At 71.4% G+C, this 57,385-nt stretch carries 47 protein-coding genes and 1 pseudogene (1 of these 48 cut by a window edge); 27 read left to right on the top strand and 21 right to left on the bottom strand.

Translation table 11 applies throughout. The features are described 5' to 3' along the window. Positions 1-1,092: the 3' portion of a molybdopterin-dependent oxidoreductase gene (locus tag LQ326_RS29055; protein ID WP_234541995.1), read on the top strand. 144 nt of this gene lie to the left of the window's left edge; only the last 1,092 of its 1,236 coding nucleotides appear in the window; the start codon falls outside the window, past its left edge; it ends in the stop codon at positions 1,090-1,092. Between the two features lie 313 nt (positions 1,093-1,405). On the opposite strand, the gene LQ326_RS29050 is transcribed toward LQ326_RS29055, so the two are convergent. From LQ326_RS29050 to LQ326_RS29040, 3 genes are all read right to left on the bottom strand, one after another. Then, on the bottom strand, positions 1,406-2,149 hold the full coding sequence (locus tag LQ326_RS29050) for a class I SAM-dependent methyltransferase (protein WP_234541994.1): 744 nt from the start codon (positions 2,147-2,149) through the stop codon (positions 1,406-1,408). After that, positions 2,146-2,772, bottom strand: coding sequence for a TIGR04282 family arsenosugar biosynthesis glycosyltransferase (locus LQ326_RS29045; RefSeq protein WP_234541993.1), 627 nt, complete (start codon positions 2,770-2,772; stop codon positions 2,146-2,148). The genes LQ326_RS29050 and LQ326_RS29045 overlap by 4 nt, the downstream gene beginning before the upstream one ends. 188 nt (positions 2,773-2,960) lie before the next feature. After that, positions 2,961-3,704, bottom strand: coding sequence for a glycosyltransferase family 2 protein (locus LQ326_RS29040; protein ID WP_234541992.1), 744 nt, complete (start codon positions 3,702-3,704; stop codon positions 2,961-2,963). 162 nt (positions 3,705-3,866) lie between these two features. On the opposite strand from LQ326_RS29040, the gene LQ326_RS29035 reads away from it, so the two are divergent. Continuing rightward, complete coding sequence (locus LQ326_RS29035; protein ID WP_234541991.1) at positions 3,867-4,649, top strand: response regulator transcription factor; 783 nt, start codon at positions 3,867-3,869, stop codon at positions 4,647-4,649. Between the two features lies 1 nt (position 4,650). Next, positions 4,651-5,766 (top strand): sensor histidine kinase, encoded by a 1,116-nt coding sequence (locus LQ326_RS29030; RefSeq protein ID WP_234541990.1) that lies wholly within the window; start codon positions 4,651-4,653, stop codon positions 5,764-5,766. Between the two features lie 208 nt (positions 5,767-5,974). Here the strand turns inward: LQ326_RS29030 and LQ326_RS29025 are convergent, their stop codons facing one another. Continuing rightward, positions 5,975-6,976: an NAD-dependent epimerase/dehydratase family protein gene (locus LQ326_RS29025; protein WP_234541989.1), complete on the bottom strand. Its 1,002-nt coding sequence runs from the start codon at positions 6,974-6,976 to the stop codon at positions 5,975-5,977. 10 nt (positions 6,977-6,986) lie between these two features. Further along, positions 6,987-7,400 carry a hypothetical protein gene (locus tag LQ326_RS29020; protein WP_234541988.1) on the bottom strand — a complete coding sequence of 138 codons (414 nt, stop codon included), beginning with the start codon at positions 7,398-7,400 and terminating at the stop codon, positions 6,987-6,989. Between the two features lie 348 nt (positions 7,401-7,748). On the opposite strand from LQ326_RS29020, the gene LQ326_RS29015 reads away from it, so the two are divergent. Further along, a complete protein-coding gene (locus LQ326_RS29015) occupies positions 7,749-8,936 on the top strand; it encodes an acyltransferase family protein (protein WP_234541987.1) in 1,188 nt (395 codons plus the stop codon). Positions 8,937-8,976: 40 nt separating this feature from the next. Here LQ326_RS29015 and LQ326_RS29010 read toward each other — a convergent pair whose 3' ends face one another. From LQ326_RS29010 to LQ326_RS28995, 4 genes are all read right to left on the bottom strand, one after another. Beyond that, complete coding sequence (locus LQ326_RS29010) at positions 8,977-9,555, bottom strand: hypothetical protein (protein WP_234541986.1); 579 nt, start codon at positions 9,553-9,555, stop codon at positions 8,977-8,979. Between the two features lie 402 nt (positions 9,556-9,957). After that, complete coding sequence (locus tag LQ326_RS29005) at positions 9,958-10,728, bottom strand: SDR family NAD(P)-dependent oxidoreductase (protein ID WP_234541985.1); 771 nt, start codon at positions 10,726-10,728, stop codon at positions 9,958-9,960. Between the two features lie 27 nt (positions 10,729-10,755). Then, on the bottom strand, positions 10,756-12,381 hold the full coding sequence (locus tag LQ326_RS29000; RefSeq protein ID WP_234541984.1) for a flavin-containing monooxygenase: 1,626 nt from the start codon (positions 12,379-12,381) through the stop codon (positions 10,756-10,758). 122 nt (positions 12,382-12,503) lie between these two features. Then, a complete protein-coding gene (locus tag LQ326_RS28995) occupies positions 12,504-13,403 on the bottom strand; it encodes an alpha/beta hydrolase (RefSeq protein WP_234541983.1) in 900 nt (299 codons plus the stop codon). 353 nt (positions 13,404-13,756) lie between these two features. Between LQ326_RS28995 and LQ326_RS28990 the strand changes: the two genes are divergently transcribed. The 4 genes from LQ326_RS28990 to LQ326_RS28975 all read left to right on the top strand — a co-directional run bounded on the left by LQ326_RS28990 (position 13,757) and on the right by LQ326_RS28975 (position 19,549). After that, positions 13,757-14,923, top strand: coding sequence for a substrate-binding domain-containing protein (locus LQ326_RS28990; RefSeq protein WP_234541982.1), 1,167 nt, complete (start codon positions 13,757-13,759; stop codon positions 14,921-14,923). A gap of 186 nt (positions 14,924-15,109) precedes the next feature. Continuing rightward, positions 15,110-15,832 (top strand): SDR family NAD(P)-dependent oxidoreductase, encoded by a 723-nt coding sequence (locus tag LQ326_RS28985; protein ID WP_234541981.1) that lies wholly within the window; start codon positions 15,110-15,112, stop codon positions 15,830-15,832. A gap of 73 nt (positions 15,833-15,905) precedes the next feature. Continuing rightward, positions 15,906-18,491: an ATP-binding cassette domain-containing protein gene (locus LQ326_RS28980; RefSeq protein WP_234541980.1), complete on the top strand. Its 2,586-nt coding sequence runs from the start codon at positions 15,906-15,908 to the stop codon at positions 18,489-18,491. After that, positions 18,488-19,549: an ABC transporter permease gene (locus tag LQ326_RS28975; RefSeq protein WP_234541930.1), complete on the top strand. Its 1,062-nt coding sequence runs from the start codon at positions 18,488-18,490 to the stop codon at positions 19,547-19,549. The genes LQ326_RS28980 and LQ326_RS28975 overlap by 4 nt, the downstream gene beginning before the upstream one ends. Positions 19,550-19,660: 111 nt before the next feature. Here LQ326_RS28975 and LQ326_RS28970 read toward each other — a convergent pair whose 3' ends face one another. After that, the gene (locus tag LQ326_RS28970; protein ID WP_234541928.1) at positions 19,661-21,376 is read right to left on the bottom strand and encodes a sigma-54-dependent Fis family transcriptional regulator; all 1,716 of its coding nucleotides are present in this window, start codon (positions 21,374-21,376) and stop codon (positions 19,661-19,663) included. 130 nt (positions 21,377-21,506) lie between these two features. Continuing rightward, the gene (locus LQ326_RS28965) at positions 21,507-22,181 is read right to left on the bottom strand and encodes a GntR family transcriptional regulator (protein ID WP_234541926.1); all 675 of its coding nucleotides are present in this window, start codon (positions 22,179-22,181) and stop codon (positions 21,507-21,509) included. Between the two features lie 229 nt (positions 22,182-22,410). Between LQ326_RS28965 and LQ326_RS28960 the strand changes: the two genes are divergently transcribed. Genes LQ326_RS28960 through LQ326_RS28950 form a run of 3 tightly spaced genes read left to right on the top strand, consistent with a single transcriptional unit; the run spans position 22,411 to position 26,110 of the window. Further along, positions 22,411-23,901, top strand: a complete 1,491-nt coding sequence (locus LQ326_RS28960) for an NAD-dependent succinate-semialdehyde dehydrogenase (RefSeq protein ID WP_234541924.1) — start codon at positions 22,411-22,413, stop codon at positions 23,899-23,901. Then, positions 23,898-25,136: an iron-containing alcohol dehydrogenase gene (locus LQ326_RS28955; RefSeq protein WP_234541914.1), complete on the top strand. Its 1,239-nt coding sequence runs from the start codon at positions 23,898-23,900 to the stop codon at positions 25,134-25,136. Before LQ326_RS28960 ends, LQ326_RS28955 begins: the two co-directional genes overlap by 4 nt. Further along, positions 25,133-26,110 (top strand): 3-hydroxyacyl-CoA dehydrogenase, encoded by a 978-nt coding sequence (locus LQ326_RS28950; RefSeq protein WP_234541889.1) that lies wholly within the window; start codon positions 25,133-25,135, stop codon positions 26,108-26,110. Before LQ326_RS28955 ends, LQ326_RS28950 begins: the two co-directional genes overlap by 4 nt. Before the next feature lie 55 nt (positions 26,111-26,165). Here LQ326_RS28950 and LQ326_RS28945 read toward each other — a convergent pair whose 3' ends face one another. Continuing rightward, the gene (locus LQ326_RS28945; protein ID WP_234541871.1) at positions 26,166-27,206 is read right to left on the bottom strand and encodes a metallophosphoesterase; all 1,041 of its coding nucleotides are present in this window, start codon (positions 27,204-27,206) and stop codon (positions 26,166-26,168) included. A gap of 487 nt (positions 27,207-27,693) precedes the next feature. Here LQ326_RS28945 and LQ326_RS28940 point away from each other — a divergent pair, with 487 nt between their 5' ends. Then, on the top strand, positions 27,694-28,350 hold the full coding sequence (locus LQ326_RS28940) for a TetR/AcrR family transcriptional regulator (protein WP_234541861.1): 657 nt from the start codon (positions 27,694-27,696) through the stop codon (positions 28,348-28,350). 222 nt (positions 28,351-28,572) lie between these two features. Here LQ326_RS28940 and LQ326_RS28935 read toward each other — a convergent pair whose 3' ends face one another. Next, positions 28,573-30,192 (bottom strand): MFS transporter, encoded by a 1,620-nt coding sequence (locus LQ326_RS28935; RefSeq protein WP_234541859.1) that lies wholly within the window; start codon positions 30,190-30,192, stop codon positions 28,573-28,575. Positions 30,193-30,241: 49 nt separating this feature from the next. Here LQ326_RS28935 and LQ326_RS28930 point away from each other — a divergent pair, with 49 nt between their 5' ends. Then, a complete protein-coding gene (locus LQ326_RS28930) occupies positions 30,242-30,775 on the top strand; it encodes an LmeA family phospholipid-binding protein (RefSeq protein WP_234541856.1) in 534 nt (177 codons plus the stop codon). 77 nt (positions 30,776-30,852) lie between these two features. Here LQ326_RS28930 and LQ326_RS28925 read toward each other — a convergent pair whose 3' ends face one another. Then, positions 30,853-31,488 carry a TetR/AcrR family transcriptional regulator gene (locus LQ326_RS28925; RefSeq protein ID WP_234541854.1) on the bottom strand — a complete coding sequence of 212 codons (636 nt, stop codon included), beginning with the start codon at positions 31,486-31,488 and terminating at the stop codon, positions 30,853-30,855. Between the two features lie 138 nt (positions 31,489-31,626). Between LQ326_RS28925 and LQ326_RS28920 the strand changes: the two genes are divergently transcribed. The 5 genes from LQ326_RS28920 (at position 31,627) to LQ326_RS28900 (ending at position 37,842) form a co-directional block, all read left to right on the top strand. Next, a complete protein-coding gene (locus LQ326_RS28920; protein WP_234541846.1) occupies positions 31,627-32,772 on the top strand; it encodes a VOC family protein in 1,146 nt (381 codons plus the stop codon). Continuing rightward, the gene (locus LQ326_RS28915) at positions 32,769-33,707 is read left to right on the top strand and encodes a fumarylacetoacetate hydrolase family protein (protein ID WP_234541834.1); all 939 of its coding nucleotides are present in this window, start codon (positions 32,769-32,771) and stop codon (positions 33,705-33,707) included. The genes LQ326_RS28920 and LQ326_RS28915 overlap by 4 nt, the downstream gene beginning before the upstream one ends. A 19-nt stretch (positions 33,708-33,726) precedes the next feature. After that, positions 33,727-35,310 carry a bifunctional 3-(3-hydroxy-phenyl)propionate/3-hydroxycinnamic acid hydroxylase MhpA gene (gene mhpA / locus LQ326_RS28910; protein WP_234541825.1) on the top strand — a complete coding sequence of 528 codons (1,584 nt, stop codon included), beginning with the start codon at positions 33,727-33,729 and terminating at the stop codon, positions 35,308-35,310. After that, positions 35,307-37,301, top strand: a complete 1,995-nt coding sequence (locus LQ326_RS28905; RefSeq protein WP_234541823.1) for an acetoacetate--CoA ligase — start codon at positions 35,307-35,309, stop codon at positions 37,299-37,301. The genes mhpA and LQ326_RS28905 overlap by 4 nt, the downstream gene beginning before the upstream one ends. A 262-nt stretch (positions 37,302-37,563) precedes the next feature. Next, positions 37,564-37,842: a hypothetical protein gene (locus tag LQ326_RS28900; protein WP_234541821.1), complete on the top strand. Its 279-nt coding sequence runs from the start codon at positions 37,564-37,566 to the stop codon at positions 37,840-37,842. A 187-nt stretch (positions 37,843-38,029) separates the two neighbouring features. Here the strand turns inward: LQ326_RS28900 and LQ326_RS28895 are convergent, their stop codons facing one another. Continuing rightward, positions 38,030-39,493: a sensor histidine kinase gene (locus LQ326_RS28895; protein WP_234541801.1), complete on the bottom strand. Its 1,464-nt coding sequence runs from the start codon at positions 39,491-39,493 to the stop codon at positions 38,030-38,032. Next, positions 39,490-40,251, bottom strand: coding sequence for a response regulator transcription factor (locus LQ326_RS28890; protein WP_234541789.1), 762 nt, complete (start codon positions 40,249-40,251; stop codon positions 39,490-39,492). The genes LQ326_RS28895 and LQ326_RS28890 overlap by 4 nt, the downstream gene beginning before the upstream one ends. A gap of 408 nt (positions 40,252-40,659) precedes the next feature. On the opposite strand from LQ326_RS28890, the gene LQ326_RS28885 reads away from it, so the two are divergent. Genes LQ326_RS28885 through LQ326_RS28870 form a run of 4 tightly spaced genes read left to right on the top strand, consistent with a single transcriptional unit; the run spans position 40,660 to position 46,487 of the window. After that, positions 40,660-42,234 (top strand): IucA/IucC family protein, encoded by a 1,575-nt coding sequence (locus LQ326_RS28885; protein ID WP_234541788.1) that lies wholly within the window; start codon positions 40,660-40,662, stop codon positions 42,232-42,234. 37 nt (positions 42,235-42,271) lie between these two features. Further along, entirely contained in the window at positions 42,272-43,981 is a 1,710-nt protein-coding gene (locus LQ326_RS28880) for an IucA/IucC family protein (protein WP_234541786.1), read from the top strand. Further along, on the top strand, positions 43,978-45,186 hold the full coding sequence (locus LQ326_RS28875; RefSeq protein ID WP_234541776.1) for a type III PLP-dependent enzyme: 1,209 nt from the start codon (positions 43,978-43,980) through the stop codon (positions 45,184-45,186). The genes LQ326_RS28880 and LQ326_RS28875 overlap by 4 nt, the downstream gene beginning before the upstream one ends. Next, complete coding sequence (locus tag LQ326_RS28870) at positions 45,183-46,487, top strand: MFS transporter (RefSeq protein WP_234541774.1); 1,305 nt, start codon at positions 45,183-45,185, stop codon at positions 46,485-46,487. The genes LQ326_RS28875 and LQ326_RS28870 overlap by 4 nt, the downstream gene beginning before the upstream one ends. A gap of 251 nt (positions 46,488-46,738) precedes the next feature. On the opposite strand, the pseudogene LQ326_RS48400 reads toward LQ326_RS28870, so the two are convergent. Next, positions 46,739-46,888: pseudogene (locus tag LQ326_RS48400) on the bottom strand (BlaI/MecI/CopY family transcriptional regulator); the annotation flags it as partial. Between the two features lie 125 nt (positions 46,889-47,013). Beyond that, the gene (locus LQ326_RS28860) at positions 47,014-47,799 is read right to left on the bottom strand and encodes a COG4705 family protein (protein WP_234541772.1); all 786 of its coding nucleotides are present in this window, start codon (positions 47,797-47,799) and stop codon (positions 47,014-47,016) included. Positions 47,800-48,359: 560 nt separating this feature from the next. Between LQ326_RS28860 and LQ326_RS28855 the strand changes: the two genes are divergently transcribed. Genes LQ326_RS28855 through LQ326_RS28845 form a run of 3 tightly spaced genes read left to right on the top strand, consistent with a single transcriptional unit; the run spans position 48,360 to position 51,585 of the window. Continuing rightward, positions 48,360-49,013, top strand: coding sequence for a response regulator transcription factor (locus LQ326_RS28855; RefSeq protein ID WP_234541770.1), 654 nt, complete (start codon positions 48,360-48,362; stop codon positions 49,011-49,013). Further along, on the top strand, positions 49,004-50,260 hold the full coding sequence (locus LQ326_RS28850) for a sensor histidine kinase (RefSeq protein WP_234541759.1): 1,257 nt from the start codon (positions 49,004-49,006) through the stop codon (positions 50,258-50,260). Before LQ326_RS28855 ends, LQ326_RS28850 begins: the two co-directional genes overlap by 10 nt. 50 nt (positions 50,261-50,310) lie before the next feature. After that, positions 50,311-51,585: a COG4705 family protein gene (locus LQ326_RS28845; protein ID WP_234541750.1), complete on the top strand. Its 1,275-nt coding sequence runs from the start codon at positions 50,311-50,313 to the stop codon at positions 51,583-51,585. A gap of 308 nt (positions 51,586-51,893) precedes the next feature. Here the strand turns inward: LQ326_RS28845 and LQ326_RS28840 are convergent, their stop codons facing one another. The 3 genes from LQ326_RS28840 to LQ326_RS28830 all read right to left on the bottom strand — a co-directional run bounded on the left by LQ326_RS28840 (position 51,894) and on the right by LQ326_RS28830 (position 54,789). Next, positions 51,894-52,988 carry an ABC transporter substrate-binding protein gene (locus tag LQ326_RS28840; protein WP_234541748.1) on the bottom strand — a complete coding sequence of 365 codons (1,095 nt, stop codon included), beginning with the start codon at positions 52,986-52,988 and terminating at the stop codon, positions 51,894-51,896. Between the two features lie 62 nt (positions 52,989-53,050). Next, positions 53,051-53,932, bottom strand: coding sequence for an ABC transporter permease (locus LQ326_RS28835; RefSeq protein ID WP_234541746.1), 882 nt, complete (start codon positions 53,930-53,932; stop codon positions 53,051-53,053). Continuing rightward, positions 53,929-54,789 (bottom strand): ABC transporter ATP-binding protein, encoded by an 861-nt coding sequence (locus LQ326_RS28830; RefSeq protein WP_234541744.1) that lies wholly within the window; start codon positions 54,787-54,789, stop codon positions 53,929-53,931. The genes LQ326_RS28835 and LQ326_RS28830 overlap by 4 nt, the downstream gene beginning before the upstream one ends. A 262-nt stretch (positions 54,790-55,051) precedes the next feature. On the opposite strand from LQ326_RS28830, the gene LQ326_RS28825 reads away from it, so the two are divergent. Then, complete coding sequence (locus LQ326_RS28825) at positions 55,052-56,734, top strand: ATP-binding protein (protein ID WP_234541742.1); 1,683 nt, start codon at positions 55,052-55,054, stop codon at positions 56,732-56,734. Further along, positions 56,731-57,385 (top strand): response regulator transcription factor (locus LQ326_RS28820; protein ID WP_234541740.1); only part of this gene is annotated, 655 nt, incomplete at its 3' end. The genes LQ326_RS28825 and LQ326_RS28820, both read left to right, overlap by 4 nt.

Below are 57,385 nucleotides of genomic sequence, written 5' to 3'. Positions count from 1 at the left end.
GCGTACAACCCGGACCTGGCCGCGGTGAACGACCAGACCCCGGACAAGGGCATCCTCGGCTTCTACCTCTTCGCCTGGCCGACGAACCCCTCCTGGCTCTACCGGGCCACCCAGGGCCTGCACGTCACCCTCGGTATCGCCCTGATCCCGGTGCTGCTCGCCAAGCTCTGGTCGGTGGTGCCCAAGCTCTTCACGCTGCCCCCGGCCCGTTCGCTCGCCCACGCCCTGGAGCGGATCTCCCTGCTGCTGCTGGTCGGCGGCGGTCTCTTCGAGTTCACCACCGGCGTCCTCAACGTCCAGCTCGACTACCTCTTCCCCGGCTCCTTCTACCCCCTGCACTTCTACGGCGCCTGGGTGTTCTTCGCCGCGTTCCTGGCGCACGCGGCGCTGAAGACACCGGCCGCGCTGCGGGCCGTTCGGGAACGGCGCCAGGACGAGGCGGAGCTGGCGCCACCCCGGCCGGACGCGCCCACCGTCTCGCGGCGCGGGGCGCTGCGGTTCGTGTCCGGCGCGTCCCTGCTGCTGCTCGTCACGACGGCCGGGCAGAGCATCGGGGGCGCGCTGCGGCGCACCGCCCTGCTCGCACCGCACGGCGGAGCCGACCCGGGCAGCGGGCCGAACGGCTTCCAGATCAACAAGACGGCCGCGTACGCCGGTGTCGACCCGAAGGAGACCGGGGAAGAGGCCTGGCGGCTCGTCGTCACCGGACCGGACGGCCGGACGGTCCGCCTCAGCCGCCCCGAACTCCTCCGGCTGCCGCAGCACAGCGCCGCGCTGCCGATCGCCTGCGTGGAGGGCTGGTCGACCGCCGACCAGTGGTGGCGCGGGGTGCGCCTGCGCGACCTCGCCGCACTGGTCGGCTACGACGACCCGCCGGACGTGCTCGTCGAGTCCCTTCAGCGGCACGGCGCCTTCCGCCGCGGTGCGCTGCGTGCCAACCAGGTCGCCGACCCGCGCTCCCTGCTCGCCCTCCAGGTGAACGGCGAGGACCTGTCCCCCGACCACGGCTACCCGGCGCGCGTGATCGTGCCCGCCGCACCCGGTGTTCTCAACACCAAGTGGGTGGCCCGGATGACCTTCGGAGACCTGTGATGCGCCCGCGCCCCGCCCTCGGCAGCCCCTTCCAGATCCTCCTGCTGGCCTGCTCGTTCGCGCTCGCCGCCTACGCCGGCGTACGGCTGCTGTCCGGCGACTGGCTCGGCGTGGCGCTGTGGGTGGTGGGGGCGGCCCTGCTGCACGACCTCGTGCTGCTGCCGCTGTACGCGCTGGCCGACCGGGCGGTGCTACGAGGGCTGGGCACCGCCGGGCGCCGGTCCTGGGCGATGTACGTCCGGGTCCCGGCCGCGCTCTCGGCGCTGCTCCTGCTCGTGTGGTTCCCGCTGATCAGCGGGACGGTGGCCGGCCACTACCGGTCGGCCACCGGCCTGTCCGCGGACGGCTTCGCGGCCCGCTGGCTGCTGATCACCGCCGTGCTCTTCGGCGGCTCGGCCCTGCTGCTGGCACGCCGGGTGCGCAGGGCCACGAAGCGGCGCCCGCCGGCCACCCAGCGAGCCTCCGGCTCCCAGCCCCGCGCGTAGCGCAGCAGGGCCGGGGTGCCGAGCCGCGCCCAGAGGAACGGGACGCCGACGGCCTCCCGGGCGTCGGTGAGGTGGACGTGGGCGCGTTCGTCCACGTCCACCTCGGTCGTCTCGGCGATCAGCAGCCCACCGGGGGCGAGGAGCCGGGCCACCCGGTCCAGCAGGGCGTGCGGGTCGCCGCCGATGCCGACGTTGCCGTCCATGAGCAGGACGGTGCCCCAGCGCCCCTCGCCGGGCAGCGGATCGAAGACGGAGCGGCACAGGGCCTGGCCGCCGAGCCGCACGGTGTGGTCGACGGCGGCCGAGCTGACGTCGATGCCGAGGACGGTACGGCCCCGGCCGGCGAGTTCGACGACCAGCCGGCCGGGGCCGCAGCCGACGTCCAGGACCGCGCCCTCGCAGCGGTCCAGGACCGCCCGGTCGACCGGGTCGGCCCGCGCGCACCAGCGTTCGACGTCCAGGGGCAGCAGCCAGCCGTCGGCGCGGCGCAGGAACAGCGGGCCGTGCCCGGCGCGCAGCGCGGCGGCGTAGGGGTCTGTGCCGGTCCAGGGGACGGCCGGCGAGGTGGTCATCGGCGGCCCGTTCCGCTGGGCGCCGCGCACCGGGCCAGCAGGGCGGCGAACCGGCCGTGCGGGGCGAGCGCGGCGACGGCGGCCGCGTCGGCCGCGGTGTCCACGTCCCGCAGCCGGGGCAGGTCGCACACGCGCAGCCCGGCGTCGCGCAGGCGCTGCCGCTGGACGGCGCCGGTCTCCGGCACGGACATCGGCACCCCGCGCAGCAGCGCCGGGTCCGGGTCGGCCAGTCCCAGCGCCCAGAACCCGCCGTCCTCGGCGGCACCGAAGTACGCGTCGCACTCCGCGAAGTCCACCGTGAGGAGGGCCGGGGTGACCTGGGGGGTGTCCATGCCGATGAGGAGGGCGGGGCCGGAGCAGCGGGCGAAGGCGTCGGCGAGCCGTTCGTCCAGGCCGCCGGCGCACTGCGGCACCACGTCGAAGCCGGGCGGCAGCCAGGGGCCGGGGTCCCCGTCGAGGGCCAGGACCCGGCGGTCGGCGGGGGTCGCGGCCACCGCGTCCAGGGTGTCGGCGAGGGCGGCCTCGGCGAGGGCGGCGGCCTGCCCGGGGGAGAAGGGCGGGGTGAGCCGGGTCTTGACCTTGCCGGGGCGGGGTTCCTTGGCGATGACGAGGAGGGTGGTCATGGGGGTCCCTTGGACGGTGCGGGTGGGTGGGGGCCGGGGGGTGGAGACGCTTACCGGCGCTTGCCGGGTGGGGGACGCTTACCGGCGCTTGCCGGGTGCCGCTGCGCCCACCCGTGCCGCCCTGGGGGCACCTCCCAGGCCCTCAAGGCACTGGGGGAGGCACGACTGCCCGCAGCTGTGTAAGCCCCTTAGGGGCGCGGGGAACTGCGCGACCAGCCCCCACCGGCCCGCACCCGAGGCGCCTCGTGCAGCACCCGGCTCATGTCCCGCACCGCCTGCCACGTGCCGAGCCACGTGCCCGTCACCTTCGAGGAACCCGCGCGCGGCAGGTACGCCACATCGTGCTCGGCGATCCGCCACCCCGCGTCGGCCGCCCGCACCACCATCTGGAGCGGATAGCCGCTCCGCCGGTCGTCCAGGTCCAGACCGAGCAGCGCCTCGCGGCGGGCCGCGCGCAGCGGACCGAGGTCGTGCAGGCGCAGTCCGGTACGGCGCCGCAGCAGCCGCGCCAGTGCCAGATTCCCCGCGCGGGCATGCGCGGGCCACGCGCCCCGCCCCTGCGGACGCCGCCGGCCGAGCACCAAGTCCGCCTCGCCGTCCAGTACTTCGCGCACGAACGGCACGAGGAGCCCTGGATCCAGCGAGGCGTCGCAGTCGCAGAAGCAGACGATGCCGGCGGTCGCCGCGGCCAGCCCCGCGTGGCACGCCGCGCCGAAGCCGCGCCGCGCCTCGTGCACGACGGTCGCACCGTGCGCCCGGGCGATGCCGGCCGAGCCGTCGGTGGAGCCGTTGTCCACCACGAGGGCCCGCCAGCCCGCCGGGATCCGGGCGAGCACCCAGGGCAGGGCGTCCGCCTCGTTCAGACACGGCAGGACGACGTCCACGTCCGGCACCGGGCAAGGGGAAGAAGGTGAGGTGGTCACGGCTCTCACCCTACGAACGCGAACCGGGCATATCGGGCCCAGGCTGCTTACGAAACGCGGACGTCGGAGCCCCGGCACCCGCCTCCCCGGTTTCTTACGAAACGCGAACGTCGCCCACCGGGCCCACCCGCGGCCGCGACACCCGCGACGGCCCGGTGCGAGGCTTGGGGCATGCAGCAGCCGTATGAGCTCACCGAGGCCCGGGCCACCGCCGGCGCGGCCCGGGTCCTGGTCGTGGACGACGACCCGACCGTCGCCGAGATCGTCGCCGGATACCTGGAGCGCGCCGGGTATCTGGTCGATCACGCCGACGACGGCCCCACCGCCCTGACCCGCGCCGCCGCCCACTGGCCGGACCTGGTCGTGCTCGACCTGATGCTGCCGGGCATGGACGGCCTGGAGGTCTGCCGGCGGCTGCGCGGCCACGCCGCCGTCCCGGTCATCATGCTCACCGCACGCGGCGACGAGGACGACCGCATCCTCGGCCTGGAGGTCGGCGCCGACGACTACGTCACCAAGCCCTTCAGCCCCCGGGAACTGGTCCTGCGGGTGGAGTCGGTGCTGCGCCGCAGCCGCCCCGCCTCCGCCGACCGGTCCTTCTCGCGCGCCGGCCTCACCGTCGACCCCGGCGCCCGCCGCGCCACCAAGGGCGGCGCCGAACTCGCCCTCACCCTGCGTGAGTTCGACCTCCTGGCCTTCTTCCTGCGGAACCCCGGCCGGGCGTTCAGCAGGGAGGACCTGATGCGGGCGGTATGGGGCTGGGACTTCGGTGACCTGTCCACCGTCACGGTCCATGTCCGCCGGCTGCGCGCCAAGGTCGAGGACGACCCGGCCCGGCCACGGCTGATCCAGACGGTGTGGGGCGTCGGCTACCGTTTCGAGCCGAGCGGCCACGCCGGCCAGGCCGGACAGAGCTCCCAGGGCGGACCTGACGGATCGGAAGGGGCGGCCTGACATGCGCGACACCCTCCTCATCGCCCTGTACGCCTTCGCCGGCGCCGCCGGAACCGGGCTGCTCGGCGCGGCCGCGCTGCGCCTGCTGCGGCGGCGCTCGCTGACCGCGTCCCTCGCCGTGGTCGCCACCGTCGGCGTGGTCGCGATGCTCGCCGGCACCCTGGCCGTCGCCTGGGCGATGTTCCTCTCCTCGCACGACCTGTCGGTGGTGACGACGGTCGTCGCGATGGCGGCCGCGGTGTCCCTCGCGACGGCCCTGCTGCTGGGCCGCTGGGTCGTCGCCCGTAGCCGTGAACTCGCCCTCGCGGCAAGGTCGTTCGGTGAGGAAGGCGACTTCGCCGTGCCCCTGGTGCCGGCCACCGCCGAACTGGAGGAGGTGAGCCGCGAGCTGGCGGCGACCAGCGCGAAACTCGCCGAGTCCCGGGAGCGGGAACGCGCGTTGGAGACCTCGCGCCGCGAACTCGTCGCCTGGATCTCGCACGACCTGCGCACCCCGCTGGCCGGGCTGCGTGCCATGTCGGAGGCCCTGGAGGACGGTGTCGCCACCGACCCCGACCGCTATTACAAGCAGATCCGCACCGAGGTCGAGCGTCTCAACGACATGGTCGGCGACCTCTTCGAACTCTCCCGCATCCACGCCGGCGCGCTCGCGCTGAGCCCGAGCCGGATGTCCCTGTACGACCTCGTCGGCGACGCCCTCGCGGGCGCCGACCCGCTGGCCCGCGAGCACGGCGTACGGCTGGTCGGCGACCGGGTGGAGCCGGTGCCGGTCGAGGTGGACGGCAAGGAGATGAGCCGGGTGCTGGGCAACCTGCTGGTGAACGCCATCCGCCGGACGCCCCCCGACGGCACGGTCGCGGTCGCCGCCGAGCGGTCGCCCGAGGGCGCCGTCGTGCTGTCCGTCACGGACGGCTGCGGCGGCATCCCCGACGAGGACCTGCCCCGCGTCTTCGACACCGGCTGGCGCGGCAGCCACGCCCGTACCCCGCCGGCCGGGGCCGGACTCGGTCTCGCCATCGTGCGCGGGATCGTCGAGGCGCATCAGGGCCGGGCCACCGTGCACAACATTCCCGGTGGCTGCCGCTTCGAGGTGGTGCTGCCCGCCGCCGCTTCCTGATCGCGGGCAGCACCACCGGTCCGTCCGGGGCAGAGGGCCTGTTGCGAAAGTGCCGTCTGCCGCGCGACGCCCGGCACGCCCCCTCTCGCCGCACCGCCCGAAAGCCCGAGTACGCCCAGTACGAGGGCTTCCGGGCGGCACGCCGAGAGCACGCACCGGACGCCGCGCGGCCGCCCTTCGGGCGACGACGCCACTTTCGCAACAGGCCCTATGCGCCCCGCATCCCGGCCCGCGCGAACTCCGCGATCCCGTCCGCGAACCCGACCTCCGGCTTCCAGCCCAGGTCGGCCCGCAGCCGCGAGGAGTCGGCCGTGATGTGCCGTACGTCGCCCAGCCGGTACTCCCCGGTGACCACCGGGGCCGGTCCGCCGTACGCCGCGGCCAGCGCGCGGGCCATCTCACCCACGGTGTGCGGCTCGCCGCTTCCGGTGTTGTACGTCCTCAGTACACCCGGGACCGGATCCGCCTCCAGCGCCACCGCGTTGGCGGCGGCCACGTCCTCGACGTGGACGAAGTCCCGGCGCTGCCGCCCGTCCTCGTACACCCGGGGCGCCTCGCCCCGGGCGAGCGCGGAACGGAAGAAGGAGGCGACGCCCGCGTAGGGGGTGTCGCGGGGCATCCGGGGGCCGTACACGTTGTGGTAGCGCAGCGACACCGCCGAGGCGCCCGTCGACCGGGCCCAGGCGGCGGCCAGATGCTCCTGGGCCAGCTTGGTCGTGGCGTACACGTTGCGCGGATCGGCCGGCGCGTCCTCACCGACCAGGCCGGGTGTCAGCTCGGCACCGCACACCGGGCAGCGCGGCTCGAACCGTCCGGCGTCCAGATCGGCGACCGCGCGCGGGCCGGGCCGTACGACGCCGTGGCGCGGGCACTCGTACCGTCCCTCCCCGTACACGACCATCGACCCGGCGAGCACGAGGCGGCGTACCCCGGCCTCGGCCATCGCGGAGAGCAGCACGGCCGTACCGAGGTCGTTGTGCGAGACGTACTCCGCCGCGTCGCCGAACCCGACGCCGAGGCCGACCATCGCGGCCTGGTGGCAGACCGCGTCCACCCCCGCCAGCGCCTGCCCGACCGTCGCCGGGCTGCGCACGTCGGCGCCCGGATCGTCGCGGACGTCGAACACGACCGCCTCGTGACCGCGCGCCGTCAGCGCCTCGACGACATGGGACCCGATGAACCCGGCACCGCCGGTGACCAGTACACGCATGCGGGCCACGCTAGGCGCACGCGGCCCCCGCACCACGCGTCCGCGCCCGCACGTCACGACACCGTAAGACGCGAAGCGTCTCCCCCAGCGGCCGGCCGACCGACGTCACGCTGTGCTCCGTCAGCCACGGCTCGCTGAGCGCCCGCGCCGCCGTACCGTCGTCGCCGGTGAGGTCCCAGCGGTGCAGGATCAGTTCCTCCCTCATGTGCTCCGCGAAGAAGGGGACCCGCACCGTCCGGCCGGTCCACATCACCTCCGTGTCCGGGGACAGTTCCCGGGCGGCGGCCGCGGCGGCCTCGGTGAGCTTCTCGCAGCGGCTCAGGAACGCCGCCCACAGGTCGGTGCCGGACATCCGCCGGTAGGGTTCCTCCCGGTCGAAGCCCCTGGTCTCCACCGGTGAACCGGCGAGGAACGCCTCCAGCACCCGGGCCAGTTGCCAGTTCCTCGGCGTTGCCGGTCTGGTGGGCCGGCACGTCCCGCACCGTCCACGCCTCGCACCACGTACCGTCGTCGGGCCCCCGCCCCCGAACGGCGTGCCCGAAGGGGGCCGGCTCCGGCAGGGTCTCCTCGACCCGAGAGGGAATCATGCGCCATGGGCAGCCGGACCCGCGGCCGCCCGAACGCCCCCGCAGGCCACGGCGGTGGCGACCGGCTCGCCTGTTGAACGGCCCGGCCGGGGGTCACGTACCTGTCGCTGTGGGCGGCGCCGTGCCGCCCGGAGGCACCGACGACGCACGGCGCCGGTGCCCGGAGAAAGGGTTGAACGATTTCAGTGGATTCGAGTCGCCCGGCCGGCAGTGCCCTCGACCTGGCCGCCCCCGTGGGCCAGGGGGAGGGCGGGAACGCGGACTCCGGCGGAGCGCGGAGCCGCCGGCAGGTGCGGGGCCTGGACGGGCTCCGTGGCCTGGCGGCCTTGTACGTGGTCCTGTTCCACTGCTGGTTGTACACCTTCCCGGGCTATCCCCGCAGTTCGGCGCCCCCCTGGCTGGGCGGGCTGATGTTCGGGCGCCTGGCCGTCGTCTTCTTCCTGGTGCTGTCCGGGTTCTCCCTGGCGATCTCCCCGGCCCGGCACGGCTGGCGGCCGGCCGGCATCGGCGAGTTCCTGCGCCGCCGCGCCTGGCGCATCCTTCCCCCGTACTGGGCGGCACTGGCCATGAGCCTGTTGATCTCCTGGTTCGTGGTGCCGGCCTCGCACTTCGGGCCGCCCACCGGCGCGACGGTCGTGGTGTACGGCCTGGTCGCCCAGGACGTGGTCACCGCCCCGACGCCGAACGGCGCGTTCTGGTCGATAGGCGTGGAGGCCGAGCTCTATCTCCTCTTCCCCCTGCTCCTGTTCGTCCGCCGGCGCTGGGGCGCCGTGCTGCTGGCCGGGTGCGTGACCCTCCCGGTGATCGCCTGGGGCCTGACGGCGGCCGGCGCGAACCCGGTGGAGGGCGACAACTGGCTCGCTCCCCATCTCGCCCCGGTGTTCGCCGCCGGCGTGCTGGGCGCGGGCGTCGTCACCGCGTCGGACCGGGTGCGGCGCCTGCCCTGGGGATGGCTCGCCGTGCTGGCCGCCCTGCCGGTCCTGGCCCTGTGCGCCGTCCGGGGGTCCGTCTGGACGGTGCACCACTACTTCTGGATCGATCTCGCCGTCGCGCCCGCCATGACCATGCTGCTGGCCGCCGTCGCCACCGGAAGACCCGCCCTCCTGGTACGGCTGCTGACCGCACGCCCCGTGCACGGCCTCGGCGGCTTCTCCTACAGCCTCTACCTGATCCATCTGCCGATCGTCCTCGCGGTGATCCGCCGCATCGCCCCGCATTTCGTGGCGCCCGGCCTGCCCACGTTCTGGTTCACGCTCACCGTGGGCCTGCCGGGTTCGATACTCGGGGCGTGGCTGTTCTCCAAGGTCTTCGAGATTCCGTTCAAGCGGAACAGGTCCTGGCAGGCGTTCGCCGCGGCTCGTTCGGCCAGGTGAGGCAGGTCAGGCGGGTGAGGGAAGGCAGGCGGCCGGCGCGTCAGCCGGTCGCACCGGACTTCTGGCCGGAGGGAGTGACGGCGTACCACTCGCCGTCCTTCCCCTGGCCGTTCGTCTGTCCGGCCGCCGTGTCGCCCATGTACCGGTAGAGCGGCCAGCCGGCCAGGGTGAGCTGTGTCATGCCGTTCCGGTGGACCGTGCCCAGGAGGCTCTTCTCCACCCCTGAGGTCTGTACGGACTCCGGCACGATCACGGGCAGCCAGGTCTTGGTGCAGGTGCCCGAGCACGTCCACTTCGAGGGGTTCGGCTGGTCCTTGTCGAAGCGGTAGAGGGTCAGCCCCTTGTCGTCGGTGACGATGCTGCCCACGCCCTGGGCCGTCCTGGCCGCCACCGCGGAGGTCGTGGCCGGCTGCCCGCTCGCGGGAGTGCCGCCGGCGGCGGGCGCGGAGGTCACCGGATCGGGCGTGGCCGACGTGGCCGACGTGGCCGACGTGGCCGACGGGGCCGGGGCGGCCGGGGCGGCGGTGGATCCGGTGCCGTTCGAGGAGTCGCACGCCCCCAGCAGGAGAGCGGAGGCGAGCCCGGTGGCGAGGCCCAGGCCGATGCGTCGCGGAATCAAGGAGGTGCCCTTCGTCGGGAGTCGCGTCTACCTGCCCCTTCAGTACGTCGGCCGGCTCCCGCCCGCTCAGCCGCCGAGACCACGTGACGCACTCTTGACCATCGCCGCGCCGGTGCCGGCGACCTTGTCGCCCTTGCCGCCGGCGCGTCTCGGCCGCCCGCCCGGCAGGGGCATCCGCTACGGCTGACCGTGCGGGGCGCCGGGCTCCTCGTAGGGGATGCGGTTCAGGTGCGGGACCCCGCCCAGCGTGCCCCATTCGTCGCCGCCCAGTCTGGTGAGCGGACGCGGCGACTCGCTGCCGGGCCGGCCGTCGACGAGGTGGTCCTCGTCGACGGCGGCATGGTCGTCGTCCCGCGGCCGATCGCCTGGAATTAAGGGCCGGGGCCGACGCGGACAGGCCGGTCAGCGCGCCGTGTAGCCGCCGTCGATCGGCAGGTTCACGCCCGTCACCCAGCTCGCCTCGTCCGAGGCCAGGTAGAGGACCCCGTAGGCGACGTCGATCGGACGACCCAGGCGACGCAGTGACTGATTGCCCGTCATGTACTTCTCGTAGGCCGGCAGGCCACCGGGGAACTCGGCCGCGATGCCCTCGACCAGCGGGGTGAGGACCGTGCTCGGGTGCACCGAGTTCACCCGGATGCCGTACTTGCCGTAACTGGCCGCGTCCTGCTTGGTCTGCATCGAGACCGCGCCCTTGGCCACGTGGTACGCCGTGAACTCGTCGTTCCCGATCATCCCGTAGATGGACGAGTAGTTGACGATGCTGCCCCTGCCCCGCTCGATCATGTGCGGAACCGCGTGCTTGGTGCAGAAGAAGACGCCCTTCACATCGACGGCGAACAGCGCGTCCCACTCGGCCTCGGTGAGCTCGTGGGTCGGCTTGTCGACGCCGATGACACCGGCGCAGTTGACGAGGATGTCGAGACCGCCGAACTCCGCTGCCGCCGCGTCGATCACCTCTCTCGCCTCGGCCTCCCGGGCGACGTCCAGCCGCCAGAAACGCGCGGTTCCGCCGGCCGCGAGGATCCCCGCCACCACCTCCTTGCCCTTGACCTCGTCCAGGTCGGTGACCGCGACCTGGGCCCCCTCGGCCGCGAACAGCTCCGCGGTCGCCCGGCCCATGCCCATCGCGGCCCCGGTGATCAGGGCGGCCTTGCCGTTCAGACGTCCCATCCCGATTCCCCTTTCCCCGTCGAGTTCTCAGGCCCTGGGCGACTGGTTGGCCAGGAAGGAGCGGTAGCCGTCCTCCTCGGCCGTACGGCAGAACTCCTGGTACACCTGTCCGCCGCCCATGTAGACCTGGAACTCCTCCGGCTTGCCGGGGAGGTTGTCGCCCAGGAACCACGCCTTGGCCTTCTTGCCCTCGGAGTACATGACGGTGGCCTTGCCGGCCCGCTCGGTCTCCGCCATCCACCAGGCCTCCGACTCCGGGGTGGCCTCGAGGAACGGAACGTCGTTCTCACGCGCCCACGCGATGGCCCGCTGGAGCCACTGGGCACCGAGCTGGATCGGGACCGGCAGATTCGAGTACGGCGTCTGCGGGCCGAGGGACATGAAGAAGTTCGGGAACCCGTTGGCGCTGATGCCGAGGTTCGACCTGAGGCCGTCGGCGAGCCACTTCTCGCGCAGCGTGCGGCCGCCGCGCCCCACGATGTCCATGTTGGTCAGGGTCCCCGTCATGGCGTCGAAGCCGGTGGCGAAGATCAGCACGTCGAGCTCGTACTCGGTGTCGCCGACCACCACGCCGCGCTCGGAGATCCGGCTGATCGGCTGCGAGGCGACGTCGACGAGGTGCACGTTCGGCTGGTTGAACGCCGCGTAGTAGTTGTGGCCGGTCGGCACCCGCTTGCCGTTGAAGGAGTAGGTGGTCGGCGAGAGAAGGTCGGCGACGTCCTGGTCCTCGACGATCTCGTGGATCTTCTTGCGGATGAACTCCGAGGCGAGCTCGCTGGCCTCGTGGTTGGTGGCCAGGTCGGTGAAACACTCGTTGGCGAAGTGGAATCCGCCCTCGTTCCACTTGCTCTCGAAGATCCGCTCGCGCTCCTCGGCGGACACGTCGAGGGCACTGTGCTCGGCCGGCTCCATCGCGACGCCGAAGGGGTGGCTCGCCGCCTTCTCGTAGATCTCGTCGTAGTGGTCGCGCAGGTGGGCCATGTCCTGCTCGGTCACCGGGTCGTTCGTCGTCTCGACGATGAAGTTCGGGGTGCGCTGGAAGACGTGGAAGTCGCCGGCGACCTTGGCGATCTCAGGCACCATCTGGATGCCGGAGGCACCCAGCCCGATGAGGCCGACACGCTTGCCGGTCAGGTCCGCGCCGTCACGGGGCCACATCGAGGAGTGGTACTTCTCGCCCCGGAAGGTGTCGATGCCCTCGATGGCAGGGAAGATCGCCTGTGAGAGGACGCCCATGCCGGAGACGAGGTAGGTCGTGGTCAGGGTGGTGCCGTCACCGAGGTGGACGGTCCACGTGTTCGCGTCCTCGTCGTAGACGGCCTTCTCCACGCGGGTGGACAGGCGGATGTCCTTGCGCAGGTCGAGCCGGTCGGCGACGAAGTTGAGGTACGTCAGGACCTCCGCGCCGGACGGGTAGCGCTCCGTCCAGGTCCACTCGTCGCGGACCTCCTTGGAGAACGAGAAGGAGTAGTAGCTGTACTCGCTGTCGGTGCGGACGCCGGGATAGCGGTTGACCCACCAGGTGCCGCCGACGCCGTCCTCGCCGTCGACCACGAGGGTCGAAAGACCGATCTCGCGCAGGTGGTGGAGCATCGCCAGGCCGGAGAAGCCTGCGCCGATGACGATGGCGTCGTAGTCGGGCTTGCTGGTCATGTGTATGTCGGTCCTTTCACCGAGTGATGACAGAAGGGCGCTCAGGCAGGAGTGCGCAGCAGAGGAGGTGGAGGGGGGCAAGACGCGGTCGGGGCTCTGGCCGGGGGCCGGTAGCGCGCCGGTCAGGACCGGTACCAGGCGGCCATGGCGGCGATCTCCTCGTCGGCGCGCGCGAGGCGTCCGGCCTGGAACGGGAAGACGTGCTGCATGCCCTTGCCGACGGAGAACGTCACGTCGACGCCGGCGCTCTCGGCCAGGTGGACCAGGCGCTCGGCGTCCTCGAAGAGGGATTCGGTGTCGGCCGCGCAGACGTAGAGCCGCGGGAAGCCCTCATAGGTGGCGTAGAGCGGGTTGACGTACGGGTCCGTCGGGTCCGCGCCCCCCGAGAGGTACCGGGCGATGTTCCCGGCGAGGCCTTCGCGCGTGATCAGGAAGTCCGTGTCGTCGTTGGTCTCGATGGTGGCGCCGTTGTTCTCCATGTTCAGCCACGGCGACATCGTCAGGACCCGGCCGGGCAGCGGGCGGCCGTCGCGGCGCAGCGTGAGCGTCATCGCGACCGCGAGGTTTCCGCCGGCGCTGTCGCCGGCGAAGCACACGTCGCCGGCCTTGACGCCGTTGTCCAGCAGGGCCTGGTAGACGGCGAGACCGTCCTCGATCTGCGCCGGGAACGGGAACTCCGGCGCGAGCCGGAAGTCGAGCACGAACGCATGCGTTCCGCAGGCCTTGGCCAGGTGCCCGGCCATCTTGCGGTGGCTGGCGGAGGAGCCGAGCGCGAACCCGCCGCCGTGCATGACCACCATCACCTGGGAGGGATCCGCGTCGAGGGGGGTCACGAGGACGCCCGGCACGCCCCCGAGGGTGGTCGTGGCGTAGGTGACCCCTTCGGGCTCGGCGGTCGCGCGCTGCCAGTCCTCGAAGACCCAGCGCATCAGCTGGAGCGACATCTCCGGGTTGGCCTCGAACTCCACGCTCCACTCGGCGTAGATCTCCCCGAGCGGGTCCGAAGGACGGGGAAGGGGCATGGGTACTCCTCAACGTCATCGTTGGTGGTACTGGCTGTTCCCCGGGCCGACAGACGGTCGGCCCGGCCAGTCGAGGATCACCGCGCCCGGGCGTCGAAGGCGGACGCTGTCACAAAATGAGGCACCCCCGTCTCACGGTGACCCGCGTCACACGGCCCTGCTCGCGACAGCCTTCTGCCGGGGCCCTCACCGAGCCCGTTTCCCTCACCCAGGCGATCACGTCACTCCGGGCACGCCGGCGATCCCGCCCCCGGAGTCCGGCCAGGCGCTCCGGTCTCACGGCCCGGCGCCCGCGCACACCTGGTGCCCCCGGGCCACCGAGGCCTTCACCGTTCTCAACGAGGAGACATTCCATGCACATCAAGAAGCGGGCCGCCGCGGCGACCGGCGTCGCCGCCGCCATGGCCATGGCGCTCAGCGCCTGCGGGGGGCTGTCCACCGGTTCCGGCGGCGCGGGGGGTTCCGGCGCCTCCGTCGGCTCCGGCAGCCCGTGGCCGACCGTGAAGGTGGGCGGTGTCGGCGTGCAGGCCGACATCCCGGACATCAGCCAGTTCTGCGGTACCAAGCCGATCAAGGTGGGCTACGCCGACGGCAACGACAACAACACCTGGCGCAAGGCCACGATCGCCCTCTTCAAGGCCCAGGCGGCCAAGTGCAAGAACATCACCCAGGTCGTGGTGACCGACGCCCAGAACAACACCCAGAAGGCGATCTCGGACATCAACTCGATGGTCGCCCAGGGCGTCAAGGTGATCGTCACCTTCGGCGACGCCGGACAGGCCCTCCTGCCGACCGTCCAGAAGGCGACCGCGGCCGGCGTGGCGGTCGTCCCGATCGTCTCCGGCATCGGCGGCACACCGGGCAGGGACTACGTCGACTTCGTCTCCGAGAACGTCGAGACGTACGGCAAGAACCTCGCCGACTGGACCGTCAAGGCGATGCACGGCAAGGGCAACCTGATCATGCTGGGCGGTGTCGCCGGCAGCGCCTACTCCCAGACCGTCTACGCGGGCGTCCAGAAGGCGGTCGCGGAGCATCCCGGCGTTCACCTGCTCAACACGGACGGGTACGTCGCCACCGACTGGGACGTCAGCAAGACGCAGCAGGTCGTGGCCGGTCTCATCACGAAGTACGGCAAGATCGACGGCATCGTCTCCGACTTCGGCGGCGGTTCGGTCGGCGGCATCCGGGCGTTCATCGCCGCGGACAAACCGCTGCCGGTCTGGTCGGCAAACGACTCCAACGAGTTCGCGGCGCTCTGGTACCAGTACCACAAGCGGTACCCGAGCTATCAGATCGCGACCGAGTCGTCCCGCAACTGGGTTGTCGAGGCCGCTCTGAACAAGGGGCTCGCGGCCTGCAACGGCATCACGGACACCGAGCCCTCGACGTACAACCTGGAGATCATCGAGGACTCGACCAACCCGAAGATGATGCCCAAGTACGACAAGTCGCTGCCGGCTGACGCGATTCTCTCCTCCGGCCTGACCACCGCGCAGCTCAAGGCTCTCTACAAGTAGACCGTGCGGCAGCCCGGTCGGCCGTGAGGTCGCCTCAATTCCCGGCAGGTGCCCGGGCCTTCACGAATTCCGTCCCGGCCCGGGCGGCTGACCTCATCGCCTTTCGGGAGTGATCTCCCGCCCGAATCCCCTTTTTCTGCCGGAACCCGGCAGCGCAGCCCCGCACGGATATCCCAGGAGTACCCCATGAACCGACTCGACGGCAAGGTCGGCATCGTCACCGGCGCCTCACGAGGCATCGGGCACGCGATCGTCGACGCCATGGCGGCCGAGGGCGCCGCCGTCATCGCGACCAGCCGCGCCGCCGCCGACGACTCGTTCGGCGCAGGCGTCACGTACGCGTGCCTCGACGTGGCCAGCGAAGCCGACTGGCGGCGTGTGGTCGCCGAGGTCATCGACCGCCACGGGCGCGTCGACTTCCTCGTCAACAACGCCGGCGTCATCGCCTACGAAACCGTTCACGAACTCACCAGTGAGGAGTGGAACCGGGTCGTCGCGGTCAACCAGACCGGCACCTGGCTCGGGATGCGCGAGGTGATCCCCCAGATGATCACCCAGGGCGGCGGCAGCATCATCAACGTCTCCTCGATCTGGGGCAGCGCCGCCGTCTCCGGTGCGCACGCCTACCACGCGACCAAGGGCGCGGTGCGCAACATGTCGAAGAGCGCCGCCGTCAGCTACGCCAGGGAATGCGTCCGCGTGAACTCGGTTCACCCCGGTTTCATCTGGACCCCCCTGACCGAGGCTCAGGCCCCTGAGGTGAACGAGTACGTCATCTCCCAGACCCCGATGGGCCGCGCCGGACGGCCGGAGGAGATCGCCGCCGGAGTCGTCTTCCTCGCCTCCGACGAAGCCAGCTTCGTGACCGGTTCCGAACTCGTCATCGACGGCGGCTACCTCGCCCAGTAACGGGCCCGTCCACGGGCCGAGGCGCCGGCCCGGCCACGCGGGCCCGCGCCCCTCAATCATCCAGGAGTCCGACGTGACCAACTTCGGCAGCAACCGGCCCGAGACCCAGGTCCGGCCACCGCGGCAGGGCGCGAGCCCCGCCCCCCTCCAGTCCCACCACGCGGCGAGTCAGGCGGCAGGGCACGTCGCGTCGGCGCTCTCCATGCGGGGCATCGGGAAGTCCTTCCCGGGCGTGCGCGCGCTGGACGAGGTGAGCTTCGACGTCCGCCCCGGTGAAGTCCACGCCCTGGTCGGCGAGAACGGCGCCGGCAAGTCCACGCTGATGGCCGTCGCCTCGGGCGCGCTGGCGGCGGACGTCGGCACCGTCCTCATCGGCGGCGTCCCGCTCACACAGGCGCAGCCCGAGCAGGCGCGCGGCCTCGGCCTCGGCATCGTGCGTCAGCATCCCGCGCTTCTGCCGGACCTGACGGTGGCGGAGAACATGGCGCTCGGCGTCGGGTACCAGCGCGTCGGCGGCCTTCGCCGCGCGGCCGCCTGGGCCCGCGAGACCCTCGCGCCGTGGGAGACGGAGATCGACCCGCGCGCCCGGGTCGCCGATCTGTCGATGGAGAAGCGGTTCATCATCGAGATCGCCAAGGCGCTCGCGCTGAATCCGAAGGTCCTGATCCTCGACGAGCCCACCGAGCACCTCGACGCCGAAGAAGTACAACGTCTGTTCACGAAGGTCCGCGAGACCGTCGCGGCCGGCGCCGGTGTCGTCTACATCTCGCACCGCATCCCCGAGGTCAAACAGATCGCCGACCGGATCACCGTCCTCCGCGACGGCCAGACCCGCGGGACCTTCGACTGCGAGGCCGTCACCGAGGAGCAGATCGTCGAGCGCGTCGTGGGCCGCACACTGGAGACGGTCTTCCCCGCCAAGGAACCCGTTCCCGCGAGCGCGGCCGGGCGACTCGTCGTGACGGGGCTCTCGGGCCACGGCTTCGACGACGTCTCGCTGACCGTCCGCTCCGGCGAGATCGTCGGCCTGGCCGGGGTCCAGGGCAATGGCCAGGCCGAGCTCGTCCGTGCCCTGGCCGGCCTGGTCCCGGCGTCGGGCGAGATCGTCGTCGACGGACAGCGGGTCCGCGGCTCGAACGCGGCGGCGGCGAACGCCGGTGTCGTCTATGTGCCCGCCGACCGGCACGGCGAAGGTGTGTTCCTGCCGCTCGGCGTGAGCGAGAACATCGTGGCGCGCACCCTGGCCAAGGTCTCACGCTTCGGCCTGGTCAGCGACGTGCGGGCGCGGTCCACCGCGCAGGAGCAGATCCGCGGCCTCGCGATCAGGACCCCCACCCCCGATACGCCGATCAGCTCGCTGTCGGGAGGCAACCAGCAGAAGGCCGTCATGGCCCGCACGCTGCTCGCGGCACCGAAGGTCCTCGTGGTGGAGGAGCCCACCCAGGGTGTCGACGCCGGTGCACGCGTCGATCTGTACAAGATCCTGCGCGCCGCGGCCGACGACGGTGCCGCCGTCGTCGTGCTCTCCTCCGACAACGTCGAGCTGGAGGGCCTGTGCCACCGCGTGCTGATCATGTCGCGCGGAAACGTCGTGGAGGAGCTCACCGGTGCGGAGATCACCGAGGCGGCCATCGCGCACGCCGCACTGACCTCGACGAGCGTGCGCGGCCAGGAGAAGACCCGGCCGGCGAAACGCCGCCGGCTGCACGCCTGGCTGGCCGGCGACCAGGCCCCCGCGGCGGTGCTCGCCCTGATCGTGGTGCTCCTCGGTCTCGGGACCGGCCTGCACAACGGCGACTACTTCGGCCAGCTCAACCTCAACAACCTCCTGCTCATGCTGGCGCCGCTGCTGCTGGTCGGTGCCGCGCAGCAGGTCGTCGTCCTGGGAGCCGGGTTCGACCTGTCGGTCGGCCCTCTGATGGGCTTCCTGGTCGTGATCGCGTCGTACTGGATCGTCGACGGCGGAAACCTGGTCCTCGGGCTGGTCCTCATGGCCCTCGGCGCGCTCGCGGTAGGCGTGCTCAACGGCGTCATGGTGACCTGGTTCCGCATCAACCCGGTCGTCGCGACCCTCGCCGTCTACATGGCGCTGCAGGGCATCTACCTGTCCCTGCGGGACACACCGGGCGGCACGATCTTCCCGTCGGTGGCGGCCGGCATCCAGGCCCGCTTCGGCGCGGTTCCGCTGGTGACCGTCATCGCGGTGCTCCTCGTCCTGCTTCTCGAGCTGGCCCTGCGCCGCACCAGGTGGGGCGTGGAACTGCGGGCTCTGGGGTCCGAGCCGGACGCGGCGGAGCGTCTGGGGGTGCGGGTCCGGCTGATCCGGTTCACCTCGTACGTGATCTGCTCGGCTCTGGTCCTGCCCGCCGGCATCGTCCTGATGGCCCAGATCGGTGTCGGTGACGGCCGTCCCGGGCTGGCCTACACCCTCAACTCGGTGACCGTGGTCGTGCTCGCGGGAGCGAGCATCTTCGGTGGCCGCGGTTCGTTCATCGGGATCATCGCCGCCGCTCTCCTCGCTGAGCAGCTGGTCAATGTCTCCCCGTTCCTCAACCTCTCCCCTGCCTGGGGCTACTGGCTCCCGGGCCTCATCACGATCGGCGCCGCGGTGCTGTACGCGCAGCTGCGCCGCACTCGCCGGACGGGAGCACACGCATGACCCCCCGACCCACCGACGCCTCCCGCCGCACTCCGAGTCAGGACGGGAACGCCATGGACGGCTTCGACGCGGGCGCCGCCTGGCGCCGTCTCCTGTCGGGCAGCTGGGTGGGGATCGTGGTCGCCACGATCGTCCTCTTCGCCCTCAGCCCCGCCGTCGCGCAGGGCAGCCTGGGCTCGGCCCCGCTGCTGAGCATGCTGCCCTTCGCCGCCGTGCTCGCCATGGCGGCCGCCGGGCAGACCCTCGTCGTGCAGCAACGCGGCCTCGACCTGTCGGTGCCCGGCATGATCGCGCTCGCCGCGGCCCTGTGCACCTGCATGGTCCAGTCCCACGGCTGGCCGGCGTGGCTCGCCGTCACCGTCGCCGTCCTCGCCCCCGCTCTCGTCGGCCTGGTCAACGGAGTCCTGGTCGCGGTCGCCCGCGTCATGCCACTGGTCGTGACGCTCGGCATGAACACGGTCCTGCTCGGCACCGTCCTGGCGATCTCCGGCGGCTCGCCGGCCACGGCGCCGGGCGGCCTGAGCCGGTTCTCCGTCGACCGGACCTTCGGCATCCCGAACACGTTCGTCATCGCGGTCGTCATGCTCGCGGTGGGCGGCGTCATCGCCAGGCGTTCGGCGGTCGGGCACCGGTTGACCTACATCGGGGTCAGCGTGCCCACCGCCTCGGCGCTGGGCATCCGGGTCACCCTCTACCAGGTCGCCGCCTACGGGTTCGCGGGCCTCGCCTACGGCGCCGCCGGCGTTCTCCTGGCCGGTTACACCCGGACTCCCGGCCTGTTCATCGGGGACAGCTACGTCCTTCCCACCGTCGCGGCCGTGGTGCTGGGCGGTACCGCCATGACCGGCGGTCTCGCGAGCATCGTGGCCAGCGGCGTCGGGGCGCTGTTCCTGACCCAGCTCGGTCAGCTGCTGCGCTCGCTGGGCTGGAACGACGCCCAGCAACTCGTCGCGCAGGCAGCGGTCCTCGCCGCGGTGGTCCTGCTGCGCCAGGCCGCCCCCGCTCTTCGCGGGGCGGCCCGGCGCCGGCGCCGGCGGGTGCTGCCCACGGCCGGATGACGGCCGAGCCCCAGGTACGCACAGGGTGGTCCGGGAGCAGAGTTCCCGGACCACCCTGCGCGTACCCGGGGCCGCGAGGGGACTGCGCTACGGCCGTGCCGAAGGCGTCCGTCACGAGTCGGTGATCTTGTAGGCCTTCATCTTGCGGTAGATCGTCGCCCGGGACAGGCCGAGTATCTCCGCGGCGCGGGAGCGGTTTCCGTCCGCCTCCCGCAACGCCCTGGAGATCGCCTCCAGTTCGGCACGCTCGATCATGGTCAGCGTACGGGAGCCCTGGATCCGCTCCGGCAGGTCACCGGGGAGGACGTAGCCGCGTTTGCCGGCCAGGGCCAATCCCTCCACCACGTTGTGGAGTTCCTTGAGGTTACGGGGCCACTGGTAGCCGACGAGCAGCTCAAGGGTCTCCGCACGGGGTTCCAGGCCGACGCCCGGCATGGCCCGGTCCGTGAAGTGGCGCCACAGCGCGGGCACGTCGGCGGTACGCTCCCGCAGCGGCGGAACCCACACGTGGGACGTCCCGAGACCGACCGCCATCTCCTCGGCCTCCGCGGCCGAGCGAAGCGTGGCGGTGAGCATCACCGGGCCCTTCAGCACGCTCATCTCCAACAGCCTGGCCAGCGCGAGCCGGGCCGCGGGGTCGAGCGCGTCGATGCCCTTGACGACGACGGGCGCTCCGCTGTGCAGCCGCTCCGCGATGCCGCGAAGCCACCGCTTCCCGCCGATCAGGGTCCGCTCCACCGTGTCGATCACGATGTGAGCACCGGGTCCGGGATCGCCGGGACGGAACGGTAGCCCCAGGGCGAGCGACGTCTTCCCCACGCCGGGCTCGCCGGCGATCACCACCGGCCGCGTCGCCTCCCGTCTTCGGGTGACCGCGTGCAGAGCGGCCATCCAGTCCGGCGAGCGCCCGATCAGCTGCGTACGGGCAGGACCCAGCGCGGTGGTGGTCGAGGTCCTGCCCCGCTGGAGGGAGACGATCGCTCCGGCGCCCGTCTCGACCGGCGCCAGCCGGACCTCGGTGAGGCCGCCGGAGAGCTCGATGACGAACCGGCCGCCGGACTGCCGCTGGGCCAGCTCTCCGAGCACCGCGACATCCGCGCTGGACAGGCGGGCGGCGCCCTGGCTCTGCATGATCAGTCCCTGCGGACCGAAACCGATCACCGCGCCGGCCTTCGCCTTCGAGGCGCCCACGAATGCCTGGAAGACCGCCCGGGCCTGGGGGGAGGCCACATCGAGGAGATGCTGCTGCAACTGGTCGGCGACCGTTTTGACCATGGGCCGCAGCAGCGAACGGCCCTCGATGAGCCCGCTGGACAACGTCACCACGGCGACGGTCTTCCGGGTCAGCGGGTGCTGGATCGGCGTTCCGGTGCAGACGGAGTCGCTGTACATGTCCGCGTAGTGCTCCGCGCCGGTGATCTGGACGCAACTCCCGGTCGCCAGGGCGGTACCGACGCCGTTGGTGCCCACGAGCGACTCGTCCAGGACGGCTCCGCGGTCGGTTCCGACCCTGTCGAAATGGCGCGATGCGTCATGGTCCGCGGCCCAGCGTCCGAGGATGCGGCCCTGGGCGTCCGCGAGCAGAAGGCCGACGCCCGTGCCCGAAAGGTCGGCGGAGAAACGTGACATCGGCGCCTGAAAAAGATCCAGGAGATACTGATCGAGCTCATCTTCCGCGACATGCGGCACCTCGCGGACGTTGGTCGGCACACCGAGCGCCTCCCGGGAACGCTCCCAGGATCTCAGCAGCGCAGGCGCCACATCGATGCGGTCGGTGTTGCCGGTCAACCATTCGTCTTTGAGTGCGTTGACTGGCCCAGTCGACATGCCTTTCCCTCCCTGGTGCAGAGCCGGAGCATAAGGCGACATGGCGCGGAAAGCGCCATTTCGCGACCATCCTGTGATGCGAGGAAGAACGACGGGCGTCGAAGCCGGACCGGGCGAGCCGCCGACAGCCTCAGGCCAGGCGGCGGCGATACTCCTCGACGGCCAGCGCCGCCGCGCCCTGGACATGGTGCTCGCACGCGGCTCGCGCGGCGGCGGCATCGCACGCGACAGCCGCGGCTTCGACGATGCGGCCGAACGCCTCGAACGAGATCCGCGCCCGTCGGTCGTCGACGAACGCGTAGCGGCGGAAGATCTGGATCCGAGCGTGAACGCGAGCGACGTCCTCGGCGAGGACCGGGTTGCCGGCCCCTTCGAGCAGGAGCCCGTAGAACCGCTCGTTCGCCTCCTCCCGTGTCGTGACAGTGCCCCTGAGGTAGGTCGTCTCCATCTCGATCAGGAGTGCCCGCAGTTCCTTCTTCACCCGCTCCGACGCGCGTGCCACGAAGAGTTCGCCCACCAGGCCCTCGAGCGCGCGCCGTACCTCGTAGATCTGCTCGATGTCCTGCGGCGTCAGCACGGTCACGACCGGTCCGTGGTGGGCGACCACCGTCACCAGCCGCTCCGCCTCCAGTTGGCGCAGCGCTTCTCTGACCACGGTGCGTGAGACGTCGTAGGCCTCGCACAGGGCGCTCTCGCGCAGGGCGTCGCCGGGCTGGAAGGTCCCGCTCAGGATGTCCTCACGAAGCAGACGCGTGATCTGCTGCCGCAGCGGTGCCGCATGTCGAGTCAGTCTCGAAGTGCTCATGACGGGTTCTCGGCCTCTCACTGTTGGTCGCCGGGCCCACGGCTCTCGGGCTGGTGAGGCACTGTCTCAAATCGATGCACCTGGCCAGATCCAGCACTTTGGGCCGTAGCGTAATACCAGATGACGGTAATACGACAGCGCGGGAACGTGCCTGCCGTAACGGCGGCAGCCCCACCCGAGCCGGTCGGCCGCCGCCGCACCGCTCCCGCCGACACAGGAGGCCCCTTCCATGACGACACCGACCGCGCCGGTCACCGCCCAGGTCCGCGGACGGGAGATCCCCGTCGATCTGTACATCGACGGTGCGTGGACCCACGCCGCCGAGACGTTCCCGGTCGTCAACCCCGCCGACGGCCGGCCGATCGCCGACGTCGCCGACGGCACCGTGGAGCAGGCCCGCGCCGCGCTCGACGCCGCTGTCACCGCCCAGGACGCCTGGCGCCACGTGCTCCCGCGCGAGCGGGCCGACCTGTTCCACCGCGCGCACCGGCTGCTCCTGGAACGTGCCGACGCCGTCGTCGAGACCATGACGCTGGAGAGCGGAAAGCCGCTGGGCGAGGCCCGGGGCGAGTTCCAGCTCTCGGCCGACTTCTTCCTCTGGTACGCCGAACAGATCGCCCACCTGCACGGCACCTACGCGCACGGCTCCCGAGGCGCCTACCGCGTCGTCACCACCCACCAGCCGGTCGGCCCGTGCCTGCTCATCACTCCGTGGAACTTCCCGCTGCTGATGATCGCCCGCAAGGCCGGCGCGGCCCTCGCCGCCGGATGCACGGTGGTGGTGAAGTCCGCGAAGGAGACCCCGCTGACCTGTGCGCTGTTCGTACAGGCGCTGCACGATGCCGGTTTCCCGGCGGGCGTGGTCAACCTCGTCCACACCACGACCTCGTCCGAGGTGTCGGCGGCGCTCATGGCGGACAGCCGCCTGCGCAAGGTGAGCTTCACCGGCTCGACCGGTGTGGGGAGCACCCTGCTGAGCCAGGCGGCCGCGAACATCACCAACGCCTCGATGGAACTCGGCGGCGACGGCCCGTTCATCGTGCTCGACGACGCCGACCTCGACCTGGCGGCCGAACAGGCGATCGTGTGCAAGTTCCGCAACGCCGGTCAGGCGTGCGTGGCGGCCAACCGGATCATCGTCGACAGCAGTGTCGCGGAGGAGTTCACGGCCAAGTTCGTCGCCCTGACCGAGAAGCTGACGGTCGGCGACGGATTCGACCCGGCCACGGAGGTCGGCCCGATCATCTCGGCCCGGCAGCGCGACACCGTCAAGGAACTCGTCGACGGCTTCTCCGGGATCGGCGCGACCCTGCTGACCGGCGGCAGGGAAGTGCCGGGCGACGGATACTTCTTCGAACCGACCGTCTTCTCGGTGACAGAGCCCGATGACGACCTGTGCCATCAGGAACTGTTCGCCCCCATCGCGACGATCTACACCGTCGACTCGGCCGCCGAGGCGGTCAAGGCCGCCAACGACACCACGTACGGGCTCGCCGCGTACGTGTTCACCCGCAACGTGGACCGCGCCATCGCCGTGAGCGAGCGCCTCGACTTCGGCATGGTCGGCATCAACCGCGGCATCATGGCCGACCCCGCGGCGGCGTTCGGCGGCCTCAAGGCCTCCGGCCTCGGCCGGGAAGGCGGACACGAGGCGATCTACGAGTTCCTCGAACCCAAGTACCTCGCCATCACCGTGAACGAGACGGAGGCGGGCCTGTGACCGCGCACGTCGGCTCCCTCGGCGTCCTGCGCCAGCCCAGGACCGTCGTCTTCGGTCCCGGCGAACGGCGCCACCTGCCCCGTCTCCTGGCCGGGATCGGACACCACGTCCTCGTCGTCACCGACGCCCGGATGGCGCAGGTGACCGAATTCAAGGACCTGGTGACCGCCGTCGAAGGACAGGGCATCACGGTCTCGGTGTTCTCCGAGGCCGAGCCGGACCTGCCCCGCGAGAACGTGCTCGCCGTCGTCGACCGCTACGGCGACACCGACGTCGACGTGCTGCTCGCGGTCGGCGGCGGCTCCTGCCTCGACCTGGCCAAGGTGTCCGCCGCCGTCCTCGCCCACGGCGGCGACGTCCGCGACTACTACGGCGAATTCCTCGTCCCCGGTCCCGGGCTCCCGGTCGTCACCGTACCCACCACGGCCGGTACCGGCGCCGAAGTCACCTGCGTCTCGGTCGTCTTCGACCGGGACCGGGGCATGAAGATCGGCGTGGCCAGCCCGCATCTGGAGGCCTACGCCGCCGTCATCGACCCCGAACTCACCGTCTCCTGCCCGCCGGCGCTCACCGCGGCCACCGCGGCGGACGCGCTGACCCACCTGGTCGAGACGTTCACCGACCGGGTCAAGGACGTGACGCCGGAGTTCCTGGCCAACCATCTCTACATCGGGAAGAACCCGCTGACCGACATCTTCTGCCGCAGCGGACTGACTCTGCTCAACACGTCCCTGGAGAGCGTGGTCGCCGACCCGTCCGACATCGAGGCACGCTCCGCGACCATGCTGGCCGCCTACAACGCGGGCATGGCCATCAACACCGCCGGCACCGCCGCCGCGCACGCGATCCAGTCCCCGATCGGAGCGCTGACCCACACCTCGCACGGCTTCGGTGTCGGAGCCCTCCTGCCGTACGTGATGCGCTTCAACCTCCCGGCCCGGATCGCGGAATTCGCCGAGATCGGAGCACTGCTCGGTGCCGCGGACCCCCAGGCGTCCCCGCTGGACCAGGCGAAGGCCGGCATCTCCCGCGTCGAGGTGTTGCTGGAGACCGTCGGCTGCCCGACCGACCTGAGGACGCTCGGCCTGGACCCGAAGGACTTCTCCTACGTGGCAGACCAGGCGATGCTCGCGACCCGCCTCACGGCCAACAACCCGCGCGACCTCACCCACGAGTCCGTCGTCGAGATCCTCCGGCGCGGCCACGCCGACGACCGCACCTGGTGGTCGGTGTGACGGCCACCGCCGCGACACCGACGAGCCGCCCGATGGAGCCGATCGCCGTCACCGGCGCCGGCTCCATCGGGGTCGCCTTCGCGATCGTCTTCGCGAGGGCCGGCCACGAGGTCCGGGTGTGGGACCCGTTTCCCGCCGCTCTGGAGCGCGCCCGCGCCGAACTTTCCGATCGCCTCGACCAGTTGTCCGAGCACGGCCTGGTCGGGAATCCGGGCGCGGTGCGTGCGCGGGTCACGTGCGCCCAAGACCTGGCAGAGGCGGTGGCGGGTGTGGCGCTGGTGCAGGAATGCGCCCCCGAGCGGGTGGAGGTCAAGCAGGACCTGATCCGGCGCGCGGCCCGCAGCGCGCCCGGCCAAGCGGTGTTCGCCAGCTCCAGCTCGGCGATACGCCCCAGTCTCGTCGCGGCGGACCTGCCCGAGGGACTGGGGGAGCGGATTCTGGTCGGCCACCCCGGCAACCCGCCGTACCTCATCCCGGTGATCGAGCTCGTCCCCTCACCCAGCACGGCCACGTGGGCCGTCGAGCGCGCCCGTGCCCTCTACACCGGCGCGGGACTGCGCCCGGTCACGGTCTGCCACGAACCGGAAGGGTTCGTGTTCAACCGTCTCCAGGGCGCAATACTGCGTGAGGCCTACTGCCTGCTGCGGGACGGGATCGCGACCGTCGACGAGATCGACGAGGTCGTCCGCAGCGGTCTCGGGCGCCGGTGGAGTCTCATCGGCCCCTTCGAGACCGTCGACCTCAACACCCGCGGCGGTCTCGCCTCGCACGCGGAGAAGATGGGACCCGCGTACGCGCGCATGGGCGCCGAACGCGGTCAGGACGACCCGTGGACGCCGGACCTGGTGTCGGCCGCGGTACAGCAGCGCCGCACACTCCTGCCGCTCGACCGATGGGAAGAGCGGGTTCGCTGGCGGGACGAGCAGCTCATGCGGCTGACGCCGCTGTGGGAGGACATTCGCCGCACCTCATGAGCACGGCGTCGGCGGCCGGCCGTCGCCCGGGGCCGGCCGCCGACGCACCCGCGTGTCAGGCGCCGGAGCCCGCCAGGGGAACCCGGGTCCAGTCGAGGACCTGGGGGGTGTGCGGCTTGACAGTGACCTTCAGGTAGTCCTTGGCGTTGCTGGAGCCGTCGACGGTGACGCGGTGCAGGTTGGGCACGGCGGTGGCCAGGTGGTAGAACGACAGCCACGAGGAGCCGGCGGCCAGCGGCTGGTCGCTGTTGTAGACGTGGCTGTCGCCGTTGAAGAGGTAGACCGGGCCGTCGAAGGCGGCCGACTCGCGGGCGATGGCGGCGACGATCGGCTGGAAGGCGTAGTAGTCGGCGTAGGAGGGATCACTGACGGTGGGGTCGAACATGTCGGCCTGCATCATCAGGGTGACGGCCTTGTCGTGATGTTTGCGCGCCGAGGCGAAGGTGTCGTGGATGGACCCGATCACCGATGCCGTACGGGCCAGTACCTCTGCGGCCTGCTCGGGGGTGGGCTGGGTGTTACCGGTCCACGGCGCCATGCTGTTGTTGCTGCCCACCACGTCGACCGCGGCGAACGCGACGCCGGCCCGGGTGTACCGGACGTTCTCCGGGACGCCCTCGTCGGCCTGCGAGGTCACCCGCACGCTCTTCTGGCCCAGGGTCCGGCCGGGGCGGGGGAAGAAGACCTGGCGGATCTTGGCGAGGCGTTCCAGCGGGTTGTACGAGCCGTTGTTCGGCCGGTGGCAGTCGGTCCACTCGTTGTCGCCCACCGTGTACACCAGCGGGTCCTTGAACTGGTCGAATTCCGACTTGACCATGTCGAAGTACGCGTCGCTGCACGCCGTCGAGCCGTTCTTGATGTCCCCGAGGTGAGAGACGAAGGTGACGTCCGGGTCCGCGTTGATCTGGCTGATGACGTGCGGGAAGTCGGCGATCTCGGCGCTGCCGTAGGGCATGTCGCCGATCACCGCGAAGGTGAACGGCTTGTCGTGGGCGTCCGCGGCGTGCGGGCCGGCGGAGGCCGTCCCGGCGGACACGGCGAGCGTGATCAGGCCAAGGGCGGCGGAGGTGGACACGGCGTGGCGCCACGATCTCATGGGTTTCTCCCTCACGGTCGAGCGGCCTGGACGTTCCAGGCACACAACTGGTCAGCGGCCGGTGGGGGGTAGCGGTGCGGCTCACGGCGGGCGCGGGCGGCAGGCGATGATCGGCTCGGCCGGGAGTTTGGCCGTCCTGGTTGGCCTGGGAGTCGGTCGGCGAGCGGACAGGCGGTGAACTCTTGGCGGCGCTCCGGCGGCCGGTCCGGGCCCGCTCACGCGCTGAGGGCGACGATCCGTGCGCCGGCCGTCGAGGTGACGGAGGCGCTGCGCCGGCGGCGGCCAGGAATCCGGAGCCGCGGAAGGAGCCCTGGCGGTGAGGGTTCGTCACCGCCGGCCGGGCGGGTGAGGGTCCGGGAGGAGACGGGTGGACGTGGTCCCCGGTCGGCTCGGGCGCCGGATGGGGTGACGGGTCTCCGTGCGAGAATGCCTGTGCTCCCTGTCCGGTCCTCCGCGTGCCGCACCGCATTGATCCATCGAGGTCTCCGTGTCCAAGCCAGTCGCCCGTGAGCCGTTGCGCCGCAATTCCCGGGCGAACCGAGCGCGCATCCTGGCCACGGCCCGCCGGGAGCTGGGGCGGAACCCGGACCTGACGCTGGAGGAGCTGGCGCGCGCCGCGGGTGTCGTACGGCGCACGCTGTTCGGGCACTTCCCCGGGCGCGCCGCGCTGCTGGAGGCCCTCGCCGACGAAGCCTCCGGAACGGTCCGGTCCGCGGTGGCCGCCGGTGTCGAGCGCGCGCAGGGGGAGTCGGTCGAGCGGGCGCTGACGCGCCTCGTGCTCTCGATGTGGCCCGTGGGCGACCGCTACCGCCTGCTCCTGGCGCTGGCCAAGCGGGATCTCGGCGCCCAGCGGGTGGCCGAGGTGCTGGCACCGGCCCGCGCGGCGACCACGGCCGTTCTGGAGCGTGGGCAGCGGGAAGGCGTGATCCACTCGTATCTTCCGGCCGCGGTGCTGAGCGCCGGTCTGGAGGCGATGACGGTCGCGCTGCTGGAGGCGGTCAACACCGGGGCGCTGGAGGACGACGGCGGGACCCGGGTCGCCATCACCACGCTCATCGCGGTCGGCGTGCCCGAGGAGCGGGCGTGCGCCGTGGTCGAGGACATCGCGTCGACGGTGGTCGTGGCGTCCCCGGACGGCGACTGAGCCGCCGTCCTCGCCGGAGTCTGAGGGATCTTGTCCGCTCCCGCGTTCCGTGCGGGGGAAGCTGGTGGACCGACGGGCGCGACGGTGCTGGGGGCGCCGGACGATCTGCTACCGCTCTGCTACCGCGTCGGCGCCGTGGGGCGTGCGGACGGTGCCGGTTCTCCGACCTGCACCGTCCGGGGCCGTACGCCGCTCGGGCACGACCCGTCCCCGCGCGTGGGCTCAGACGGCGCCCACGGTCTCGGCCTGCTCGGCAGGCGTCTTCGCCGCGTCCGGTGAGGCGGGCTTCGCCTGGCGCGCACGGCCGGGCAGCACCGCCAGGACGATCACCGTCCCGGCGGCCATGATGATTCCGCCGACCAGGCTGGTCCGGGCGATGCTGTGCGCGAAGGCCTCGTGGACGGCGTCGACCAGCGCCTGCGCCTGCTGGGGGCCGCCGGCAGCCGGGTTCTTCGCGACTTCCTGGGCCACCGCCAGGCCGCCTCCCACCGAGTCCTTGGCCGTGTCCAGCGCCGCGGCCGGGAGGCGGGCGCCGACCAGGTCGGTCAGCCTGTCCCGGTAGGCGGTCCCGAGCAGGGAGCCGAGCAGGGCGATACCGAGGGAACCGCCCAGTTCCACCGAGGTGTCGTTGGCTCCGCCGCCGACGCCCAGTTCGGACTCGGGGAAGGAACCCATGATGGTGTCGGTGGCGGGGGAGACGCTGAGGCCGATGGCGAAGCCCAGCATCATCATCGGAGCCAGGAAGGCCGGGTAGGTGGAGCCCTTGTCGATCTGCGTGAGCAGGAAGACGCCGGCCGTTCCGATGACCATGCCGGTCACCACCATGGGCTTCACGTCGAGCTTCGGCGTCAGGCGCCCCGTGATCGCGGCGCCCACGACGACGGCACCGGCCAGCGGCAGCAGTCGTACGCCCGTCTCCAGCGGCCCGTAGCCCAGGACGAACTGCAAGTACTGGGTGGAGTAGTAGATCGCGCCGAAGGTGCCGAAGAAGAAGAACAGCACCGCGATCATCGAGCCGCTGAACGGCCGCTCGGCGAACTTGCGCACGTCCAGCATGGGGTTCGGGTGGCGCAGCTCCCAGGCGACGAAGGCCGGCAGGCCGGTTCCGGCGACGACGGCTGCCGTGATCGGGCCGGTGCCCCAGCCGAAGTGCGGGCCCTCGATGGTCGCGTAGACCAGGGAACCGATGGAGACGATCGACAGCAGCCCGCCGACGTAGTCGATCCGGCCCATGTCCCGCGCCCTGGACGGGGGGACCAGCGTCAGCGCGCCGAGGACGGCGGCGACGGCGACGGGCACGTTGATCAGGAACGTGGAGCCCCAGGCGTGGCGCTCCAGCAGCCAGCCGGCGATCAGCGGGCCGACGGCGATGGCGAGGCCGGACGTCGCCGACCAGGCCGTGATGGCCTTGACGCGCTCGCCGCGCGGGAACATGGCCACCAGCAGGGACAGCGTGGCCGGCATGACCACGGCGGCACCGACGCCCATGATCGCGCGGGCGGTGATGACCAGGCCGGTCTCGTCGACCAGGCTGCCCGTCACAGCACCGGCCGCGAAGACCAGCAGGCCGGTGATCAGGGCGCCGCGACGGCTGTACTTGTCGCCCACCGCGCCCAGGACCAGCATCAGCGCGGCGTACGGGACGGTGTAGCCGTCGATGACCCACTGCAGGTCACTGCTGCTCAGGTCCAGGTCCCTCGTCATGTCAGGGGCCGCCACGATCAGTGACGTGTTCGCCATGACGACGATCAGCAGGCTCAGGCAGAGCACGATCAGCGCCCACCAGCGCCGTGCGTACGGCCCGGTCATCTTCTCGACGGGTGTGGTGGCAAGGAAGGGCACGGGGACTCCCGGGTAATGAGTTCTGCACATCGATGAGCAGACTAGTTTCTTGCCCGTAGACGTGCAAATATCTCGGCTGCCCCGCTCCTTCCCGTACCGAGGTGCCGCCGGACTCTCCCTTCGTCTGAACGGGCTGGCCAAGTCCGGCGACGGCAGCGAAGCGCGGGCCCGGAGCACCGAGGCGACCGCCTGCTTGTCGTACTCGGACCTGTCGAACAGCCTGGGCCTGGAGGTCTCCCAGGGGGACCGTCCCGGTCGGGTGAGCGCGGTGGTGCCGCTGCCCTTCGGGTGCCAGGTCACCGTGACGACGAGCGTCACCGCGGTCTCCGGCAACCGCGTCGTCCGCAGGGGCTTCAAGGTCACGGGCGGAGCGCTGCCCGACGCCGGCGGTCAGTCGCTCGACAAGGTCTTCGCGCAGCCGATCCGGCGGCGGAACCTCCCCAGCGGTCTGCGGCTGCGCTCGCTCACCAGCGCGGCCGAGGGACTCACCGCCCGCATCTCAGGCGGTTCGGTCACCTTCCGGCCCGACGGCGCGGCACGGGACGGCATCGCGCGGTCCGGCACCGCCGGCCGGACGGCTTGACGTGCCGGCTCGGCCAGTGCCGGGGGTCTGCGACCTGGCGATGGGAAGTGCCTTTCGAGAGGCCGGGTGCCGGCCTTTCAGTCCAGTTCGGGCAGCGGTCGCCGGGCGACGTCGTGGGCGTCGTCCGGCGGGACGCCCAGCATGCGCAGGACCATCTCGGCGAGGTTCGAGGCGGCCTCGTCACCGTCGAGTTCCGGGCGGGCGAACCTCAGTTCCAGGAGGGACAACAGGGTCCCGCCCAGCGCCGACAGGGCGACGACCGGTTCCACGGCGGTGAAGCGGCGGGCGGCGATGCCGGCCTGGAGGTCGCGCAGGGCCCGCCTGGACAGGCCGTTGTCGCAGTAGAGATGACCGAGACCGCGATGGCGTACCACCTGCATGAGTTCCGGTTGGGAGTCGGCCATACGGGCGCTGAGCCTGAAGCCGGCGGCGACGAGTTCCGCCGGGTCGTCGATCCCCGCCAGACGCTCGTCGAAGGCCTGGCCGAACTCCTCCAGGGCGTCCACGATCGCCGCTTCGAACAGCTCCGTCTTGGACTCGAAGTGGTTGTAGAAGGAGCCGAAGCCGACATCCGCGCGCTCGGCGATCAGCTGGATGCTGGCGCTGGTGTCCCCGGTCTCGGCGAGGATCTGGCGGGCGGCGCGGACCAGCGCCTTGCGGGTCTCGGCACGGCGTCGCTCGAACCGGTTGCTGGGCGGGGCTGACGTGGGCATGCGACGAAGTCTAGCCGCCGCATCCAGACTCACCACAGTTCTGATGAATCCATCATTCTTCCTTCGGTCCTTCTATTGACGAACCTTCTGTCAAAGATGATGATTTCCTCATTACGGCAATGTTGCTCGGAGGGCACCATGTCTGAAACACGCGTGGCCACAGCCGCCGTCGCGACACCCCATCAGGATCTGCACAGCGAGCAGGGCGCCCTGCGCGGCGAGCACCCCGGCCGGTCGCGGAACCCCGTGATCAAGGTCGCCGACCTGGCCTGGCTGGAGTTCGAGAAGCCCGACCTGGACCGGGCGGAGGTCTTCGCCCGCGACTTCGGCTTCCAGACCGCCGCCCGCACGGAACGGGAGCTGTGGCTGCGGGGCACCTTCGCCGGCTCGCCCTGCATGGTGATCCGGCGCGGCCGGACCTCACGTTTCATCGGCCCGGCGTTCCGCGCTGCCGAGCGCGCCGACCTGGACCGGCTGGCCCGGGCGACGGACAGGCCCGTGCGGGACTCCGACGTGCCGGGCGGCGGCGGGGTGGTCGATCTGCTCGACCCGTCCGGTTTCCCCGTGCGGGTGGTGCACTGCGCCGGGCAACTGCCCGAACTGCCGGGCCAGCAGCCGCTGCTGCTCAACTTCGGCACCGACCACCGCCGTACGAACGCCACCCAGCGCCCGCCCCGCGAGCCGTCCCGGATCCAGCGGCTGGGCCATGTGGTGCTGGAGACAAGGGTGTTCGCCAGGGCCCTGGACTGGTACCTGGACACCCTCGGGATGATCGTGTCCGACTTCCTGTTCCTGGACGGGCAGCGCGGGCGCGGTCCGACGATGGCCTTCATCCGCTGCGACCAGGGCAGCCGGGCCGTCGACCACCACACCCTCGCCATGCACCTGGGACCGGGCACCGGCTATGTGCACTCCGCCTACCAGGTCACGGACCTGGACTCGATCGCCGCCGGCGGCGAGTACCTGGGCGAGCGCGGCTACCGGCGCAGCTGGGGCATCGGCCGGCACATCCAGGGCAGCCAGCTCTTCGACTACTGGCGCGACCCCGACCACTTCATGCTGGAGCACTTCGCCGACGGCGACCTGTTCTCCCACGACGTCGAACCCGGCTGGGCGCCCATGTCCACGAGCGGCCTCGCCCAGTGGGGGCCGCCCGCCACCCGCGACTTCCTCGGCGCCACGCCGTCGCCCGCCAAGCTGCGCGAGGTACTGCAAGCCCTGCGCGGCGACAACGAACTCGACCCCGCCCGCCTGCTGGGCCTGCTGAAAGCCGTGAACTCATGAGCACCAATGTCCTGCGTACCGCCGACGGCTGGTGGGTGGTGCGCGGTGACCGCGCCGTCCCCGTCGGCACCAAGGCGACGACCACCGCCGAGCTGCTCGCCGACCGCGCCGCCGTCGGGGAGGCCGCGGCCTCCGCCGAGACGGGCACCCCCGTCGCCGACCTGGCCGCCCTCTCGCCGGTCACCACCCCCTGCCGCGTGGTCGCCCAGATGGTCAACTACCGCAGCCACGCACGCGATTCGGGCTTCACCGGGGACATCCCGCCCGCCTTCTTCCGCAAGGCGTCCGGATCCGTCAGCGGACCGGCCGACGCCGTCGTCCGGCCCTCCCACGTGCAGTTCCTCGACTACGAGATCGAGCTGGGCCTCGTCATGGGGGCGCCGCTGCCGGTGGGCACCGTCGTCGAGGAGCCGGACCTGCCGTCGTACGTCGCCGGACTCGTGATCACCAACGACGTCAGCGCCCGCGACGTACAGCTGACCAGGACCCAGTTCTACGAGAGCAAGTCGTACCCGACCTTCACGCCGACCGGTCCTTACCTGGCCCTGCTGGAGCCGGAGGACTTCACCCGTCTCCTCGACCTGCGGCTGAAGCTGAGCGTCAACGGCGAACTGCGTCAGGACCGGACACTGGCGGACATGATCGTCCGCCCGGCGCAGGCGCTGACCCTGCTGGCCCGCTTCCAGTGCCTCGACCCCGGCGACCTGCTGCTGACCGGCACCCCCGGCGGCACCGCGCTCAAGGCCCCGCCCAAGGCGGTCGAGAAGATCGGCGCGCTGCTGCCGCCCGCGGTGAAGTGGAAGGCGTTCTTCAAGAGCCAGGCGAAGAACCCGCACTACCTGCACGCCGGTGACGTCGTCACCGCCACCATCGCCACCCCGGACGCCCGGATCGACCTGGGCGAGCAGCGCACGCCCGTGGCCGACGCGCACTGAGACCCGAAGCGAGCCGCACATGACCGTCGAGTCCCACTCGGCAGACGTACCCGTGGTGATCGTCGGAGCCGGGCCGGTGGGGGTGACCGCCGCACTGCTGCTGGCCCGGCGCGGGGTGAGGACCGTCGTCCTCGAACGCCACCACGACATCTACCCGCTGCCGCGCGCCGTCGCCACCGACGACGAGGTCCGCCGCATCCTCCAGGCCGCCGGTGTCGCCGACGAGTTCACCGCCGTCGCCCGTCCGGCGCACGGCCTCAGACTGCTGGACGCCCGGCACCGCGTGATCGCCGAGTTCCGGCGGACCGCGCGGGGCCACCACGGTTTCCCGCAGACCAGCATGTTCGACCAGCCCGAGCTGGAGCGGCTGCTGCGCGAGGCGCTGGCCCGCCGCCCGGAGTCCGAGCTGCGCGGGGGTGTGGAGGTGACGGGCGTCGAGCAGACCGGCGACGGTCCGCTCCGGGTCACCTACCGCGACGAGGAGGGCGAGCACCAGCTGCGGGCCGAGGCGGTCCTCGGCTGCGACGGTGCGAACGGTCTCACCCGCGACGCCGTCGGCGCCGGCTGGCAGGACCTGCACTTCGAGGAGGAGTGGACCGTCATCGACGTGACGACGAAAGCCGCCGTCCGCTGCTGGGAAGGCGTCGACCAGGTCTGCGACCCGCACCGCCCGGCCACCTTCATGCGGGTCGGCGAGGACCGCTACCGCTGGGAGTTCCGGCTGAAAGAAGGTGAGGTCCTCGACGACGCGCTGCTGCGGGAACTGGTCATGCCGTGGGTGGACCTCTCCCGCGTCGACGACTTCTCCGTCATCCGGCAGGCCCAGTACACCTTCCGGGCCCGCATCGCGGACCGCTGGCGCCACGGCCGCGTCTTCCTGCTCGGCGATGCCGCGCACCTCACCCCGCCGTTCGTCGGGCAGGGCCTGTGCTCGGGGCTGCGGGACGCCTACAACCTGAGCTGGAAGCTCGCCCGGGTACTGCGACAGGGCGGCGACGAGCGTCTGCTCGACACCTACGAGCGGGAACGCAAGCCGCACACCCGGCATGTGATACGCCTCGCGGTCGCCACCGGCTGGGCCATGACGGGCGGTCAGGACGGCGCGGCCGCCCTGCGCCGCGCCGCCGTCGCCATGGTCTGCCGCATACCCGGAGTGACGGCCAGGGCCGGCCGGGATCTCGGCCGCCCGCTGCACGTCGGCCCGCTCGTTCGCCGTAGCCGGCTCGGCGGTACGCACTGCCCGCAACCGTTGGTGACGACCGGGGACGGACAGCGGGTTCGCCTCGACGATCTCCTCGGTGACTCCTTCACCGTGCTGACCGCGGTACCGCTGGCGCCCGGCGTGCGCGCGCTCACCGACGCCCTCGGCGCGCGGGTCGTCGACGTCCACGCTGTCGATGACGACGGCACACTCGCCGCCTGGCTGCGCGCGGGGCGTGCCGACGCCGTGCTGCTGCGGCCCGACCGCGTCGTCCTGGACGTGGTCCCCGCCGGAGCCGCCACCTTCGGGGCGGCCGCCGCCTGGGCGCCCCTGCTCTGCACCACCTCCGGGTCCGCCGATCAGCCCGTGTCCACCGCCTCGCCGAGGAGAGCCGCTCCATGACCACGCCGTACGCCACCCCGTTCTGGACCCCGGACCCGGAGTCCACCGGACGAAGCCGGATAGCGGACTTCGGGCGCTGGGCCGCCGAGCACCGGGGCGTCGAGGCCGACCTCCGCGACTACACCGCCCTGCACCGCTGGTCGGTGACCGACCTGGAGAGCTTCTGGGGCGCGGTGTGGGAGTACTTCCGCATCGACGCGGACACCCCGTACGAGCGGGTCCTGGCCGAGGAGACCATGCCCGGCGCCCGCTGGTTCCCCGGCGCCACCCTCAACTACGCCCACCACGCGCTGCGCAACCTCGCCGACGACGACCCGGCGGTCATCGCCCTCGACGAGACCGGCTCCGGATACGAGGTGACGGGCAAGCGGCTGCGCTCCCAGGTCGCGTCCGTCGCCGCCACCCTGCGCGACCTCGGGGTGGGACAGGGCGATCGCGTGGTCGGCTACCTGCCCAACACCCCGCACGCCATCGTCGCGTTCCTGGCCGCCGCCAGCCTGGGCGCCGTGTGGTCGGTGTGCGGGCAGGACTACGCACCGCAAGCCGCTGCCGACCGTTTCGGCCAGCTGGAACCCACCGTCCTGATCGCCGCCGACGGCTACCTCTTCAACGCCACGACCTACGACCGCCGCGAGGCCGCCCTGGAACTCGCCCGCGCGCTGCCGACGTTGAAGGCGACCGTGCTGGTCGACCACGTCGGCCTGCCCGGTCTCCCGTCGAACTACCCGTCACTGGTCCTCCCCTGGGAGGAGGCGGTCACCCGTACCGAGGAACTCGCCTGTACACCGGTGCCGTTCGACCACCCGCTGTGGGTCCTCTTCTCCTCCGGCACCACCGGCCTGCCCAAGGGCATCGTCCACGGCCACGGCGGCGTCCTGGTCGAACACCTCAAGACCCTCGGCCTGCACTCCGACCTCGGCCCCGGCGACCGCCTCCTGTGGTACACCACCACCCACTGGATGATGTGGAACCTCGTCGTCTCCACCCTCCTGACGGGCGCCACGACCTGCACCTACGACGGCAGCCCGGCCCTGCTCACCCAGCCGGACATCCTCTGGGAACTGGCGGCCCGCCACCGTGTCACCCTCTTCGGCACCAGCCCGCAGTACCTGCTGGGCATGGCCAAGTTCGGCATCGACCCCTCAACCCACGACCTGTCGGCGGTCCGTGCCATCGGCTGCACCGGCTCCGCGCTGCCGGCCTCCGCCTACCCCTGGGTCCGCGACCACGTCGGCGAGCATGTCCAGCTCGTGTCCACCAGCGGCGGCACGGACATCGCCTCCGGCTTCGCCGGCGGGGCCCCCACGCTGCCGGTATGGGCGGGCGAGCTGTCCGCGCCCTGCCTGGGTGTCGCGCTCGCCGCGTACGACGAGGAGGGCAGGCCGGTGGTGGACCAGGTCGGCGAGCTGGTGGTCACCCGTCCCATGCCGTCGATGCCGCTGCGCTTCTGGAACGATCCCGACGGCACCCGCTACCACGACGCCTACTTCTCCACCTACGAGGGCGTGTGGCGGCACGGCGACTGGATCACCCTCACCTCCCACGGCTCGGTGATCGTCCACGGCCGCTCCGACTCCACCCTCAACCGCAACGGCGTACGCCTGGGCAGCGCCGACATCCACGACGTCGTCGAGCGGCTTCCGGAGATCGCGGAGGCGCTGGTCATCGGCGCGGAGGAGCCGGACGGCGGCTACTGGATGCCGTTGTTCGTGGTCCTCGCGGCCGGAAGGGAACTGGACGACGCGCTGCGGGAGCGAATCCGCGAGGCGGTCCGCACCGGCGCCTCACCCCGCCATGTCCCCGACGAGATCATCGAGGTGCCGGCGATCCCGCACACCCGCACCGGCAAGAAGCTGGAGGTTCCCGTCAAGCGCCTGCTCCAGGGTGCTCCCGTCGAGCAGGTCGTCAATCCGGCCACCGTGGACCACCCCGAGCTGATCGGCCTCTACGCCCGCCTCGGGGCCGACCGCCGCGCGCAGCGGCACGGCTGATTCCGGCCTTCAGCGGCGGCGAGTTCGGCGAGAGACGGAGGCGGCGGTCGAGGCTGCCTGGGCGATGCCCATCAGCCGATCACCTACTGGCCGGATTGGCCGTAGGCGGGCATCGCGGAGCAGGGCGTTGAAGTGGCGGGTGAGGGTGGCGGGCTCGATCGGGTGTCCGTCCGGTCGCGTGAAGACGTGCCCGCTGCCCTGCCGCACCGAGCCCGTTCGGTCTCGTTCCCTGGCCTGCCGCTCGCGGTGTGCGCGAAGCGAGGTGACGCAGGAGGCCGGCAGGGCGCGCGTGGCCCTCCTGCTCCACATCTCGGACCCGGTGCGAGCCGCATCCGTGCAACCCGTCTTCGGGCCGCCCCTGCGCGTCACCACGCGGGCCTTCGATCCCCGGCAGGCGATCGACACCGGCAGCACGCACCGGCTCGGCAACTACCAGGGACTGGCCGCTGCTCCCGGCGACGTCTTCCACCCGATCTGGACCGACACGCGCACCGGCCGCGCGCAGATACTCACCGCCGCTGTCCGCCTTCGCCGCGTCTGAGCCCCCGGACAAAGGCGAGCTTGAGCACCGCCCGGACAGGCAGGCCAAGGTCCGAATCGGCGAAGCTGCTCGCTGGACCAAGGTTCCCGGAAACGGAAGCCGAGGAATCCCCTGACAGCGCCGCCGGGCATACGGCTCACACGAGTAGAGCTCGCGGCGCGCAATCGGCGTACAGGCCCCCCGCGCCTCACCGCGCGGGTGTGGACCGGGCCGCCGTGTCGACGTCCGCGGTGGTGACGAGGCGATCCTGCTGAACGCGGGATTCGGCGTGCCGGAGACGGACGACCGCGTCGAGTCCGCCGCCGGGGGCAGCCTCCAGGGTGACCTCGCCGCCTCCTGCGCGGGTGAGGTGCCTGACCAGTGGCAGACCGAGGCCGGTGCCGTCGTGGTCGGCGTGGGGAGCTCGCCAGAAGCGGTCGAAGGCTCTGTGCCGTTCGGCCTCGGTCATGCCGGGGCCCTGGTCGATCACATGCAGTTCGGCCATGGACGGGGTGCGGGTGCCTGGTGCGGGAGGGGTGATGACGGCCAGCGTGACCGAGGTTCCCGGTGCGGACACGCGGAGCGCGTTGGAGAGCAGGTTGTCGATGATCTGTTCCAGTGCGCCGGGGACTGCCAGCACCGGAACGGACGTGCTTCCGGACACGATGATGTCGACCTGCTGTTCGTCGGCGAAGGCCGTCCAGATGTCCGCGCGATCGGAGACGACGGCATCGAGGTCGGCGGCTTCTGCCCGGATCTCGGCGTTTTCCAGCCGTGCGAGAGCGAGCAGCCCCTGCACCATGCGGCTGAGCCGCTCCAGCTCTCCGAGTGCCTTGTCGAGGCTGTCGCCGGCGCAGGGGGCGAGGTGCGGCTCGAAGTTCTCCAGGCGCAGGCGCAGTGAGGTCAGGGGTGTCTTCAGCTGGTGTGAGACGTCGGAGGCGAACGCGTGCTGAGCCTGGAGCAGGTGCTGAAGCCGGGTCGCGGTCCGGGTGAACGACGCGGCGAGCCTGCGCAGTTCCGGTGGCCCGCGGTCGGCGGCCGGGGGATCGGTGATCCGGCCCTCGGCGAGTTGCGCGGTGGCGCGTTCCAGGGCCTGCACGGGGCGGGTGATCGAGCGCGCGAGAGCGAACCCGATCAGGGAGGCAGCGGCGAGGACTCCGAGACCGACGGCGGCGAGGACCAGCCAGGCGGTGCGCACCCTGGCCTTGAGCGGGCCCAGCGCGTACACCGTCCGCACCACACAGGCGACGGCGGGGTTGGACCCGCCTGGCACGGTGACGAAGAGGAATTCACCATCTGCGGGCGGCGCCCCGCGCGTGCCGACGGTGGGGTGATCGTGCAGTGCCGTGGAGATGTCCGGCTCGGCGGACAGGTCCTTGCCGGCCACGGCGTGGGCAGCGGTGTCGGCCAGGACGACACCCCGGCGGTCGGCGACGAGCACGGTGCCGCCGGTCCGCCGCCCGTATGCGAGGGCGAGGTCGGGCAGGTCGGCTGTCAGTCCGTGCTCCATCTTGTCCTCGCAGACCTCGGCGAGCGTCATCGCCCCCTGCTCCGCCGTTCGGGAGAAGCGGGCCAGCTCGCTTCGGGCGTAGAAGACACCGAAGGGCACTTCGAGCGCGAGCAGGACGAGCAGTATCAGGCTCAGGTGGCTGAGGAGGAGGCGACGGGTCACCGGGTCTCTCCGCCGCGCGCCCGCACCGCGGCGGACGTGGCGTCGGGATGTGCCGGGGGGACGAGGCGGAAGCCGACTCCGCGGATGTTCTCGATCCATGAGGCGTCGCCGAGTTTGCGGCGCAGCGCGGCGATGTGGACGTCCAGGGTCTTGGTGGGTCCGAAGAAGTTGGGTTCCCAGACCGTGTCGAGGATCTGCCGGCGGGAGCAGACGGCGCCGGGGTCCTCGGCGAGGCAGGTGAGCAGGTCGAACTCCTTGGGCGCGAGGGCGACGGACGTCTGGTGCAGGCGTACCTGCCGGGTGCGACAGTCGATGGTCAGAGGGCCGATCCGCTGGATGTCGGGTGGCCCGGGGTGATCGAGGCTGTCCGAGGGCCTCGAAGATCCGCACTGGGGGTCCGGAACCGCTGGGCGGGTGCGGCGGGTGACGGCACGGATCCGGGCGACGAGTTCCCGTACGCCGAACGGCTTGGAGACGTAGTCATCCGCGCCCAGTTCGAGCCCGAGGACACGGTCCACCTCGTCGTCCCTGGCCGTGATCATGATGATCGGTACGGACGAGCGGGACCTGAGCGCCCGGCAGACATCGATGCCGTCCATGTCCGGCAGCCCCAGGTCCAGCAGCACCATCGCCACCTCCGGCGCGGCGAGCCCCTCGGCCCCCGTTCTGGCGTGTTCCACGGTGAACCCGAAACGGCGCAGCCCCTCCGCCAACGGTCCGGCCACCCGGCCGTCGTCCTCGATCAGCAAGACACGCATGCCGAAAGGCTCACAGACACCGGCCACGGAGCGTGGCGCAAACGCCGCAAGCTCCCCCGAGCCAGTGATCTTCCCGGTCGGCTCATTCGCCAGGGCGTGGTTTCTTGACGACATCAAGGGCCTGGCCAGCGTGGCGTTAGCCCGGAGTTAAGACGTCGGACGCCGGCACTCGGTCTCCCAGGTGACAGCCGGAATCTGATCCAGGGCCAGTGCGTCGGCCCCTGCGCCGTCCTCGGCCGGTTCGGCCGGAACCACGCAGGGCGAAACGCTGTTTCGGGGGTGTCCGCGACCTCTCCCTGTATTCGCTCTGGCAATTCCCTTGATCGTCCTCCCGTAGCGTCGGTTGGGCGGTCGGTGCCACCGGAGCACCACCGGACAGTCCGCCACCGCAAGAACCAGGGACACCCCATGCCCATTGACGAACTGCACCGCATCCGCCCGGACCTGGTGGAACCCTTCGCGACCGCGCTCCCGGGAGCACGCGCCACCGTGCTGTCCCGGCTGTGGGGCGCCTTCGGACGAGAACCCCTGCCCGCTGTGACCGCGCGTCGCCGTGAGTCCGGATCTTTGGTTGTCGAGCTGCAACGGGGTGGTTCGCTCTCGGCGGCCGAGGCGGGCGCGCGGCCGTTTGCCCAGGTTCCGCAGGACTTCACCGTGTCGGGGCCCAAGGGGCCGATCAGCGACCCGGCCCGGCTGCTGGGACAGCTGGGCCTGCGCACCCCCGCGGCGGAGCGGTTGGCGGCCGAACTCGGCAACAGCGTCGTCAACCTGGCCCTCGCCAGAGCCGCGAACGCGGACCGGAAGGTTTCCCCGGCCGACTCGGCGGATGCCGAGCAGGCGGTCGTCGACGGCCACCCGCAGCACCCCTGCTGCCGGACGCGCACCGGCATGTCCGTCGCCGACGTGCTCGCCTACGCGCCCGAGCACCACCAGGTCGTCCGACTGGCCCTGGTCCGGGTCCCGGCCGACCGCTGGCAGGGCGCCGGCGACTGGCCGCGGACACTGCGGGACGGCGACGCGTTCCTGCTGCCGGTGCACCCCTGGCAGCGTGACCACGTGCTCGGCCACCACCGCGACCTGGTCGTCGTGGAGGAGACGATCCCGGCCCGCCCGCTGCTGTCGCTGCGTACCCTCGCACCGCTGGGCGCACTGCCCGGCTGCCACGTCAAGACCGCGCTCGACGTCCAGGTCACCAACTACCGGCGCACCATCTCCGCGGCCGAGGCCGCCGACGGGCCCCCACTGTCCGAGCTGGTCACGGCCGTCATCGACAAGGCCGGACACAACGGCAGTCTGCGTGTCCTGCGGGAGCTGGGCGGTGGCTCGGTGCGCGTGGACGGACAGCCTTCCGCGAGCCTGACGGCCATGATCCGGGAATCGACCGACTGCCACCTCGACGCCGGGGAGATCGCGGTACCCCTCACGGCCGTGCACGCGACCGGAGCCGCCGTGGTATCGGGGGACCCGGTGCGCTGGCTGGCGGACCTCGCCGGTCTCATCCTGCCACCGGCCCTGACGCTGCTGTCCATGGGGGTGGCGCTGGAGGCACACGGCCAGAACACCCTGGTCGTCCTGCGGAACGGGCGGCCGGTGCGGGTGCTGTACCGGGACCTGGACGGCGTACGGGTCAGCCCGCGCCGCCTGGCCCGGTACGGTTTCACGCTGCCTCCGTTGCTCGGCACCCGCGCCGGCGACGACATCGGCGCGCTGCGCACCAAGCTTTTCGGCGGCCTGGTCAGCGGGGTCTTCAGCGAGCTGGTCGACGTCCTCGGCCGGACCCGGGCGGCTGAGCCGCGGGCGCTGTGGGGCACGGTCGCCGAGGTCGGACGCCACGTGTTCGCCACCCTGCCGGACCAGGAGGACGCGGCAGCGTTCTTCGGGGACACGATGCCGCTGAAGGCGACCATCGCCATGCGCCTGTCCGAGACCCCGGGCGCCGCGCAATGGACGTCCGTGCCCAACCCCCTGGCCCTCTGCCGTTGACCTCTGACACCGACCACTGTCCCCCTGGAGCGACCACATGACCACCGGCACAGCCCCGCACACCGACGGCGCCACCACCGTCCTTTCCCCGATCGCGGAGCCGTCGCTGACGGCCGACCTGGTCACGGCCCACACGCTGCTCAACTGCCTGGTCCGCGAGGTGTCCGCCCCCGAGCATCAGGTGACGGTCGTCGACGATCACCTCCTGCTCCGACTGCCCCGCCGGGGCCTTCTGCTGCGTGCCGCGCTGCGTCGGACCTCGTTGATCGGAGCGCATCGCTTCCAGGGCTCGGTGCAGCGGCTCGACGGCGATGCCTGGGTGACCGTGGACTGGCGCGAGCTGGCCGGCTGCATCCAGGACGAACTGGAACAGCGCACGGGCCTGGCCAACGAGGAGTTCCTGGGCCAGGTGGCGGACAGCCGGGAGACGATCCGCGTCGTACTGGAGGAGCGGGCGGCCGCCCGGGCGGCCGCGGACCCCTACGTGGCCTCGGAACAGTCCCTGGTGTTCGGCCACCGTTTCCACCCCACGCCCAAGGCCCGTACCGGCGACCCGGCGGACTGGCTGGCGTACGGCCCGGAGACCGGCACCCGCTTCCGCCTGCGCTACCTGGCCGTGCGCCGCCACCTGGTGCGCGAGGAGGGCGAGCCGCACGTGCTGGACGCGCTGCACCCGGTGGCCGGCCCGGAGTTCGCCGTACTCCCCGTGCACCCCTGGCAGCACCGGCTGCTGAAGGACCACGACCGGCTGCGTGAGGCGGTCGCCGCCGGGGATGTCGTGGACACCGGCACGGGCGGACCGGAGCTGGTGCCGACCGCGTCGGTGCGGACGCTGTACGCCCCCGGGACCGACGCGTTCCTGAAGTTCAGCCTCAACGTCCGCATCACCAACTGCGTCCGCAAGCAGGCGAGTTACGAGCTGTCCGGGGCTGTCGCCCTCAACCGGCTGCTCCAGCCCGTCTTCGCCCGGCTCGCCGACCGCTTCCCGGGCTGCGCGCTCCTGGCCGAGCCCGGCTACCGCACCCTCGACACGGCCGGCGACACCGCCCTCCTGGAGGGCTTCGGTGTCATCGTCCGCTCCGGCCTGCGCCACCATCTGCGTCCCGGGGTCACGCCCCTGCTCGCCGCCGCGGTGGCGGACGAGTATCCGACCGGCGCAGCCCATGTCTCCCAGCTGCTCGCCCGCGGCGACGGTGACATCCTGGCCTGGTGGGACGCGTACCTCGGGCTGTTGCTGCCGCCGGTACTGGCCGCCTACTTCGAACACGGCGTCGTGCTCGAACCCCATCTGCAGAACGTCGTCGTCGGCGTCGAGGCCGACGGCACGCCCGCGCAGATGTTCTTCCGCGACCTGGAGGGCACCAAGCTCCTGCCCGGCCGTCACGGGCAGGCCCTCGACGAGATGCCGGACGACGTGCGCGGTCCCCTCACCTACGATCCCGAACACGGCTGGAACCGGGTCGCGTACTGCCTCCTGGTCAACCACACCGCCGAGATGCTCAGCGCCCTGGCCGACCTCGACCCGGTCCTGGAACCCGCCCTGTGGGGCCTGGTCCGCGACCACCTCGCCGGCTACGCCCGCACCGCCGCCGAACCGCCGCGTCTGCGTGCCCTGCTGTCCGGCGTACCGCTGCCGGCCAAGGCCAACCTTCTGCTGCGCTGGTCCCGCAAGGCCGACCGGCACGCGACCTACGTGCCCCTGCCCAGCCCGCTCGGCGCGGACTTCCCCCGCGAGGTGGTCCGGTGAGGCCCGAGACGTACGGCCTCGTCGCCGCGCTGCCCGACGACGATCTGCCCGCCTACGTCTACGACCTGTCCGACCTGCGCGAACACGTGCGCACGATCCGGGCCGCACTGCCGGACCGCGTCGAGCTGCTGTACGCGGCCAAGGCCAACTCCGACCCCCTGATCCTGCGCACCCTCGCCGAACACGTCCACGGCTTCGAGGTGGCCTCCGGAGGCGAACTGGACCACGTCCGCGCCACCGTCCCCGAAGCGCCGATCGCCTTCGGCGGTCCTGGCAAGACCCAGCAGGAGCTGACCCGCGCACTGGACGCGGGAGCCGAGCGCCTGCACATCGAGAGCGAACACGAACTCCGCCTGCTCGCCAGCCTGCTGGGCGACCGGACCGTGGACGTCCTGTTGCGCGTCAACCTGCCCGTCGACGTGGGCCGAGTCGCCCTGGTCATGGGCGGCGGGCCGTTCGGCATGGATCCCGTACAACTGGACCGCTGCCTGGAGGTGCTGGAGTCGGTCCCGGGCGTCCGGCTGCGCGGCCTCCACTTCCACCTCGCCAGTGGTCTCCAGGCCCAGCCCCATCTCCTGCTCGTCGACAAGATCCTCGCCTGGGCCGAGAGCTGGGCCAGCGATCGCGGAGTGGACCTGCGCGAAGTCAACGTGGGCGGCGGCATGGGCGTCGACTACACGCATCCGCCCAGAGTGTTCGACTGGGCCGCCCTCGGCGCCGGACTGCGCTGGATCCTCGCCCGCCACCCCCACCTCACCCTGCGGATCGAGCCCGGCCGCTCGGTCACGGCGTACTGCGGCCGGTACGTCACCCAGGTCCTGGACATCAAGTTCAGCCGAGGACACGCGTTCGCCGTACTGCGTGGAGGTACCCACCACCTGCGCACACCGGCCGCGAAACAGCACGACCAGCCCTTCGAGGTGATCCCCGACGACACCTGGCCGCGGCCCTGGAACCGTCCGGAGGTGCGAGACGAGCCGGTGACGCTGGTCGGACAGCTGTGCACGCCCAAGGACGTACTGGCAAGCCGGACCATGATCGAACGGCTGCGCGTCGGCGACCGCGTCGCGTTCGCCATGGCCGGCGCCTACGCGTGGAACATCTCCCACCACACGTTCCTCATGCACCCCCACCCGACCTTCCACTACCTCGACGGCACCGGCGAGCCCGTCGCGGGCGACACGTATGCCCGTCAGATGTCATGAGTGCCGTCTTCCGCCTGCCGGTGACGCACGCACTCGCCGTCCCGGATTTCCGGCGCTACCTGATCGGACAGCTGATCTCCAACATCGGCACCTGGATGCAGCGCGCCGCCCAGGACCTGCTCGTCCTCCACACCACCGGCAACAGCGGCAGCGCGGTCGGCATCGTGACCGCGCTGCAGTTCCTGCCGCAGACCCTGCTCGGCCTGACCGGAGGCGTTCTGGCCGACCGGTACCCCAAGCGACGGACGCTGCTCCTGACCCAGACGGCGATGGCCGCGCAGTCGCTCCTGCTGGGACTGCTCACGGTCAACGGAGCGGTGAACCTTCCGTCCCTCTACGCGCTGGCCTTCGCCCTCGGCACCGCCACCGCCGTGGACAGTCCCGCCCGCAACGCCTACATCGGCGAACTCGTCTCCCACGAGCGCACGGCCAGCGCGGTCAGCCTGAACGCCGCCCAGTTCAACATGGCCCGCGCCGTCGGCCCGGCGCTCGCCGGGCTGACCGTCGCGGCCTTCGGCACCGGCCCGGTGTTCCTTCTGAACACCGCCTCGTACCTGGCCGTCCTCCACGGCCTGTTCACCATCCGTACCGACGCGCCGGACGTCCCTGTCCGCACGCGACCGGGCCGCACCCGAGCGCGCGAGGCACTCCGCCACATCGCCACCACTCCGGAACTGCTCCTGCCGATCAGCCTCATCGCCTTCGTCGGCACCTTCGGCCTCAACTTCCAGGTCACCATCTCGCTCGTCGCCATCACGGTGTTCCACACGGGCGCCGCCGCCTTCGGTTACCTCTCCGCCGCCTACGCTCTGGGCAGCCTCCTCGGCGCGATCTACTGGGCCAACCACGGCAAGCCTCCCACCGCACGACGTCTGACCTCCACCACGATCGGCTTCGGCGCACTGGAGGTCGCGCAGGGCCTCATGCCGAGCTACGGCTCGTTCCTGGTCCTGCTGTTCCTCACCGGATGTGCCGCGGTGACCGTGACCACCACCGCCAACGCCCTGATCCAGTTGCATGCCGCCCCGCCGCTGCGGGGCCGCGTCCTGTCCGTCTACTTTCTCGTCCTCCTCGGCGGCACCCCCGTCGGCGCACCGCTGGTCGGTCTGGTGTCCGACACGCTCGGAGCCCGCTTCACCCTGGTCCTGGGCGGCGTGATCTCGCTCATCACCGCGCTCGCGCTCTCCGCCTCGTTCGCGAGCCGAAGGCGACGGCGGATCCGCATCACAGAACCGGCACCTGCGACCAGCTCACCCGTTGCTTCGGCCCGGCCGAAGAGACAACGGCAGCCCGACCTCTGATGGCGGCCCGCTGCCTCGCGTCCCTGGCCAGGGGACGGCTGCGTGCGCAGTGCTGGTGCCGGCAGCTCGGCGGGCGCGCCCGTCCGGGGACTGCCCAGCCCTGCGCGCCGCGGCCCGGCCACCCTGTTCGGACGGCTCCGAGACGAAGCGGGCCGGCACCGCCTGACGATCGGAGCCCCCCCCGTCAGCGGAGAGTGCAGGCGCTGGGCGGTGTGCGACGCCTCGTCGCGGGCCGGTTCGTAGGCATAGCCACGGCCCTCGCGGTGCCGTACCAGGATGCCCTTGTCGTGCAGCCGGGACAGGGTGGTGAGTACGGTCGTGCAGGCGAGGTCGCCCGGCAGCTGTTCCCGGACCTCCCGCGCGGCCAGCGGCCCGTTGGCCGCCCAGAGCGCGGCGAGCACGTTGCTCTCCAGTTCGCCGCGCGCCCGCCTGCCGGATGCCTGGTGGGCTTCCTCGTCTCCTTGGCCCGTCGCCTCGGCGTCCGCCTTCCCTCGCCGTCGTGGCGTACAGGCCACCCGCCTGCCTCCTACTTGTTGTAGGACGTGTCCCTGCGGGAGACCGCCAGGTAGCCGACGAAGCAGGCGATGGCGACCGTCCAGGCGAGGGTGACCGGACCGAGTCCGAACCCGAGGCCGCCACGAGTGTGCCCGAGTGCCATCCAGTCGGCGAGGGATGCGCCCAGGGGGCGGGTGATGACGTACGCCGTCCAGAAGGCGGGCACGGCGGCCAGACCCCCGAAGCGGTGGGCGAGTGCGGGAACGCAGATCGCCACGGCGAAGAGAACGGCCGAGCCGAGGTAGCCGAGTCCGGCGGTCGCGGTGAGGTCGCCGGCGGCGGTGCCGAGGGCGAAGGTGGCCAGGACGGCCGCCCAGTAGAAGAGCTCGCGGCTGCGGGTGGTGATGCTGTGGATGGACAGGGTGCGCTCGACGGAGTACCAGAGGGCGAAGACCGCGGCCAGCGCGACGAGGAAGAGCGGCGTGGACACGGTGTAGGGCACGCCGAGGCCGACGTGCAGGACGTCGGCGGCCATCGTGCCGAAGACGCTGACCATGACGACGGCCGTCCAGTAGATCCAGGCAACGTAACGGCGCACGGCGAACTGCACGGCCAGCGAGAGCGCCAGGGCGAGACCTCCGAGACCGACCGCCGGCACCGGGCCGAGGACCTTGGCCAGCAGGTCCGACGCGGTCTCGCCCATCCCGGTGGTGAGAACCTTGATGATCCAGAAATAGGCGGTCACTTCCGGCACCTTGTTCGCCATGGTGCGCAAGGAGGTGAGGGGGCGGTCGTCGAGGAGACGGTCTGTGGTCATGGTGCGCACGATGACATGGCCGTCTCCCGCTGCCCCCGGCCCCTTTACCGTCGCTTGGGGATTTCCGGTGCATGAATTTCATTACCGCGCGTCCAACCTGACCACAACCTGAACGCCTCGCCGAAGCGCCTGGTCACCGTGGTTACGAGGGTGATACGGCCGGCGCGCGGGCCGTCGTGATCGTCGTCGGGGTGCCGGTGCCGGAGGCGGAGACCAGCGCGGCGGTCCAGGGGGCGCGTCCCTCCGACCGCCGGGCGATATATAGGATTCCGGACGATTCCCAAACGGCTGCTACATCACGTAGAGGCGGGGCGTACGCTGCGGGCATCGCGGGAACCGGGCAGTCATCCGGTCTGTGCTGACCTTCTCTCGTCGGCTGTCGGGGGGACGGGCGCCGGGCCGTGAGGTCCGAAGAGGGCCGCGGGTGATCAACGCCCGAGTCGGCGGCGGGGCGTCGACGACTGCACCGCACCGGTCGAAGCCGTTGCGGACCTCGCGGACTACCAGGACGCTGACCAGGGACAATGGAGAACTCTCAGTGGAATACCTAGGGTCGGCCTGTGGCTTTCATCGTGGTGTGTGAGGATGATGCGGCGGTCCGTGACATCCTCAGGCGTGCGCTTGAGCACGACGGTCATACGGTGGCGGTCGCCCCTACGGCGGACAGCCTGCTGCGGCAGCTTGAGCCGGTCCCTCACCTGGTCGTCCTGGATCTGGGGCTCCCGGATGCCGACGGCCGTGATGTCTGCCTGGCGCTGCGGGCACGTGGCGTCGACGCCCCGGTGCTGATGCTCACCGCTCTGGACGGCATGCATCACAAGGTGGGCGGCTTCGAGGCGGGAGCCGACGACTACCTGACGAAACCGTTCGACGTCCCGGAGCTGCTGGTGAGGGTCCGCGCCCTGCTGCGCAGAACAACCGCGGCGACCCCACCGAGCGGCGTCGTTCTCGATCCGGCGAAACATGTCGTGATCCACGGTTCGACGAGCGAGAGCCTGACGCCGACCGAGTTCCGGTTGTTGGGCAGGCTCATCGCCTCGCAGGGCGACGCTGTACGCCGCCACGCCCTCGTCGCCGCCGGTTGGCCGCATGGCGCGCAGGTCAGCGACAACACCCTGGACTCCTACGTCCGCCGGCTGCGGACCAAACTCGGTGCGCTGGGCGTGGCCGATCGCCTGGCGACGGTCCGTGGGGTGGGCTACCGATGGGAGTGACGGGCTTCCGTGGAAGGGTCGTCGCGCTCGCGGTTCTGATCGCGACCGCGGTGGTCGCCGTGCTGGTGGTGGTCTCGCACGTGTTGCTGAGCCAGGTGACCGACGCCGACGCGAACGCCCTGGCGCACAGCCGTGCGGAGGCGGTGGCGGCGAACGTGGCCGTACGCGGTGGCCACGTCGTGCTGATCGAGAGCGGCAACGAAGCGCTGGACACGGTCTCGTGGGTGTATGCCGATGGGCGCCTCATCGACGGGATCGTGCCGGGGGACGTCCTCGACCGCGTCGATGGGCTTGTCGGCTCCGGGAAGTCCCAGACCACCACGGTCGGCAGTCACCTGCTGTATGCCCGGCCGATCCGGCTCGCGGGCCACCACGTCATGGCGGTCGTGAGGGTGGATCTGACGCCGTACGAGACGTCGGAGCAACGCAGCCTGACGATGTCGCTCATGTTGGGCGGCATCTCGATCCTGCTCGCAGGCGTCGTCGCACATCTCGTGGTGGGCCGTGCGTTGCGGGTGGTCCACGACATGGCCGCTCTCGCCGACGACTGGGGCGAACACGAACCCGGGCGCCGGTTCGACCTCGGCGTTCCCCGTGATGAATTCGGGGAACTCGGGCGAACTCTCGATCGCCTGCTTGACCGCGTGGACAACGCGCTCGCGGACGAGCGCCGGCTCACCGATGAGATCGCCCACGAACTGCGGACGCCCTTGACGGCCCTGCAGGGCGAGGCGCAGTTGGCGCAGCTCTCCGGTCAGCATGTGGCACCGGAGTCCGTTCTGACCGAGGTCGACCGCCTGAACACGGCGATCACCACGATTCTCGGTGCCGCCCGGACACGGATCCCCGGCGGTACCCGCTGCGATCTCAGGGCGGCGGCGCGACAGGCGATCGCCGGCCGCTCCGTCGAACTCGCCGTCCCGGCCGACGTCGACGTAGCCGTGGCGACCGAACTCGTCGTGGCTGTGCTGTCACCCCTGCTGGAGAACGGCCTGCGGCATGCGAGTTCGCGCGTCTGGGTCACGGCGTGCCGTCAGCCCGAGGGGGTCGTGATCAGCGTCCTCGACGATGGCCCCGGATTCGATCCGGCGGAGGTCGACCGGGTCTTCGAAGCGGGCGTGACCAGCGGCAACGGCCACGGACTGGGGCTGGCCGTGGTGAAGCGTCTGGCCGCCTCCGCGGGAGTGGCGGTCCGTGCGATCGCGGACGGTCACGGCCGGGTGGAGGTGACCTTCCCCACGCCGTAGGCGATCGCGTAGTCAGGTTGTGTGCAGGTTGGCCGAGCCAGCCTCGCCGCATGACAACGACGAGCGAAGCCCGCACGCGCCGCAGCGGGCGGCTGATGCTGAGCAAGGTTCCCGAGGTCACCGTCTGGTTCTGGGTGATCAAGATCCTGTGCACGACCGTCGGTGAGAGTTTCGCCGACTGGATCAACATGAAGCTGGGCGTCGGCCTGGTGAACACCGCATTGATCTTCACCGTGGTGTTCGTGGTGGTTCTGGGGATCCAGCTGCGGCTGAAGCGGTACGTCCCGTTCCCGTACTGGCTGACCGTGGTCGTTGTCAGCGTCACGGGCACGCTGTACACCGACATCCTGACCGACCAGCTCAACGTGGAGCTGTGGATCAGCACCACCGTGTTCTCGGTCCTGCTCGCCGTGGTCTTCGGCGTGTGGTGGCTGCGCGAGCGCACCCTCTCCATCCACGCGGTCACGACGCTGCCGCGTGAGTCGTTCTACTGGCTCGCCGTTCTCGTCACCTTCGCGCTCGGCACCGCGACCGGCGACTGGACCCTGGAGCTCACCGGCTGGAGCCCGGGAGTCTCGGTCCTGCTGCCGCTCGGCCTCATCGCGGCGATCACGCTGCTGTGGAGGTTCGGCGCTAACCCGGTGCTGTCCTTCTGGCTCGCCTACATCCTGACCCGCCCGCTGGGCGCCAACATCGGCGACTGGCTCGCCTCCCCGAAGGCCGCTCAGCCGGGCGAGCCGACCGGCCTCGCACTGGGCACCTTCACCACCAGCCTGATCTTCCTCGGCCTGATCCTGGCGACCGTCGTCTATCTGACCGTGACGCGCTCCGACGTGACCGAGACATACGACGCCACGCACCCCCCGCAGATCACCGCCGACCCGCGGCGGGAGCGCGTCGCGCTGGCGGGCTTCGGCCTCCTCGCCCTCGCCACCGTGGGCCTGCTGGTCTGGGCGCACAGCCGGCCGCACGTCGGCCCGGCACCGGAGACCGACGCCACCTCCACCGTTCGACTCGCCCCCGGCCAGGCCGTGAAGAAGTTCCCGCCCGCGAAGGTCGACGCACTCAAGGCACTCGCGTCGACCTCGCTCAAAGACGCGCAGTCGGGGAACGCGACCGGGGCCCACGCCGCTGCCCAGTCGCTGCGGGACCTCTGGGATGCCGACCAGGCCTCGCTGCAGCCGTTGGACAACACCGGCTGGACGTTCCTCGACGCCCAGATGGACCAGGTCCTGAAGACCTTCGGGATCGACCACCCGAACCCGCCGATGGCGCCGGCGCGGCAGGAGGCCGAACTCCGCACCCTCCTCACGGACATGCGCTGACGGACCTGATCGGCGGCGCCTCTCCTGAGGCCGCCGCCGATCACGCTCTCGCGGAGCACGGGATCGCCGACGCGGTGGAACGCCTCGTCGCGGTCAGCCGTCCGGCGGGGAGCTCGCCCCGACCACAGGGCGAGCTCCCTGTCGTACGACCACACAAGGACCGTCGGGTGCGTGTCGCTCGGGGCCCGACTGGTTGCCCCGCCGTGACGCGACGACGAGCCACGAGTTCCAGGGTGACCGTCACTCCGTCCGGCGGTGCGGGGCCGCCCGGGTGACATCCACCCGGGCGGCCCCGTGTCCGGCGGGAATCAGCCTGTCGGTCCTGCCGGGGTCGTGGTGGTCCTGAAGCCCTCGGTCTTGTTGGCCCGCAGGGCGAACTCGTTGGTGAACGTCTTGCCGAGGTCCACCGATCCCTTGACGTTGCCGACCAGCTGCTCCGTCGCCAGCGAGGTCTTCGGGCCGCCGGCGGGCATGATGCCGTCGGGGAGGAACTGGCCCTTGTCCCCGGTCAGGGCGGTGACATAGTCGGCCTTGGTCACCAACTGGTTCGACACGAACGACGCCGGCAGCTTGTTCGCGATGTCGGCCGCGCTGTGCGTGTTGATCCAGTGCATGGTGGCGACGAGCGCGTCGACGACCTTCTGCACCGTGTCCTTGTGCGAGTTCACCCAGTCGGTGCGGGCGAGCACACTGGCCGCGGGGAAGGCGCCGCCCATCGCGGCCGTGGCTCCCTGCGTGGTGGCCAGGTCGATCGCGGAGGCGCCGACGCCCTTCTTCTCGATCGCGGCGACCGTCGGCTGCGTGGTCATCACACAGTCGACCTTGCCGTTCTGCAGGGCGGCGATGGCGGTGGAGCCCGCACCGACCCCGATCCGGTGGAACTGGCTTGTCCTGACGCCCTTCTTGGCGGCCAGGAACTGGGTGAGCGTGTCGGTGCCCGAGCCCAGGTCGGTGACGCCGAGGGTCTTGCCCCTGAAGTCGGCGCCCGACGTGACGCCCGACTTCTTCGTGCACATCTCCCGCTCGCCCGGCGCGCCGGACAGCTGGACGATGTCCTCGACCGCCTTGCCCTTCGCCTGGAACTCGATCGTGTGGTTGTACCAGGCGCCCGCCATGTCCACCTGGCCGGAGGCCATGGCCTCCTCGGCGCCGACACCGCCGTCCTGCTCGGTGCTGAGCTGGACGTCCACGCCGTACTTCTTGTAGAAGCCGAGGTTCTGGGCGAGCTGGTAGGGCAGGTAGATCTGCTTGTCGATGCCGCCGACCATGAGCTTGACGGTCGGTGTGCCGCCGGAGCCGCTGCTCGCGGTGGTGCTGCCGGAGTTGCTGGAACAGGCGCTGGCCGCGCCGAGGGTGAGAACGGCGAGGAGAGACGCGGCAACGGTGGCGGGTCGTCTGGACATGGAGGGTCACATTCCTTTTGTGAGATGGAACAGGGAAGAGCGGACGAGGGCGAAGGGCCGGGTCAGAGGGCGCTCGACGCCTCGGACGGCGCCGGCGGACGCCAGGCCAGCAGCCGGTGTTCGAGCTTGCCGATCAGCCACTCGGCGCCGAGCACGATGACCGAGATGACGAGCATCGTCGCGAACACGCCGTTGGGATCGAAGTTGTTCTGCGCGGTCTTGATGACCAGGCCCAGGCCGCTCTGGGCGCCGAGCACCTCGCCGACCAGCGCGCCGACGATGGCGAAGCCGAAGGCGCTGTGCAGGCTGGCGATGATCCAGGTGAGCGCGGAGGGCACGGTGACGTGCCGGATGATCTGCAGCTGGGAGGCGCCGAGCACCCTGGCGTTGGCGAGGATGTTGCGGTCGACCTCGCGTACGCCCTGGAAGGCGTTGAAGAAGACGATGAAGAACACCAGCACCGCGGCGAGCAGGATCTTCGGCAGCACGCCGATGCCGAATGCGACGATGAAGATCGAGCCGAGGACGATCCTCGGGATCGCGTTGACCATCTTGATGTAGGGGCCGAGGACATCGGCGAGGAACCGGCTCTGACCCAGCGCGACACCGAAGACCACGCCGGCGACGGCCCCGACGGCGAAACCGACGAGCGCTTCCTGGATCGTGGTCCAGATGTTCGCGTAGAAGGACCCGAACTCGGTGCCGTGCCGGAACAGGTCGGCCAGCCGCTTGGCGATGCCCGACGGCTGCCCGAAGAAGAACGGGTCGACGATCCCCCAGGTGGTGAACGCCTGCCAGCCTCCGATGACGAGGACGGCGAGGCCGATGCGGCCGGCCCACACCAGGGCGACGCGGCGCCGGCGAGCGCGCCTGGCGGCCGTCCTGGCCGAGAGCTGTGCGCTGCCCTCGACGGGGGCGGGGGAAACAGCGGACGTCGTGCTCATGCCGTACCTCCTGCGGTGCGTGCGTAGGCGCGCTCCACCTCCTCGCGCAGCGAGTCCCAGATCTGGTGCTGAAGTTCGATGAAGCGTGGCTGGAAACGGATCTCCTGGACCGAGCCGCGTGGGCGGGGCAGGTCGATGTCGAAGACCGCCTTGACCGACCCGGGGCTGGACGTCATGACGACGACCCGGTCGGCGAGTGCCACGGCCTCGTCGAGGTCGTGGGTGATGAAGATGACCGACGGCCGGATCTGCTCCCACAGGCCGAGCAGCTCGGTCGACATGATCGCCTTGGTCTGCACGTCCAGGGCGCCGAACGGCTCGTCCATGATGAGGATCCGGGGTTCGTTGATCAGCGCGGCGGCCATCGCCACGCGCTTGCGCATGCCGCCGGAGAGCTGGTGCGGATAGCGGTCCTCGAACCCCGCGAGGCCCACCCGGCGCAGCCAGTCGCGTGCGGAGACCTGCGCCTGCTGCTTGGGCACCCCGCGGAAGACCGGCCCCATCAGCACGTTGCCGAGGACGGTCTTCCAGGGCAGCAGCGCGTCGGCCTGGAACATGAAGCTGACGCCGTCGGTGACGCGGTCCACCACACGCCCGCCGACCCTGACCGAACCCTCGCTGGGGCGGTCCAGCCCGGAGACCATGCTCAGTGTCGTCGACTTGCCACAGCCGGTCGGGCCCACCACCGCGCAGAACTGGCCGGGCTCCACGGTGAACGAAACGTCCTGGAGCGCCGTGAACACCTCACCCGCGGGAGTCAGAAATCGTTTGGTGAGCCCGGAAATCTCGACTCGTGCGCTGTCCTGGCCGGCTTTCTCGGCGACCGGGCCCACCGCGGCGTCGTTTCGCGAAGCCATCTGAGGCCGTCTCCTTCCTAACCTCGGGGTCGAACCTCGGGGGTCGAGGAAGGCAGACGCTAGAGGCCGCCGGGTGTTACGTCGCTGTTTCAGCCGTATCCCGCGTTAGCTGTGTTAGCCGGGGTTCTGCTCGTTCTGCTCAGCGATCCGGGGCTGGGCAGAAGGCCGAGGGCGGGGGCACAATCACGCCACCACGGGTACGGCGAACGGGCCGCGCCCGGCAGTCGTACGGCGGGCAGAGAGACCTGTGAAACCCATCTGTATGCCGATCATCGGCCGTGGCGGGAAGGGGAGGCTCTCCGCGCGGATTCTGGCCAACCAGATGGTCATCCTGGCGCTGACCGGGCTGATCGGTTTCTTGTTGTTCGCCTTCGCGCAGCGCGGCGAGATCGACCGCGCCTACGAGCAGCGGGCGCTGGACATCGCGCAGACCACGGCCGCCGAACCGCAGATCCGCCACGCGATGCAGGACGGGGCCGGCGGCGACGTGGTGCAGACCGTGGCCGAACGGATCCGCAAGGCGGCGGGCGCGTCGTACGTCGTCGTGCTCGACCTGCGCGGCGTCCGCCACTCCCACCCCGACCCGGCGCTGATCGGCGAACCGACGGGCGATCCGATCGTGGTGCTCGACGGCAAGCCGCACATCGGCACGAACCAGGGCGCGACCGGGCGTTCCGCCAACGGCAAGGCCCCTCTGTACGGGCCCACCGGCAAGCTGGTCGGCGAGGTGTCCGCGGGCATCCCCGAGCACTATGTGCTGGGCGAGCTGTGGCGTGAGCTGCCCACCTTCGGCGTGTACAGCGCCATCGCCGTCGCGCTCGGCTCGGCGGCCGCGTTCCTGCTGGCCGGGCGGCTCAAGCGGACGACGTTCGGACTGGAACTGGAGGAGATCGCCGGGTTGCTGCAGGACCGCGAGGCGATGCTGCACGGCATCCGCGAGGGAGTCGTCGCCTTCGACCCCGGCGGGAGGATCACGGTGGTCAACGACGAGGCCCGCGAGCTGCTCGGCCTCGGCACCGCGCTCGGCAGCACGCTTGAGGAGGTGCTGCCGGACGGGCGGCTGCGCCGCGCCCTGGACGGCACCCTGACGGGCAGCGACATCAGCGTGCTCACCGACGGCCACTGCCTGGTCGTCAACCGGATGCCGGTGGCCCTGCACGGCCGTGAACTGGGCGCCGTGGTCACCGTCCGCGACCGCACCGAGCTCATCGGGCTGCTGCGCGAACTGGACTCGGTACGTGGGCTGACCGACGCGCTGCGCGCCCAGCAGCACGAGTTCACCAACCGTATGCACACGGTGGCCGGGCTGCTGGACATCGGCGACCATGACGCGGCCTACGAGTTCGCCGTCGAGACCGCCGGCGCCGAGCAGGCGCTGACCGAGTCCGTACGCGAACGGATCGGCAACCCGCTGCTCGTGGGACTGATCGTCGCCAAGACCACGGTGGCGGCGGAACGCGGAGTGCGGATCGTCCTCAGCGACGACTCCGCCCTCGGCGAGGATCCGCCGCATCTGCGCCGGCTGCTCACCATTGTCGGCAACCTGCTGGACAACGCGATCGACGCGTCCGCGACCGCACCTGCCCGGCGGGGCGGTCCCGAGGTGCGGCTGTCGCTGATCGAGGCCGTCGACGCGGTACGGGTGGAGGTGGCCGACACCGGTCCGGGCATCCCGCCCGGCACCGCCGACTCGATCTTCGAGGACGGCTGGTCGACCCGTCCGGACCGGGGCACCGCCCGGCGCGGCCTCGGACTCGCCCTCGTCCACCGGCTGGTGCAGCGGCACGGCGGCACGATCACGGTCAGTGAGGGGCCGGGCGCGGTCTTCACCATGACGTTGCCCGTGCCCGACACTGCCCCGGCCCCGCAGGGCGCCCTGTTCACGACGGCTCCGCCGGTGCCGGTCGGCGCGCCGGACGGCGTCGCAGGAGGTGACCGCTGGTGATCCGGACCCTGGTGGTGGACGACGACTTCCGGGTCAGCCGTGTCCACTGCGACTACGCGTCCCGCGTCAAGGGCTTCGAGGTGGTCGGCCAGGCCGCGACCGTGGTCGCGGCGCTGGACGCGGTACGCGACCTCCAGCCGGACCTGCTGCTGCTCGACATCTTCCTGCCGGACGGCAGCGGACTCGACGTGCTGCGCCGGCTCAGCGGGGACGTGGGCGGCGACCGCCCCGACGCCATCATGATCACCGCCGACCGGGACATCACCTCGGTACGGATCGCGATGAAACTCGGCGCCGTCGGCTACCTGGTCAAACCCTTCGGCGCACCCGACCTCGCCGAACGGCTCACCGCCTACCGCGAGCTCCAGTACCGCATGGACGCCCTGGGCACGGTCCCCGAGACCGACCAGGCGGATGTGGACGCCCTGTTCAGCGCGGCCCGCCCGCCGGCCGTGCCCCGGGTCCCCGCCAAGGGCCACTCCGCGCCGACCCTCGCCCTGCTGCACCAGACTCTGCGCACCACGCACGACGCCCTCTCGGCCGCGGAGACCGCCGAACGCACCGGGGTCTCCCGCGCCACGGCCCAGCGCTATCTCTCCTACCTGGTCAAGGAGGGCATGGTCCGGCTCGAACTGCGCTACGGAGCCACCG

Source organism: Streptomyces shenzhenensis, assembly GCF_021462265.1.
Taxonomy (GTDB): Bacteria; Actinomycetota; Actinomycetes; order Streptomycetales; family Streptomycetaceae; genus Streptomyces; species Streptomyces shenzhenensis.
This window is presented reverse-complemented; position numbering and strand designations above follow the sequence as displayed.

What these genes read in the sequence shown, in the direction of transcription:
- LQ326_RS28915 (WP_234541834.1), top strand. Translation starts at nt 32,769, where the DNA reads ATGAGCACCAATGTCCTGCGTACCGCCGACGGCTGGTGGGTGGTGCGC.
- LQ326_RS28830 (WP_234541744.1), bottom strand. Translation starts at nt 54,789, where the DNA reads ATGGCTTCGCGAAACGACGCCGCGGTGGGCCCGGTCGCCGAGAAAGCC.
- LQ326_RS29000 (WP_234541984.1), bottom strand. Translation starts at nt 12,381, where the DNA reads ATGACCAGCAAGCCCGACTACGACGCCATCGTCATCGGCGCAGGCTTC.
- LQ326_RS28995 (WP_234541983.1), bottom strand. Translation starts at nt 13,403, where the DNA reads ATGCCCCTTCCCCGTCCTTCGGACCCGCTCGGGGAGATCTACGCCGAG.
- LQ326_RS28965 (WP_234541926.1), bottom strand. Translation starts at nt 22,181, where the DNA reads ATGAGCACTTCGAGACTGACTCGACATGCGGCACCGCTGCGGCAGCAG.
- LQ326_RS28905 (WP_234541823.1), top strand. Translation starts at nt 35,307, where the DNA reads ATGACCACGCCGTACGCCACCCCGTTCTGGACCCCGGACCCGGAGTCC.
- LQ326_RS28880 (WP_234541786.1), top strand. Translation starts at nt 42,272, where the DNA reads ATGACCACCGGCACAGCCCCGCACACCGACGGCGCCACCACCGTCCTT.
- LQ326_RS29025 (WP_234541989.1), bottom strand. Translation starts at nt 6,976, where the DNA reads ATGCGTGTACTGGTCACCGGCGGTGCCGGGTTCATCGGGTCCCATGTC.
- LQ326_RS28825 (WP_234541742.1), top strand. Translation starts at nt 55,052, where the DNA reads ATGCCGATCATCGGCCGTGGCGGGAAGGGGAGGCTCTCCGCGCGGATT.
- LQ326_RS28845 (WP_234541750.1), top strand. Translation starts at nt 50,311, where the DNA reads ATGACAACGACGAGCGAAGCCCGCACGCGCCGCAGCGGGCGGCTGATG.
- LQ326_RS28870 (WP_234541774.1), top strand. Translation starts at nt 45,183, where the DNA reads ATGAGTGCCGTCTTCCGCCTGCCGGTGACGCACGCACTCGCCGTCCCG.
- LQ326_RS28960 (WP_234541924.1), top strand. Translation starts at nt 22,411, where the DNA reads ATGACGACACCGACCGCGCCGGTCACCGCCCAGGTCCGCGGACGGGAG.
- LQ326_RS28990 (WP_234541982.1), top strand. Translation starts at nt 13,757, where the DNA reads ATGCACATCAAGAAGCGGGCCGCCGCGGCGACCGGCGTCGCCGCCGCC.
- LQ326_RS28840 (WP_234541748.1), bottom strand. Translation starts at nt 52,988, where the DNA reads ATGTCCAGACGACCCGCCACCGTTGCCGCGTCTCTCCTCGCCGTTCTC.
- LQ326_RS29045 (WP_234541993.1), bottom strand. Translation starts at nt 2,772, where the DNA reads ATGACCACCCTCCTCGTCATCGCCAAGGAACCCCGCCCCGGCAAGGTC.
- LQ326_RS29005 (WP_234541985.1), bottom strand. Translation starts at nt 10,728, where the DNA reads ATGGGACGTCTGAACGGCAAGGCCGCCCTGATCACCGGGGCCGCGATG.
- LQ326_RS28925 (WP_234541854.1), bottom strand. Translation starts at nt 31,488, where the DNA reads ATGCCCACGTCAGCCCCGCCCAGCAACCGGTTCGAGCGACGCCGTGCC.
- LQ326_RS29050 (WP_234541994.1), bottom strand. Translation starts at nt 2,149, where the DNA reads ATGACCACCTCGCCGGCCGTCCCCTGGACCGGCACAGACCCCTACGCC.
- LQ326_RS29035 (WP_234541991.1), top strand. Translation starts at nt 3,867, where the DNA reads ATGCAGCAGCCGTATGAGCTCACCGAGGCCCGGGCCACCGCCGGCGCG.
- LQ326_RS28945 (WP_234541871.1), bottom strand. Translation starts at nt 27,206, where the DNA reads ATGAGATCGTGGCGCCACGCCGTGTCCACCTCCGCCGCCCTTGGCCTG.
- LQ326_RS28850 (WP_234541759.1), top strand. Translation starts at nt 49,004, where the DNA reads ATGGGAGTGACGGGCTTCCGTGGAAGGGTCGTCGCGCTCGCGGTTCTG.
- LQ326_RS28890 (WP_234541789.1), bottom strand. Translation starts at nt 40,251, where the DNA reads ATGCGTGTCTTGCTGATCGAGGACGACGGCCGGGTGGCCGGACCGTTG.
- LQ326_RS28985 (WP_234541981.1), top strand. Translation starts at nt 15,110, where the DNA reads ATGAACCGACTCGACGGCAAGGTCGGCATCGTCACCGGCGCCTCACGA.
- mhpA (WP_234541825.1), top strand. Translation starts at nt 33,727, where the DNA reads ATGACCGTCGAGTCCCACTCGGCAGACGTACCCGTGGTGATCGTCGGA.
- LQ326_RS28860 (WP_234541772.1), bottom strand. Translation starts at nt 47,799, where the DNA reads ATGACCACAGACCGTCTCCTCGACGACCGCCCCCTCACCTCCTTGCGC.
- LQ326_RS28885 (WP_234541788.1), top strand. Translation starts at nt 40,660, where the DNA reads ATGCCCATTGACGAACTGCACCGCATCCGCCCGGACCTGGTGGAACCC.
- LQ326_RS28835 (WP_234541746.1), bottom strand. Translation starts at nt 53,932, where the DNA reads ATGAGCACGACGTCCGCTGTTTCCCCCGCCCCCGTCGAGGGCAGCGCA.
- LQ326_RS28920 (WP_234541846.1), top strand. Translation starts at nt 31,627, where the DNA reads ATGTCTGAAACACGCGTGGCCACAGCCGCCGTCGCGACACCCCATCAG.
- LQ326_RS28975 (WP_234541930.1), top strand. Translation starts at nt 18,488, where the DNA reads ATGACCCCCCGACCCACCGACGCCTCCCGCCGCACTCCGAGTCAGGAC.
- LQ326_RS29030 (WP_234541990.1), top strand. Translation starts at nt 4,651, where the DNA reads ATGCGCGACACCCTCCTCATCGCCCTGTACGCCTTCGCCGGCGCCGCC.
- LQ326_RS28970 (WP_234541928.1), bottom strand. Translation starts at nt 21,376, where the DNA reads ATGTCGACTGGGCCAGTCAACGCACTCAAAGACGAATGGTTGACCGGC.